The following is a 57,671-nucleotide window of genomic DNA, read 5'->3' on the forward strand; positions in this document are numbered from 1 at the left end:
CCTGGCCGGCGCCATCCGCTTTTCGCCGATGGCGCATCCCCTGTTCTTTTATTTGCGCAGAGTCATACTGGAGACATGATTTTGCCGCACAATAAGACCTCGCATGTTGCGCTGCAGCGGAATTATTTGACAATAATCCCGCCTGCGGCGGCGCAGCGGACAATACCAGCGCATAATCACATCAGAAACAGCCAGTTCATCCACTACGGAGCCGAGCACTTGAGCCGTCTTATGAAAAGTAACTACAGCAATACCGCGCAGCTGAAGGACTTGATGACCGTGCCTCCCATGACTGCCGCGCAACATGCGGAAGTGATGCGCAAACGGATCGCCCACCGCAGGATGGTTGAAGAAGCCAGGGATTTGAAGCAGGCCAGTGCCATGCAGTTCGAAAAACGCTAGTGGTGGATGCCTGAGCAAGGCTGCAGTGCGTCGCGCTTTGCGGCCGGCGATGCTCACCGTGCTTCAGCACGGTTGCGCTTCTGGGCCACAAGGGGGCGCCGAGCCCCGCTGCCGCCCGCTACGCTTTTGTCAGGCAGCGTGACGTGCGTCGTCCGCCACGTAGTTTTTCAGTCTGTCGCTGACTGGTCAGGGGCTTTCAGGCCGTTCCACCGTGGCGCCAGGCCGTGCTCGATGCCGAGCAGGTCGATGACGCGCGCCACCGTATGGTCGACCATTTGCGCAATGCTGTGCGGGTGGTGATAAAAGCTGGGCAATGGGGGGAAGATGATGCCGCCCATTTCCGTCACGGCCGTCATATTGCGCAGGTGCGCCAGGTTGAACGGCGTTTCGCGCACCATCAGGATCAGGCGCCGGCGCTCCTTGAGCACCACATCGGCGGCTCGCGTGATCAGATTATCCGACAAGCCATGGGCCACGGCCGCCAGGGTCTTCATCGAGCACGGTGCGATGACCATACCATCGGACTGGAACGAACCGCTGGCGATCGAGGCGCCGATGTCGCGCAGCTTGTGCACCACGTGCGCCTGCGCTTCGATGTCCTTGCGCCCCACGCCCGTTTCCTGGTGCAGGGTCAATACGGCCGCATCCGACAACACCAGGTGCGTCTCGACGCCGGGGATGGCGCCGAGCAATTGCAACAGCCGCAAGCCATACACGGCGCCCGTGGCGCCCGTGATGGCAATGACGATACGCCGCGGCCGCTGCTGCTGGCTATCAGGCATCGAGCAGGGACTTCAGTTCGCCCGATTCAAACATTTCATTCATGATATCGGAACCACCGATGAACTCGCCTTTGACATACAGCTGCGGAATGGTCGGCCAGTTCGAGTAATCCTTGATGCCCTGGCGTACTTCCGGGTCGTCCAGCACGTTGACGGTGGCGATGTTTTCCACGCCGCACGCTTTCAGGATCTGGATGGCGCGGCCGGAAAAGCCGCACTGCGGGAACTGGGCCGTGCCCTTCATGAACAGCACGACCGGCGTGTTCGTCACGGTTTCTTTGATCCAGGTTTGTACGTCGCTCATAGCTGCCTCTGATGGGTAAATAAATAGATGGCGTCATTTTATAAGAAAACGCCGCCACGGGTATGCGCTCAGGTCATAAATCGGGCAAGTCAGCCACGCTGATGCCTATACGGGCTTGCCCAGGCACGTCGATTGCGCCGCGCCCACGTATTTGCCCCAGGCAGCGACAGGCGCATAACCGTGTTTCGCATAAAACGCCACGGCGCGGGCATTGGCCACGCGGGTAGACAGGTGCAGCCGCGCATAGCCGTGCCGGCGCGCCTGCGCTTCCACATGGGCCAGCAGGGCCGCGCCCACGCCAGCGGCGCCCGGGCGCGCATACATGCGCTTGAGTTCGCCTATGGCGCTGTCTGGCTCGCCCAGCGGCCGCAGGGCGGCGCAGCCCAGCAATTCTCCGGTCGCATCGCGGGCCAGATAAAAGCCGCCGCGCGGCGTTGCCGCTTCGATATCGAACGAGGAACGGCCGCTGTCGCCATTGATGCGCAGCAATGCTGCCGATAATTCATCGAGCAGCAGCCGGGCATCCAGGCTGGCGGCATCCACCGCCAGGATGACAAGGTCATGCCCGGCGGCCATGGACTTAACCGCGCAGCTTGGCGAACGCGGCGGCCATGCTGCCGGCCGGCTCGGGTGCGTTGCGCGACTGCGACTGGTGCTGCGCCATGCTGCGGCGGTCGTTGCGGTCGCCACGCTGCTCGGGCTTGCTGCCGGCCTGCGGCGCGCTGTCCGTCAGGCGCATGGTCAGGGCGATGCGCTTGCGCTTTTCATCGACTTCCAGCACCTTCACGCGCACGACCTGGCCCGCCTTCACCACCGTGTGCGGGTCTTTCACGAAGGTGTTCGACAGGGCCGAGATGTGCACGAGGCCATCCTGGTGCACGCCGATGTCGACGAAGGCGCCAAAGGCGGCCACGTTGGTGACCACGCCCTCGAGGATCATGTCGGGACGCAGGTCGCGGATCTCTTCCACGCCTTCCTTGAAGGTGGCCGTCGTGAATTCCGGACGCGGGTCGCGGCCCGGCTTTTCCAGCTCTTTCAGGATATCGGAGATGGTCGGCACGCCGAAGGTGTCATCCGCGTATTTTGCCGGGCTCAAGGTTTTCAGCAGCGCCGTTTCGCCGATGACGGCCTTGATGTCCTTCTTGATGTCGGCCAGGATTTTTTCCACCAGCGGGTACGATTCCGGGTGGACGGCGGACGCGTCGAGCGGGTTTTCGCCGCCCATCACGCGCAGGAAGCCGGCCGCCTGCTCGTACGTCTTGTCGCCCAGGCGCGGCACGGCCTTCAAGGCCGCGCGCGAAGTGAACGCGCCCTTCATGTCGCGGTAGGTGACGATGCTTTGCGCCACGCTGGCCGACAGGCCGGAGACGCGCGCCAGCAGCGGCGCCGAGGCCGTATTCACGTCCACGCCCACGGCGTTTACGCAATCTTCCACCACGGCATCGAGCGAACGGGCCAGCTGGCTTTGACTCACGTCATGCTGGTATTGGCCGACGCCGATCGATTTCGGGTCGATCTTGACCAGCTCGGCCAGCGGGTCTTGCAGGCGGCGCGCGATCGACACGGCGCCGCGCAAGGACACATCCATGTCCGGCAATTCCTTCGAGGCGAATTCGGACGCCGAGTACACCGACGCGCCCGCTTCCGAGACGACGATCTTCGTCATCTTCGCTTCCGGGTGCTGCTTGATCAAGTCCTGCGCCAGCTTGTCCGTTTCGCGCGAGGCGGTACCGTTGCCGATGGAAATGAGCGATACATTGTGCTTGGCGGCCAGACGGCCCAGGGTGTGCAGCGAGCCATCCCAGTCGTTCTTCGGCTGGTGCGGGTAGATCACGGCCGTGTCGACGACCTTGCCGGTGGCGTCGACCACGGCCACCTTGACGCCCGTGCGCAGGCCAGGATCGAGGCCCATGGTGGCGCGCTGGCCGGCCGGCGCGGCCAGCAGCAGCGCTTTCAAATTGGTGGCAAAGACGTTGATGGCGTCCAGTTCCGAGCGTTCGCGCAGCGCGCCCATCAATTCCGTTTCCAGGTGCATGAAGCTTTTCACGCGCCAGGTCCAGCGCGCCGTGTCGGCCAGCCATTTGTCGGCCGGGCGTCCCAATTGCTTGATGCCGAAGCGGGCGGCGATGCGGCCTTCGCATGGATTATGCGGCGCATCCCATTTCGGTTTTTCCGCTTCCGTGTCCAGGCGCAGGGTGACGTCGAGGATGCCTTCGCGGCGGCCGCGCAGCAGCGCCAGCGCGCGGTGCGAAGGGACTGTGGCAATGGTTTCCGAGTAATCGAAGTAATCGGCGAATTTTTCGCCTTCGTCCTGCTTGCCTTCCACCACTTTCGATTCGACGATGCCATGTTCCTGCACGTATTCGCGCAAGGTTTGCAGCAGGGTCGCGTCTTCGGCGAAACGCTCCATCAGGATCTGGCGCGCGCCGTCGAGGGCCGCCTTGGTGTCGGCCACGCCGGGGTTGTTGCCGTCGGCACTAGTAAACGCATCGCGCAGGAACTTGCCCGCTTCCATTTCCGGCGTCAGTTCCGGATTGTCCAGCAAGCCGTCGGCCAGCGGCATCAGGCCCGCTTCGATGGCGATCTGCGCCTTCGTGCGGCGCTTCTGCTTGTACGGCAGGTACAAATCTTCCAGGCGCGTCTTGTCTTCCGCGTGCATGACGGCGTCGAGCAGCGCGGGCGTCATCTTGTTCTGTTCCGTGATCGAGGCGACGATGGCGGCGCGCCGCTCTTCCAGCTCGCGCAGGTAGCGCAAGCGCTCTTCGAGCAGGCGCAGCTGGATATCGTCGAGGCCGCCGGTCGCTTCCTTGCGGTAACGGGCGATGAAGGGCACGGTGGCGCCTTCGTCGAGCAGTTCGATGGCGGCGGCAACCTGCACCGGTTTGGCGGCAAGTTCAAGGGCAAGGCGTTGTTCGATAGTGGGCAGCATGGTTGTTTCCAGAGCGATCAAGCCTGGAATGATACGCAATCGGCGCGATTGCGCAATCTTGACAGCGCAAATGGACTGTGCGTTGACAACACGCCTAGCTCGGCGGCAGCAGCGGGCTGGCGGGCGCTGGCGCTGGCGGTCGCTGCGGCGTGACGGATTTGCCGAAGGCATTGCCCATGCGGTGCTCCAGCGCGGCGCGGTTGTACAGGCCCAGCTGGTTAGACGGCCGCTGCAGATTGCTTTCCGCCCCCGATAGCGTGGGCGGACGTTGCGACTTGGCACTGTGTGGTGGCAGCAATTTTTCGCTCAGGCAAGACATGGATTGTTCGCGCTTGCCGTTCACTTCCACCTCCACGCAGCCCTTCTCGGGCGCGGCCGCCTGCACGACGACGGTGTGCTCGTCCGCCTGCGCGGGCACGGTGGCGCAAGCCAGTAGTACGGTCAAGAACAGGCGTGCCATGCTGGCTCCCGGAACGGTGAATGGGCGATTAATGAACGATTCAATACGCCGCCAGCATAGCAAGTCCATGTGTCGCAACGATGACACAGGCCGCCATGCGGGCGTGCGCCATGTCATGCAGTTGTCATGTTGCGAAGCTACTATCTTGCCATTCTGCAGGCAACATTGCAGTTAAGACACTCCACAAGCAGGCTTTTCGTTGATGTTCCTGGAAAATGACACGCACCCACCGTCGCACCGCAACGGGCAATGCCCTGGCCCTGTCGGCCTGTTTGCTGATGACATTGATGACATTCGTGCGGCCAGCCGCCGGCGCTGACGGCAGCGACGCCGGCGCGCAGGCCAGCGTGCGCTTCGACTTGCCCGCGCAGCCACTGGACGCGGCCCTGGTGGCATTTGGCGAAATCACCGGCTATTCCGTGCTGGTCAGCAGCGACCTGGCGGCGGGGCGCATGGCGGCGCCCGTGCGCGGCGACTACACGCCGGCCGAAGCGCTGCAGCGCTTGCTGGTGGGCACGCAGCTGGGCGTGCGTTTCAGCGGCAGCAATGCGTTTACCTTGCTGGCGCTGCCCGCCGCAGCGCCGGCGGCGCCCCCATTGCCTGAGGCCGCCCCCGCCGGCCTGGCCCTGCAGGCGTATGCGGCCGTGCTGCAGCGCTCGCTCACGCGCGCCCTGTGCCGCTTGCATCCGGATGCCTTCGGCCGCTACCGCCTGGCCTTCCAGCTGTGGCTTGATGAGCGGGGCAAGGTGCGCGCCGTGCATGTGCTCGAAGCGAGCGGCGTGGCGCAGCGCGACCGCGCCGTGCTGCAGCGCCTGCGCAGCCTGCTGATGGATGGCGCGCCGCCGGCGAACCTGCCGCAGCCGCTGACGATATTGCTGACGCCGCGGCCCGATCCCGCTGCCGATTGCGCGCCGTATCTGTCGCTGGCCGGGGCGTCCTGAGCATGTCGGATTTGCTGAAAGCTACCTTGCGCAAGCTGTTCCTCGAGCGCTACGGCCAGTTTCGCCGCCACCTGCAGCGCCGCCTGGGCTCGGAAGACCTGGCCAATGACGCGCTGCACGAGACGTATTTGCGGGTGGAGCGGATGAACGCGCCCGAAGCGATCAGCTATCCATCCGCGTATCTGATGCGCATCGCCATCAACATTGCGGAAGATCAACGCCGCGACAACGCGCGCCTGCTCAGCCTGCCCGATATCGACGAGTTGTACGAGATGGCCGATGAGTTGGCCGACCCGGCCCGCACCTTCAGCGCGCGCGCCGAGCTCGAAGAACTGGAGCGGGCCCTGCAGGAATTGCCGAAACGCCGGCGCGCCATCGTCATCGCCGCCCGCGTCGACCAGTTGCCGCACCGCGACATCGCCGAGCGTTTCGGCATTTCCGCCCGCACGGTGGAGAAGGAATTGCGCGCCGGACTCGAACATTGCTGCGAGCGCATGGGACGCGATTTCATTCAACGCTTCGGTCCCGGCGCGGGAAAAACGTCTAAACATCATGATTGAACAAGCGGAAGACGACATGGGTGTCATCCAGAAGGAAGCGCAGGCTTGGGTGGTGCGTCTGGCATCGGGCCAGGTCAGCGAGCGCGACGCGCAAGTGTTTCGCCACTGGTGCGCGCGCAGCCGCGCGCATGCGACGGCGTTTGCCGAGGCGCGCGCCGTGTGGGGCGCCATGGCGCCGGCCGCGCGCGCCGTCAAGCGGGCGCAGCAGCCGGTGAATACGGCGCGGCGCGCCTGGCTCGGCGGCGCCGTGGCCGCCTCGCTGGGCGTGCTGGTGCTGCGCCCGCCCACAGACCTGTGGCCAGCCGTGGCGGGCCTGGGCGCCGATTACGCCACCGGCACGGGCGAGCAGCGCGCGCTGGCGCTGGACGGCGGCGTGCTGGTGCAAATGAATACGCAGACGCGCCTCGACGCGGCGCCCCTGCACGATGGGGCGGCGGCGCTGGTATTGCTGGCCGGCGAGGCCGAATTCCAGGCAGGTTCACGCGGCGCGGCGCGCGTGCGCGTGCAGGCCGGCGACGGCACGGTGTCGGCCGGCAGCGCGCGCTTCAATATCCGGCTGTTCGGCCAGGAAGTGTGCGTGACATGCCTGGCGGGCCGGCTGCGTGTGGTGCAGGGCGGTAACGACGCGGAACTGGCCGCCGGCGAGCAGTTGCGCTACCGGCCCGAGCATTTCGGCATCGCGCGCGCCGTGAATGGCGGCGACGTCAGCGCCTGGCGTCAGCGCCTGCTGGTGTTCAAACAAAGCACGCTGGCCGAGGTGGTGGCCGAAGTCAACCGCTACCGTCCCGGCAAGCTCATCTTGAACGGCGATGCGCTGGGCAAGACCCGCGTGCAAGCCAGTTTCTCGCTCGACCGCCTCGACGATGTGATCGCCCTGATCCAGGATGCGTATGGCGCGCGCGTGACGCGCTTGCCTGGCGGCATCGTGCTGTTTGGCTAGTGCCTGGCCGTGCTGGCGTCGTGTCAGGGCGGCGCGCCAAGGCACTGCGCCATTTATGACATTTTCATGACCTTTTGCAGTCCCGGACCTTGTCCCCTGTCAATGCTGCTGGAAGCCGCGAAACAGTGCCTGCCGCCCGCCCCCGTGCGTGCCGCGCGCCGACTCGCGATATCGGTCAGCAACGGAACATGAAAAGGGAATGTCGCCATGCAGCGAAGCAAGTCGGTCACGAAACACGCATCCTCCTCCGCCACGGCGGACCGCCAGAAGCAGCACCCGGTGCGATTGAAACCGCTGGCACTGGCGATCGCCATGCTGCTGCAGGCCGGCGGCGCGCAGGCGCAGCAGCCGTTCAGCGGCGCCTGGTTCGCCGGCAAGGGTGCGCAGCAGGGCGCGGCCACCGTCACGGGACGCTTGCCGAATAGCCAGCCGGCCGCCTTGCTGAACAATCCCCAGGCCCAGCAGCAGAAGGCGGAAGGCAAGCTGCAGCAATCGTTGAACAACCTCTTGCTGGCTGCGCGCGGCATCGCCGCCGAGCAGGCGGTGCAGGCCGCCGCGCGCCAGGCCGCGCTGGCGGCCGGCGGCGCACCGGACGGCCTGGTCAAGGGCGGCTTGCAGGTCGACAGCAACAGCCTGACGGCGGGCTGGCTCAATGCCCAGGCGCCCGTGCAGACCCAGGCCGACGGCAAGAGCGTCGTGAAGGTCGTGCAGACGGACGACAAGGCGATACTGAACTGGGAAAGCTTTAACGTCGGCAAGAACACCACCTTGCAATTCGAGCAGAAATCGAACTGGTCCGTATTGAACCGCGTCAATGATCCGCTGGCGCGCCCGAGCCAGATCCAGGGCCAGATCAAGGCCGACGGCACGGTGATGATCGTCAACCGCAATGGCATCGTGTTTACGGGCAGCAGCCAGGTCGATACGCGCAACCTGGCCGCCGCCGCCATGGGCATGAGCGACAGCCAGTTCAAGAGCGGCCTGTACGGCAAGGCGCAGGGCGCGGGCGCCGTGCCGACCTTCGCGAATGACCTGGTGCTGGGCCAGAATGCCTTTACGCATGGCAAGGCCGATGCCGATGTTGTCGTCGCCGCCGGCGCGCGCATCGACACGCGCAAGCCGCAAACGGTGACGGAAGGCGGCGGCTATGTGCTGCTGGCCGGGCGTGCCGTCGAGAATGCGGGCGCCATCACCACGCCGAATGGCCAGACGACCCTAGCGGCCGGCGACGCCATCGTCGTGCGCCAGGGCATGGGCACGGACAAGAACCAGTATTCGAGCACGCGCGGCAATGAAGTCGAGATGCTGCGCACGGCCGGCAGCAGCGCCGGCACCGTCGTCAACAACGGCGTGATCGAGTCGGCCAGCGGCGACATCACGCTGAGCGGCAATCGCGTGCGCCAGGATGGCGTATTGCTGTCGAGCACGAATGTCAACGGACGCGGCACCATCCACCTGGCGGCGGCGGGCGAGAACGCCGACGTCACCCTGGCGCGCGGCAGCGTCAGCGCCATCGTCATCGACGACAACGGCGCCACGGCGCTCGACGTGCAGCGCGATGCCCTGCTGAAAGATGCGGGCAAGAGCACGGAAGGCATCGCGGACCGGCGCGACCAGTCGCTGGTGCGCATCGCTTCGGCTGGCAACGTCGAGTTCGAAGGCGATTCGCTGACCCTGGCCACGGGCGGCCAGGTGCTGGTCGATGCGGCCCGCCGCAGCCATGTGGCGCGCGACGCCGCCATCGACGTTTCCGGCGCCGTCGGCGTGAAGGTCGCCATGAGCAGCAACAATGTGCTGATCAACGTGCAGGGCAACGAGCAGCGCGACGCGCCCGGCAGCCGCGACGCCAAGTACCTGAACAACAGCGATGTGTGGGTCGACCGCCGCGACCTGGTGCTGGTGCCGGCCGGCACCAACGGCTATGCCACGGACCGCTGGTACACGGCCGGCGGCTTGCTGGAAGTGAGCGGCTACCTCAATACGAGCGGCCACGGCATCGGCGAATGGGCGGCCCAGGGCGGCACCGTGGCCTTCGGCGGCGGCGAAGTCGTGACGCAGGCCGGTTCGCGCATCAATATCGCCGGCGGTTCGCTGGATGTGCAGACGGGCATGGTCAAGCAGACGTGGCTGAAGGGCGCCGATGGCGCGATGTACAAACTGAGCACTGCCCCCGGCGACAATCTGTACACGGGCTTGTATCGCGGCCATGAAAGCACGCATGCGCGCTGGGGCGCGAACACGACGGAAACCCATGCGAATGCCTTGATCGGCCCGCGCGAACGCTTGGAAAACGGCTATACGGTGGGCCGCGATGCGGGCCGTCTGATCGTTTCCACGGGCGCGGCCGTGCTGGAAGGCGATATCGACACGGCCGTGTTCCAGGGTGAGCGCCAGCAGCGCAAGCGCGATGAAGGCATGGATGGCTACCGGCAGGCGCAGACATCGGCGGCACGCGCCGGTCAATTGATCGTCGGCAAAATGACGCCCGTCTTCGATACGAAGACGGGCCAGTTGCGCGACAGCCCGCAAGCCGTGCTGGAAAAGGTCGAGATCGGCAAGGTGGCCGCCATCGCCGATGGCCAGCTGCTGGACGAGGCCTTGCCGGCCGCGCGCCGCGCCAGCCTGCAGCTCGACGCGGACTGGCTCAACGGGCTGGAACTGGGCGCGCTGACTATCCATGCCTACGACAAGCTCGACGTCAACGCCGACGTGCGCGTGGCCGATGGCGGCGACATCGCCCTGCACGCCACCGACGTGGCCATCAAGGCCAACGTCAGTGCGCGCAGCGGCAGCATCTCTGCCGGCAATATGGTGTCGCGCTACCTGGCCAACGCGGGCGCCGTGTGGATGGATGTGCCCGTGTCGCCGGACAGCCGCCCAGCGGGCCCGGCCGGCGTGCGCGTGGCGCCCGGCGTGCGCCTCGACGCGCGCGGCGTGTGGAGCAACCTGGAACTGGACCCGGCCGCCAGCAGCGGTTTGCCGTATGTGAATGGCGGCAAGGTCAGCCTGAAGAGCTCCGGCGGCATCGAACTCGCCGGTGGCAGCGTCATCGACGTTTCGTCCGGCGCCGCCCTGATGAGCAATGGCAGCCTGCAGGGCGGCCGTGGCGGCGACATCACCCTGGCCGTCGATTTGCCGCGCGAAAAAACGCCGACGGGCGCCTTACTCAAGCTCGATGGCGAGCTGCGCGGCCATGGCGTGAAGGGCGGCGGTCGCCTGGTGATCGACAGCGGCGTCGCCGTCAGCCTCGGCGGCAAGCTGTTCGACGGCGGCGACGTGCTGCAGGCGGGCGCCAGCGCCCCCGTCGGCCTGCGCCTCGTCGATGCATTCCCGATTGCCAAGGGCGAGAAGATCCCCTTCGATTTCGCGCTCAGCACCAGCCTCATCAAGCCGGGCCAGACCTTGAGCCAAGCCGTGACGGTGGACGTGTCGGCGCAGAAACCGCTGGTCCTGGGGGCCGCCATGGTGGTGCCGCAGGGCGCGCAGGTCGTTGTCAACGGCACGACGTATCTCGGCAGCGGCAGCATCGTTCCCGCCGGTAGCGTGTTGACGTCGATCAACGGCTTGAATGCCGGCTTCGTCGTCTCGGCGGTGGCCTTCCCGAACGGCTTGCCCATCCTGCCGATGACGACGCAGTATGCGGCCGGCAGCATCGCTGCCGAAGCGCTGGTCGCGCCGCGTGGCCAGCTGCTGCCGTCCGGTATCGCGCTGGGACGCGACGTTGCCGTCCAGCCCTTGCTGGCGCTCGATGCCAGCCTGTTCCAGAGCGGCTTTGCCGACTACGCCGTCACGGGCCGCGACGGCGTCGTGGTGGTGAAGGATGCGCATATCGACGTCACGATGCCCGTGCTGCGCTTCAATCCCGCCACCGGCCATACGGTGGCGGGCGGCACCGATCCGGGCGCCGCGCTGGAAGTGTGGACGCCGGAGCTGTACCAGGAAGATGCGCGCAAGGGCCGTTTGACGCAGCGTGCCGGCGCCGACCTGGCGCTGACGGCCGGCAGCCCGTACGTGAAGGGGAGCCTGGCGGTGCAGGAAGGCGCCGTCATCAAGGTCGATCCGGGCCGCCAGATCGGCCTGACGGGCAATGGCCAGGTCAGCATCGACGGCCGGCTCGACGCCTGGGGCGGCAAGATCGCCGTGCTGCCGGGGACGTTTGGCACGGGCAGCGATGCGGATGTGCCGAACGGCAAGGGACAAGCCACCTCGATCTGGATCGGCGAGCATGCCGTGCTCGACGTGGCCGGCCGCGCCACCGTCGCCACCGACATGCGCGGCGGCCGCTATGGCCGCGCCGACAAGGGCGGCAGCATCGAAATCGGCGCCCGCTACAAGGCCGACGCCGCCAGCGTCGACGCGGCCGACGCCTTTGTCGTCGTGCGTCCGGGCGCCCTGCTCGACGCCAGCGGCGCGGCCGCCACCCTCGACTTGCCGAACCAGGGCGCCGTCAACGTGGCCGGCAGCGGCGGTTTGATTTCGCTCAGTTCGTATAACGGCATCTTTGCCGACGGCACGTTGCGCGCGGCGGCCGGTGGCGCCGGCGCGGCCGGCGGCACCCTGGCGCTGGCGCTGGATGCGCCCAATTATGGCCAGGTGGACCGCCAGACGCTGCAAGGTGGCGCCGTCGACAATGTGGTGCGGGTGCCGCGCGAATTCGTGCTGGCCCAGGTACAGGGCGACAGCGCCTTGCCGGCCGACTTGCGCGCCGGCCAGCAGGACGAGGCCTTGCGTTACGGCAGTGCGCGCCTGGGAGCCGACCGCGTGCAGGCCGGCGGTTTCGACAACCTGGCGCTGCATGTCAACGGCATGCTCAGCATGGATGGCGACGTCAACCTGGCGCTGGGCCAGAGCCTGCGCCTGAGCGCCACGTCGCTGGGCCTGGCGCAGCAGCCGCAGCAGCCGGAGGCGGATGGCCAGGAGAAGCTGCACAGCCTTGCCAGCCAGGTGCACCTGGCGGCGCCGTATGTGCGGCTGGGAACGGCCACGCGCGCGCAAAAGGATAACTTCATCGTGCCCAATGCCGTCAAGGGGTCGAAAAACCTGGGCAAAGGGCGCGGCATGCTGGGCGTGCCGCTGGTGGCCGACGCTTCCCTGCTGCAGATCGACGCGGGCATGTTCGATCTCGTGGGCGAGGTCAACATGGGCACGCGCGGCGAGATCGTGCAGAGCAGCGGCAAGCCGCTGGCGGTCGAACGCGATGCCTTCGAACAGCTGACCCTCAACAGCCGTGGCGATATGCGCCTGTCGAACAACGCCGCCCTGTACCAGCCGGGCAATGCCACCCTGGCCGCGGCGCAAATCTACCCGGCCATGGGCGACAGCGGCATGGTCACCGTGGGCCAGAGCAGCCGCGTCGACGAATACGGCATCGTGCGCGTCACGCTCGATCCGCTGCGCACCCTGAATATCGAGCGCAGCGCCGGCAGCGCGACGCCGAATCAACCTTTTTCCGTCTTTGGCAGTCTGAGCCTGGTTGCGCCCACGATCAACCAGCGCGGCGTGCTGCGCGCACCGCTGGGGCAGATCAACTTGGGCGCCGAAGGCTATGAAGCCTATACGGGCCATGTCAACCTGCTGCCGGGCAGTATCACCTCCGTCAGTGCGAAAGGCTTGACCATGCCGTACGGCGGCACGCTCGATGGCCTCAGCTACCTGTATGACGGCAACGACGTCGTGTTCAAGGGCGTGGGCAACGGCCCCGAGATCGCCTTGACGGGCGCCGCCGTCGATGTGCAAGCCGGCGCCGTGCTCGACCTGTCGGGCGGCGGCACCTTGACGGGCGCGGCCTTCCTGGCAGGACGGGGCGGCTCCACCGATGCGCGCCTCAATCCGCTGGTGCAGATGAAGCCGAACGGCGGCTTCACCTTGCCCGGCCTGAGTACCAACCCCGTGTACGCCATCATTCCCGGCGTGCAGCCGGACGTGGCGCCGCTGATGGCCGAGCAGGGCGCGGGCAAGCCGGCCGTGGGACGCCAGATCACCATAGGCGCGGGCGTGCCCGGCCTGGCGGCCGGCACCTACACGCTGCTGCCATCGAATTTCGCCCTGCTGCCGGGCGCTTTCCGTGTGGAATTGAATGGCCTGGCCGGCGCCGTCGAGGCGGGCGGCACCGTGGCCATGCGCAACGGTTCGTATGCCACGGCGGCGCAGACGGGCATCGCCGGCACGGCCATCCGCGACGCCGTGCCGGGCCAGGTCATCCTGACGCCGGCCGACGTGCTGCGCAGCTATTCGCAATACAATGAAACGGGCTATGCCGCCTTTGCCATGGCGCAAGCCACGCGCGACGGCGTGCCGCGCGCCATGCTCGAACGCGACGCCAAGGCCGTGCGGCTGCAGCTGATCGCCCCGTCCCTGCACGGCGTCGAGGATAACCATACGCCATTGATGATGGATGGCAGCGCCCTGTACGCGCCGGCCGAGGGCGGCTTTGGCGGCTCCCTGCTGCTGGGGACGGGCGGCCATGCGTCGACCCGCTATCAAGTGCTGGCCGACGGCACGTCGGCGCTGGCCGACTTCGATGGCGTCTCCGTGCACGCTTCGCAGATCAACGCCTTTGGCGCCCAGCGCGTGGGCATCGGCGGCTTGCCGCGCGTGACTTACAGCGATTTCGCCACGGGCAGCAACCAGCGTGCGAATATCGCTGCCATCAACGAATCGGCGGGCGGCATCGTGCTGCGCGACGGCGCCGTGCTGAAGGCGGCCGAAGTGTTCCTGGTGACGACGAAAAAAAACGACGGCATCATCCTCGAGCAGGGTTCCGGCATCAATACGCTGGGCCGTGGCAAGGCGGCCTGGGACTCGCGCGACGGCTATGTCTACCAGCCGATGGGCAGCGTGCTGGCCGTCTCGAACGGCTGGCTGGACATGCTGCCGGCCGCGCGCGCGCCGTCCGAATCGTATGGCCCCGGCATCATCGACATCGGCGCCTGCGCCAAGGTCAATGGCGTTTGCGGCGGCAGCACCGCGCTGTATTCGGAAGGCACCATCGCCGCCGTGACGGAGCGCGCGTTTACCCTGCGCGACAACGTGCGCTACGGCACGCGCAACCTGGTGCTGGCGATGGGCTCGATCAATATCGGCAGCGAAGCCTCGCTGGCGGACGCCAGCGCCCGTGGCGCCCTGCCCGATGGCCTGGCGCTGAACCAGGGCGTGCTCGACCGCCTGCTGCGCGGCGATACCAGCACGGGCGCACCGGCACTGGAAAGCCTGGGCTTGACGGCGCGCAATTCCTTCAACTTCTATGACTCGACGCAGCTGTCGACCATCGATGCGGCCACGGGCAAGTCGTCGCTGTCGCGCCTGGTGCTCAATACGCCCGCCATCTACGGCTATGGCGGCGCGGATGCGCTGGCGCGCATCCACACGGACACCCTCGTGTGGCAGGGGGCGACGAATGCGCCCGGCGCCGTCGTCACGGCGGGCCCCGGCACGGGCAGCGGCCGCCTGCAGGTCGATGCCAAGCGCATCGAGTTCGGCTTCACGCCGGACAGCCGTCCCGACACCATCCATAACCTCGACCGTTTGATACTGGGCTTCGGCCAGGTGGCGCTGAACGCCAGCGAGCAGGTCACGGCGAACAACAAGGGCAGCCTGTCCGTCTACCAGTCGCAGGGCGCGTGGGACACAGCCATCAATGGCTACCGCTACAGCGGCGGCGACGTCGTGATCAACACGCCGCTGCTGACGGGCGCGGCCGGTTCCATCAACCGCATCACGGCGGGCGGCGACCTGAAGGTGAGCGCGCCGGCAGGCGCTGCCGCCGCCACGCCGACGAATGCGGCGCTGGCCGGCGCCCTGGGCGCCGAAGTGGCACTCAGCGGCAACAATGTCAGCGTGGATACGTCGGTGGTCTTGCCAAGCGGAAAATTGACGCTGTCGGCCGAGCGCGATGTGCTGCTGGGCGACAAGGCCAAGCTGGACCTGGCGGGTCGCAAGATCGATTTCTACGACACCAGCAAATACAGCTGGGGCGGCGACGTGATCCTCGACAGCCGCGCAGGCGACGTGCGCCAGGCGGCCGCCTCCGTGATCGACCTGTCGGCCGTGAACAACCGCGCCGGCAAGCTGAGCGTGATCGCCACGGGCGACGCGGCGGGCACGGCCGACTTGCGCGGCAGCTTGCTGGGCGGCGCCAGCGGCCGTTATGACGCGGGCGGCACCCTGGTGCCGTACGCGGCCGGCGGCGTGGAGATCCGCGCCCAGCGGATCGGCGACTTCGCCGGCCTGAACCAGCGCATGAACACGGGCAAGGTGTACGGCAGCCGCAGCTTCCAGCTCAAGCAGGGCGACCTGGTTATCGGCGACGAGGTCAAGGCGCGCGAAGTGAGCGTGTCCGTCGATGGCGGCGCGCTGACGGTGAACGGCCGCATCGACGCCAGCGGCGAACAGGTGGGCAGCATCCGCCTGGCCGGCCGCGACGGCGTCACCATCCAGTCCGGCGCCGTGCTCGACGCGCATGGCACGGTGCTGCGCACGGACAGCTACGGACAGGCGATCGAGGCGCCGAACCGCGCCGTGATCGAACTCGCGTCGGCTGGCGGACGCCTGACCCTGGAAGGCGGCGCGCGGTTCGACCTGCGCAGCGGCGAGGCAGCGCAAGGCGGCAACTACGGCAGCATCGACTTGAACGCGCGCCGCCTGGGCGGCGCCACGGGCGACGATATCGACATCGATGCGGCCGGCGCGCTGAACATCGCCGGTGCGCGCAACATCCACGTGAACGCCTTCTGGCAATACAAGGATGCACCGGCCGGCGCCGGCAAGGATGCGGACGGCCGCAACTACCAGAGCATCGACCAGGCTTACCTGGACGAGAAGCACGCGGACAGCCAGGATTTCATGCGACACGCGCTGGCGAACGGCAACTTGATGAACAGCAAGCTGCGCGGCTTGCGCGGCGACGCCAACGCCTTCCATTTGCGTCCCGGCGTCGAGATCGTCAGCGCCACGGCGGACGGCGACCTGCATATCGATGGCGACATCGACCTGTCCGGCCACCGCTACGACGGCGTCAATCCGCTGGCGCGCCTGAGCGGCGTGTACGGCTCGGGCGAAGCGGGCGCGCTGGTCGTGCGCGCCGGCGGCAAGCTCAGCGTCTTTGGCAGTATCACGGATGGCTTCGATACCCGCAGCTTGCCCGTCACGTCGGACGACCAGGGCTGGCAACTGGTGAAGGGCCGCCTGCCGTGGGGCGGCGATGTCGTCGTGCCGCAAGGGGGCCTGGTGACCCTGGCCGAGGACACGTATTTCAAATCGGGCACGAGCCTCAATTTCGCCGTGCCGATGAAGCCGATGCAGTTGCGCGGCGGCACCTTGCTGGCGGCGCGCGCCACCTTGACGGCGGAGTTGAACTTGCCGGCCGGTAGCGTGCTGGGCGGCGCTGTGCGCAACGTCGATGGCAGCGTGCTGTACGCGGCCGGCACGGTCTTGCAGAAGGCGCTGACCTTATCGAGCGGCATGCAGCTCGATCCCGGCCTGCGCCTGCCTGGCGCGGCCAAGGTGGCGGCCATGGTGTGGCCCGCGAATGTGGCCTTGCCCTTCCCGGAAGGCAAGCCGTGGGACCTGGGCGATGAATGGAATCCCGTCAACGGCGTGGTGCTGGCTTCCGCGCTGGCGCTGGACAAGGGCAGCGTGCTGCCCGCCGGCACCATGGTCAAGCTGCCTGACGACGCGGCCATGGTGGCGCTGCGCCCAGTGGGCGGCACCGGTGGCCAGGGCCGCAACCTGGCGCTGGCGCCCATGCTGGCCCAGGGTTCGCAAGCGTGGTCGCTGCGCCTGGTGGGTGGCGCCGATACGGCCGCGGCCGACACGCGCGCGCTGCGGCCGCATGCGAAGGACGCGCATCTGATGCTGGCCGATACGCATTACGGCATGGGGGAAAGGACGTCGATCAAGCCGGGCACGGGCTTGCCGGGCAAATATATCTACAGCGCAGAAGCCATCGAGATGGGATTTCCGGAAGGCGAGGTCAACGTCGATGACTGGGGTGGCGAGCAATTCATGCTGGAATACTACGCCAATCTGGTGGTCAAGATTGCCGACGGCACGCCACCCGAGACGGTGACCACCGTGGAGCCGGCGCGCCAGCCCCTGTTCAGCGTGCTGCGCACGGGCACGGGCGATCTCGACCTGCTGGCCGCCGGCGATTTCGACATGCGTTCGCTGTACGGCGTCTACACGGCGGGCACGCAGTCGGCCTCGCCGCTGGTCGATGGCAAGGATCTGTTCAACCTGCCGCGCGGCGTCAATGCCAAGGGCCAGTTGCTCGGCACCCTGGACAACAAGCTGACGCGCTTCGTCGATGGCGGCAGCGAGAGCCTGTACCGCGCCTGGTATCCGGAGCACGGCGGCAACCTGCTGCTGCGCGCCCAGGGCGACGTCAAGGGCGATACCGTGGGCACCGCCACGCAGCGCCGCGAGGACGCCATCGGCGTCCTGAGCCGGCAGCAGGATACCAGCGACATCGGCACCTGGCTGTGGCGCCAGGGCAGCGGCAGCACGGGCGCGGGCGTGCCGACGGCATGGTGGATCAACTTCGGCACCTATGTCGCGCGTCCCGACGGCAGCGAGCTGTATGCCGGCCAGCCGGCCGTGTCGGGCTTTACGGGCATCGGCACCCTGGGTGGCGGCAATGTCCTGCTGCAGGCGGGCGGCGATGCCGGCATGCTGACCTCGCGCGCGGATCCGGGCGGCGAGTACGAGCCGCGCAGCCAGGGCCTGAACGTGGCCGTGGGCAGCACGGGCAGGGTGACGCCGGACGGCAAGCTGCTGCTGACGGGCGGCGGCGACCTCGACATCCGCATCGGCGGCGGGCTCAACCCTGTTGCCGAGGTGCGCAGTTTCGACCGCAACAGCGATGCCTCGAATGCCGATACGCGCTTCGAGCGCCAGTATCCCACGCTCAACAGCACCTTCACGAACCTGCGCGGCGCGCTGCGCATGGAGGCGGGCGCCGTGGGCGGCGTCGAGCTGCGTTTCGACCGTGCCGATCCGAAGGAATCGCGGCCGTATGAAACCTATACGGCGGGCACGGCGATTGCCAGCGGCGGCCCGATCCTGGTGCCGGGCGACAGCGGCGTGCGCATCGATGCGCGCGGCGACCTGGTGCTGGGCGGCACGGCCGATGCGGGCCGCGTCAAGCAGCTGGGCAACGGTTCGCCGTTCAACTACCAGGGCGTCGAGCGCGCCGGCGAGGGCTGGAGCTGGTTCTCGCTGTGGACGCCGGCCACGGCCATCGACCTGTTCAGCGCCGGCGGCAACCTGACGCCGACGTCCGCCTGGATCAATACGCTGACGGGCAACAACCATGCGCCCTCGGACGGACGTTTCGTCATGCCGTCCGTGCTGCGCGCCGTGGCTGCCAGCGGCAGCTTGTACTACGGCAATGCCAGCCTGGGCAGGTTGGGCGAGGGCGGCAAGGTCGACATGCCGCAAAACGGCGTGATCCTGGCGCCGTCGCCGGTGGCGCCGCAATTCGTCAAGACGGGCACGGGCCAGCTGGAAATGCTGGCCGCCGATTCCATCCATGCGGCCGGCTATCCGATCACGCCATCGGGCGCCGACCCGCGCCTCTTGCCGAACCCGTTCAATCCGGGCTTCGTCGGGGCGCTGGACAAGGTCTGGTTCGGCCTGTTGCCCTTGCATAACGTCAGCACGAATGCGCTGGCGCCTTCGCCGTTGAAGTCGTTTGCCGGGAATGCCAATGGCGCCGGCGGCGATGCACAGACCTATCCGCTGTTCAGCATGACGGCACCGACGGTGTCGGACTATGTGCCCGTGGGCCAGCTGCCCGCGCATTTCTATGCCAACAGCGGCGACATCGTCGGCCTGCGCACGGGCGGCATCGTGTACCGGGCTACGCTGAAGGGAGAAGCGGGTCCGCTGGGTGTGTGGTACGAGGGCGGTGGCGCCGTGGCCGTGCGCGCCGGGCGCGACATCGTCAATTCGGGCACGCCGCTCGGCAGCGTCGAAGACGTGCCGGACGGCGCGGCCGGATGGACCAGCCAGGGCTTTGTCGGCCGGCCGGACTATCCGGACAAGCCGGTCGTCACCGGCAGCTCGTCGGCGCGCGGCAATCTGTTCGTGCACCGCCATGCCGATGACATCTCCGTCGTCAGCGCCGGGCGCGATATCCGCTACAGCACCTTCTATGTGGCGGGTCCCGGCCAGCTCAGCGTGAGCGCCGGGCGCGACCTGTACATGGCCGACAAGGCCGAATTGCGCAGCCTCGGTTCCATCGTCGGCACCGGTCCCGGCCAGCGCGGCAATGGCGCCGGCATCAGCGTGGCCGCCGGCGTGGGCCGCAATGGCCCCGACTATGCGGCCTTCGCGGCGCGTTACCTGGACCCGGCCAAGCTGGCCGACCCGGGCCGCCCGCTGGCCGACCAGGCCGGCAGCGCCGTGTACGTCTACGGCGGCAAGCTGACCCTGGCCGACTGGCTGCGCGGCCAGTTCGGCTATGGCGGCGACGAGGCGGGCGCTTCCGCCTTCCTCGGCACGAAACAGGCGGAACTGGAGAAGGCCGGCGCGCAAACGGGCGGCGTGCGGCGCGACCTGGCGCGCGAATACGCGCTGGTCAGCCAGCTGCACCTGGTGAACTGGCTGACGACGCGCTTTGGCGGCGACAGCGGCCTGGGCATCCGCTACGACCCGGCCACCGATGCGCGCAGCTTCTTTGCCGCCTTGCCGAAGGAACAGCAGCAGGTGTACCTGAGCAATGTCTACTTTGCCGAACTGAAGGCGGCCGGGCGCGAATACAACGATCCGGACGGCATGCGCCGCGGCAGCTACCTGCGCGGCCGCGAAGCCATCGCCACCCTGTTTCCCTCCCAGGACAAGGCGGGCAAGAAGATCGAGTACAAGGGCGACCTGACGATGTTCAGCAGCGCGCTGTATACGGTCAATGACTACGACGGCATTTATACCAAGCGGCCGGTCGCGGGCGTGCGCTACCTGAGTCCGCAGGAGTGGGCCGAGGCGGGGCGTCCGGTCGTCAACGTGCCGCACGTGATCGTCAACGATGCCGGCATCCACACGGATTTCGGCGGCGATATCGGCATCGCGGTGCCGGGCGGCCGCGCGCTGATCGGCGTCGATGGCGGCTATGCGCCGGGCGAAGGCTCGGGCGTGCTGACGCAGGGGGCGGGCGAGATCCAGATGTATGCGAGAGACAGCATCCTGCTGGGCCAGAGCCGCATCTTCACCACTTTCGGCGGCAACATCCTGGCCTGGTCGGCCACGGGCGACATCAATGCGGGCCGCGGCACCAAGTCCACCGTTGTCTACACGCCGCAGCGCCGTAACTACGACAGCATCGGCCTCGTCAGCCTGTCGCCGAGCACGCCAAGCACGGGTGCCGGCATCGCCACCCTGAACCCGATCCCGGAGGTGCCGCCCGGCGACATCGACCTGATCGCCCCGCTGGGCAGCATCGACGCGGGCGAGGCGGGCATCCGCGTCTCGGGCAACGTCAACCTGGCGGCCCTGCAGGTGGTGAATGCGGAAAACATCCAGGTGCAGGGCAAGTCCACGGGCATGCCGGTGATCGCTGCCGTGAACGTGGGCGCGCTCAGCAATGCCAGCGCGGCCGCCACGCAGGCCGTGGGCGCGGCGCAGGAGGTGCTGCAGCGCGAACGGGCCGCCACGCGCCAGGCGCTGCCGTCGCTGTTCACGGTGAAGGTGCTGGGCTTTGGCAACGAGCAGGCGGACGAGGGCGGTGCCGGCAAGCTGCAGGGCGGCGAACCGCAGGCATCCGCCTACCAGCCGGCCGGCGTGGTGCAGGTGCTGGGCGCGGGTCCGCTGACGCCGCCGCAGCTGCAGGCGCTGACGCCAAACGAGCGGCGCGGCCTGCAGCCGTGAGTTTTATGAACATTTGATGACATTTGACAGTCGCCGCGCGCGGCGGCTGTCTAGGCATCAGTAGATCAGTATCGGCAGCAAGGAAAACCGCCGGCCCAGCGCCGCAACACAGGGCAACCGTTTGATTTTAAGGTGAATGGAAGATGCGTGAAATGAAAAAGAAGGGCAGGCCCGCGGCGCCCGCGACCGCCTTGACGATGCTGTGCCTGGCCATGCTGGCGTTGCCCGGCCTGGCGCGCGCGCAGGAAGCCGTGGCCGCCGCGCCGGAACGCCAGGTGACGATCGAGGAATACCTGGTGCGCGGCAATACCGTGCTCGACGCCCGTGCCATCGAAGAGGCCGTGACGCCGTTCCTGGGGCCGGGCCGCACCCTGAAGGACGTGGAAGGGGCGCGCGACGCCCTCGTGGCGGCGTATCAGGCGCGCGGCTACCAGTCCGTCTACGTGGACTTGCCGGAACAGCAGGTGGAGCAGGGCATCGTGGTGCTGCAGGTGAGCGAAACGAAAGTGGGCCGCCTGCGCGTGGTGGGCGCGCAATACAACTCGCCGCTCGACGTGCGCCAGCAGGTGCCGGCCCTGACGGAAGGCACGGTGCCCGACTTTACCCAGGCGCAGGTGGAACTGACGGCCCTGAACCGCGGGCCCAAGCGCCAGGTGATGCCGCTGGTGCGCCAGGGCACGTTGCCCGGCACCATGGACGTGGACTTGAAGGTCGACGACAGCAGCCCGTGGCGCGCCAGCGTCGGCCTGAACAACGATTACAGCGCCGATACGAAGAAGTTGCGCACCAGCATGTCGGTCGGCCACGACAACCTGTGGCAGCTCGGACACAGCGCCACCATCAGCTTTTTCGGCACGCCGGGCGACCTGAACCAGACCAAGGTGTGGTCCGCCTCGTACGTGGCGCCCATCGGCACGCAGGGCTGGAGCGTGGAAGCGACCGGCTACCAGTCGAACAGCAACGTGGCCAGCACCGGCGGCACCAGCGTGCTGGGCAAGGGGCATGCGCTGGGCATGAAAGTCAACTACACGGTGCCCAACAGCGGCATCTGGTGGCACAGCTTTTCCGCCGGCATCGACTTCAAGGATAACCAGGAAGCGCTGAAACTGAATGGCACCGGCTCGAGCATTCCATTGAAATACGTGCCGCTCAGCGTGGCCTACAACGGTTTTGCGCAGACGGACACGGCGACGTACGGCCTGGGCCTGTCGCTGGTGGCCGGCACGCGCGCCTCGTTCGGCTACGGCAGCGACAGCGCCGCCTACGATAACAAGCGCTACAAGGCCTCGCCCAGCTTCCTCGTGCTGAAGGGCGATGCCAACGCCACCGTCACCCTGGGCAGCGGCGCGCAGCTGCACGGACGCATGTCGGGCCAGCTGGCCGACGCGGCGCTCGTGTCGGGCGAGCAGATGGCCGCCGGCGGCGCCAATTCCGTGCGCGGCTATCTGTCGGCCGAAGCGACGGGCGACTACGGCGTCTCGGGCACCGTCGAATGGCGCACGCCGCAGCTGACGTATTTCAGCCGCCTGGAAAACTGGCGCCTCTTTGCCTTTGCCGATGGCGCGCGCCTGCGCCTGCGCGACCCGATGATCGAGCAGAAAGACCTGTTCGGCCTGGCTTCCGTGGGCGTGGGCAGCAGTTTCCAGTTCCTGCGCTACCTGAATGGCCGCATCGATTTCGCCTATCCGCTGCGCGATGGCCCGCGCACGCACAAACATGTGCGGCGCATCAACTTCAACCTGTCGGCCAGTTATTGACGGTCCGGCGCACCCGTACCGCACTTTTCTAGACTTTTCTTCGGAGAATCACTGTCATGCAACGTTTTCGACGTCTGTTATTCCTGCTCACGATCCTGGGCACGCTCGCTCCCGGCCTGGCGCATGCCTGGTGGCAACCTGACTGGGCTTACCGCAAACCCGTCACCATCGATGCCGGTCCCAAGGCGGGTGCCGTGGGCGGCGATCCTGGCCGTATCCCGGTGCTGCTGCGCTTGCATTCGGGAAATTTCAACTTCGAGGGCGTCAGCGACAGCGGCGCCGACCTGCGTTTCGTGGCCGGCGACGATAAAACCGTGCTGAACCACCAGATCGAGCAATTCAACCCGCTGCTGGGCATCGCCCTGATCTGGGTCGACGTGCCGGCCCTGACGGCAGGCACGCCGCAGCAGCTGTGGATGTACTACGGCAATCCGAAGGCGCCCGCCTCCGGCAATGGCCAGCGCACCTTCGATCCCGACTACAGCCTGGTGTACCACTTCGCCGAACCGGGCGTGCCTTCGCGCGACAGCACCGCCTACGGCAACCATGCCCAGACGGCCGTGCCGGCGCTGGACGGTTCCGTCATCGGCACGGGCGCCCGCCTGGGCACCACGCCGCTGATGCTGCCTGCTTCGCCATCGCTGGCGCTGGCCGCCGGCGCAGCGTTCACCTTTTCCGCCTGGGTACGTCCCGACAACCTGGGCCCGCAGCAAGTGCTGTATGCGCGCCGCGACGGCGCCAATGAATTGCTGATCGGCGTGGACCAGGGCGTGCCTTTCGTGCAGGTGAATGGCCAGCGCAGCAAGCCTGGCCAGCCCATCCAGGCGGGGCAATGGTCGCACCTGGCCGTCAAGGCGGAGAAGAACAACGTGGCCCTGTATGTGGGCGGCCGTCCGGCCGTCTCGCTGGCCACGGCCCTGCCGGCGTTCGGCACGGCCGCTTCGGTGGGCGCCGATGCGCCGCCGGTCGCTTCCGGCGCAGCCACCCTGGGCAACTTCACGGGCGCCATCGACGAGCTGCGCCTGTCGCGCACGGCCCGTGCCGATGCGCTGCTGCTGGCCGACGCCGTCTCGCAAGGTTCGGAATCGCGCCTGGCCGTGTTTGGCGCCGATGAACAGCAGGCAGGCAAGAGCCATTTCGGCTTCATCATCGCCGCCATGCCGCTCGACGCGTGGATCGTCGTTGGCGTGCTGGGCCTGATGATGGTCTTGTCGTGGATCATCATGATCGGCAAGGGCCGCAGCTATGGCGCCATCTCGCGCGCCAATGCGCAATTCATGCAGTCGTTCCACGAAGCGGCCGGCGCGCCGCTCGACCACCTGGCGCGCAATGGCAAGCTGGGCGCTTCCGTGAAGGCCGATTCCTCGCTGTGGCGCCTGTACGACGTGGCCATCGACGAGATGCGCCGCCGCCATGACCGTGGCTACGACTTGAACGCCGTCTCGAACGCCACCATCGGCGCCATCCGCGCCGCCATGGATGGCGTGATGGTGCGCGAAAGCGAGCGCATGTCCAAGCGCATGATCTGGCTTTCCACCACCATCGAAGGCGCGCCCTACGTGGGCCTGTTCGGTACCGTGATCGGCATCATGCTGGTGTTCGTCGTGGCCGCCATGGCCGGCGCCGTGGACATCAACTCGGTGGCGCCAGGCATGGCCGCTGCGCTGCTGTGTACGGCTGCCGGCCTGGGCGTGGCGATTCCCGCCCTGTTCGGCTACAACTGGCTGTCCTCGCGTTCGGACGCCATCGTTGCCGACATGGCCGTCTTCGTCGACGAATTCGCCACGCGCCTGGCGGAAGAGCAGGGCGACGGACGCCAGATGCGTCCCGTGCTGCAACAGGCGTGAGGGGCGCATAACCATGGCCACCTCCGCCAAGTTTACCCCCCGCAAGCGTAGCGGCGGCATCAACATCACGCCCTTCGTCGACGTGCTGCTGGTGGTGCTGGTGATCTTCATTTTGACCAGCAACGCCAGCATTCCCGGCATCAAGGTCGACCTGCCCAAGGCCAGTTCGGCCATGGCGCTGGAAAAACCGAAGACCAAGGCCATCACCATCGACAACGCGGGCCAGGTCTTCCTCGACGCCTATCCCGTCACCCTGCCCGAGCTGGAAGAGCGCCTGCGCACGGAAAAGGCGCTCACGCCCGATTTTCCCGTGATCGTGCGCGGCGATGCGGCCGTGCAATACGCGAAAGTGGTCGAAGTGCTCGACCTGCTGCGCCGCATCGACCTGAACCAGGTGGGCCTGGTGACCGGCAAGCCGGCATGAGGAGCGCAAGGTGAAGCGTGACGACATGACGAAGATGGCGGCCTCGGAACCGTCGGGCGCGGTGCTGTGGTGGCGCCGCTGGGGCGGCGTGGCCGGCGCCGCGCTGCTGGCCGGCGCGCTGGCCGCGCTGGTCTGGTATCTGCTGTCCGACACGGCGGCCACCAAGCGCGAAGTGGCGGCCACGCCGATGCTGATGCTGCCGCCGCCCCCGCCGCCGCCGCCGGAACCGGAAAAGCTGCCGGAGCCGACGCCCGACAAGGTCGTGCCGGAAGTGTCGGAACCGGAACCGACGCCGGCCGACAAGCCCATGGACGACGCGCCGGAAAGCCCGTCGCCGGAGAAGGGCGATCCCGTCACCATCGACGGCGCGGCGCAGGCCGGCAGCGATGCCTTCGGCATCCAGGCCGGGCGTGGCGGCGGCATGACGGGCGGCGGCGGTGGCGGCGGCCTCGGCGCGGGCTCGTACGGCCGCTACGTGGCCAATGCGCTGCAGATGGCCTTCGCCCGCGATCCGCGCACGCGCCAGCTGGCGTTTGCCGACATCCGCGTCGACCTGTGGCTCGATACGGAAGGCAGGACGACGAAGGTGCTGCTGGTGCAGGGCACGGGCAATGCGCAGACGGATGAACTGGTGCTGGCCATGGTGCGCGATTTTCGCGCCGATGAGCGGCCGCCGGCGTCGCTGCGGTTCCCGGCCCGCGTTTCCATCAAAGGCCGCCGGCCGTGAACACCCGGCCAAACCTGCTGCGCGTTGTGATTTGCGGCCTGCGATGCTCGCTGCGCATGCGCACAGCTGCGCTTCTCAGCCACAACTCACTGCCGCTCGCGACGGTTTTGTCAGGCGTTTTTTACGACATTCATTTTAATTTTTACCGAAAGAAGCGATGAATTCCTTATTTTCTTCCCCACAGCGCATGCGCCGCCTGCCGCTGGCGCTGGCCGCCTTCGCCCTGAGCGTGGCGGCCAGCGCGGTGCAAGCGCAAGCGCCGGCCGACAGCACCATGGTCAAGTTGATCCGTGGCCTGATCCAGAGCGGCGCCCTGAACAAGGACGCGGGCGAAGCGCTGCTGGCGCAGGCGCAGAGCGAGGCGCTGGCTGCCGCGCAAGCCCGTCCGGCCGCGGCGCCGGCAGCCCTGGCGCAAGTGCAGCCGGGCGACGTGCGCGTGCCGTACATTTCGCAAACCGTGCGCGAGCAGATCCGCGACGAGATCAAGGGACAAGTACTGGCCGAGGCGAAGGCGGGCGGCTGGGCCGCGCCGAACGAAACGCCGGCATGGACCAAGCGCATCCGCATGGAAGGCGATGTGCGCGCGCGCTACGAGTCGCGCTATTACGACATGGCCAACAGCAATATCGAGATCGACTGGCGCTCGCTCAACGGCGGCAGCGGCTACGACGTCAATTCGAATACCAACCTGGCCCTGCCCTCGCTGCTGAACACGCGCCAGGACCGCAAGAACCTGCTGCGCGCGCGCGCCCGCCTGGGCATCCTGGCCGATATTTCCGAGAGCACGCAAGCGGGCATCCGCCTGGCCAGCGGCAACGACGACAGCCCGGTATCGACCACGCAAACCCTCGGCGGCGGCCTGGGCAAGAAAAATATCTGGCTCGACCAGGCCTGGCTGTCGTACCAGCCCGCGTCCTGGCTGACCCTGACGGCGGGCCGCTTCGACAACCCGTTCGTGTCGGGCGACGAGCTGTTTTCCAGCGAACTCAATTTCGACGGCATCGCCGCCAAGGTGCAGCAACCGGTGGGCGCGGCCAAGGACGTCACCGTCTTCGGCACGCTAGGCCTGATCCCGCTCGAATATTCGTCCGACAATGCGCCGAGCCGCAGCCAGGCCAAGATGGCCAGCGAGAACAAGTGGCTGCTGGGCGCGCAGGTGGGCGCCTCGTGGAAGATCAATAGCGACCATCAGTTGCGCGGCGCGCTGGCCTACTACAACTTCCGCAACATCAGCGGCGAGTATTCGCAGCCGTGCGCGCTGTACGCGGGCGCCGATGGCTGCAGCACGGACTGGTCGCGTCCGTCGAGCATGCAAAAGGGCAACAGCTTGATGTTGCTGCGCAATATCGCGCTGAACCCGCTCGATCCGGCCAATACGCCGCAGCCGCAATTCGTCGGCCTGGCGTCGAAGTTCCGTCTGGCCAACCTGAATGCGCGCTGGGATAGCAAGGTCGCCGGTGGCAAGGACTTGCGCATCGAAGGCGATTATGTGCGCAACATGGCCTATGACAAGAATGCAATGTGGGCGCGCGCCAAGGGCGGCATCATGAACAACTTCGGCGGCACGGGCGGCGTTTCGCAAGCCGATTTCAGGAGCGGCGGCAACGCCTACATGCTGCAAGCCACCCTGGGCAAGGCCAGCCCCGCGGCGCGCGGCGACTGGAACGTCCTGCTGGGCTACAAGCGCATCGAACCGGACGCCTTGCCGGACGCCTACAACGATTCCACCTTCCACCTGGGCGGCACGAATGCGCGCGGCTACTACCTGGGTGGCGCGTATGCGCTCGACAAGAATACGTGGCTGAACGGCCGCTGGACGTCGAGCCGCGAAGTGTTCGGCTCGGCACTGTCGATCGACACCCTGCAAATCGAATTGAATGCGCGTTTTTAAGGAGTAATGATGTTGATATCCAACACAACGCGTGTCTCCGCGCTGTTGCTCGCCGTGCTGGCCGGCGGCGCGGCCCAGGCGCAGGGCCAGAAGGGGCAAAGCATGGAAGAGCGCCTGCGGGCCGAGTTGCGCAATGTCACGGCGCAGCTGCAGCAGACGCGGGGCGAACTGGAATTGCTGAAAGCCAAGGGTGCCCCTGCCGCCCAAGCCGCGCCGGTGGCCGTTCCCGCCAGCGATGGCGTGAAAAAGGAATTGGCGCGCAGCCAGGCGCTGCTGGCGCAGGAGCGCGCGCAGCGGGAAAAGCTGCTCGCCGAGCAGCAGCGTGGCGCGGCTGCCACGCAAGAGGCGGCCGACAACCTGGCGCAGTTGCGCCAGGCCAGCGAACAGCTGGCCGCCACCGGCAAGCAGATTGAAGCGGAACGCCTGCGTCTCGACGGCGAAGTGGCGGCGCAGCGCGGCGTGCTGGCGCGCTGCGAAAGCAAGAATGCCCAGCTGTACGCCACCGGGCAGGAAATCCTGCGCGCATACGAAGGGCTCGACGTGCTGGGCGTGATGGCGGCGCGCCAGCCGTTTGCCGCGCAAAGCAGGGTCAAGCTGGAGCAAATCGCCCAGCAATATGGCGACCAGCTGTATCAGGGCCGCTTTGATGCGCGTCAAACTGAAACGCCGGCCGCCCCCGCGCCTGCCCCCCAATAACTTTATTTTTTGAAATGAATGGAATGACGATGGAACACACGAATAGCAACTTGCTGACCACCCTGAACGCCGAGCAGATGGCCGACGCCATCAAGGCGGCCGGCTGCGCCGTCACCAGCATCGAGCACGATGGCGTCGTGCGCCTGCACAGCGCCAGCCACGGCATCGGTTTCCAGGTGCTGTGGGGCAATGAAGCCTCGCCCGGCCAGTACGCCGACCTGACCCTGAGCTGCCCGCTGCGCGTGCAGGGCGGCGACTTGCCTGCCGGCTTGCTGGCCGAATGGCATCGCAGCAAGCGTTTTGCGCGCGTGGCCCAGCATGGCGATTTTGTCGTGCTGGAAATGGATGTGCTGGTTGCCGGCGGCGTCAGCGCAACGCACCTGAATATCAATCTGCAATTGTGGACGCAGATGATGGGCCAGTTTTTCTTGTTTTTACGCAACTTTACGCCAGCCGACGCGTCGGTAGCGGCGCCAGCGGCGGCGCCTGCCGTGGTGGAAGAGGAAACAGTGCCGGCCTGATAAAACCTGCACAGGCGCCAAAAATGGCCGCTGGCGGGCCATTTTTGCCGCTGGCGGGGTCCGAGTGTCGCATTAAATACTTATTTTTTAAGCATCGCGCATTAAAACTGCTCAAAGAGCGTGTGTGAATCAAGCCAGCAACGCCTGTATGGCGGATAATATCGCCTGTTGCCGATTTGGATACGACCTTTACACTCTAATGCGCCCCATGGATTTTACCCGCGACGAAACCAGTGAAACCCCAGTTGCCCCGGCAAGTAGCCCGGGAGCGCCTTTGCCGTATGCCGTCGCCACCTGGCTGCAGCGGGTGGAGGCAGCCGCCCATCCGAAGGCCGTGCTGAGCATTGCCGAACCCGACCCCAAACTCAACCAGCATCGCCTGATCTACGTGCTGGCGCCCACCAGCGGCGGCCGCCACGTGGCCCTGTGCCTGTACAAGGCGCGCCTGCGGCCGAACGGCGACGTGGCGGCAGCCTCGCCCATCAGCGAAATCTTTTCGCTGCTGTCGGCGCCGCCGAGCTTTCTGACGCCGGCCGATGAAGACCTCGTGCGCTTCTTCGTGGCCATGCGCAGCGGCCAGAATTCGCAGACGGGCAGCGCCACGGAGCCGAAGGGCAAGGTGGGCGCGGCCCTGCTGGGCATGCTGGCCGAGCAGGACAAGCTGCTGTGGGCCAATTCCTGGGCCGACGTGGGCAATGGTCTCGTGTATCCATTGCAGGAGGGACCCGTGCGTCCGGCCCGGCTGTTCTGGCGCGACGAGGGCAAGACCATGCGCCTGGGCTGGCAAGTCGATCCGCCCGAAGGCGCGAAACACCATGGCGCCGACCAGATCGACTACATGCTGCCCACCGATCCGCCGTGGTACATCGACAACCTGTCGTGCGGCGTGCTGGAACTGAACCAGGGCGGCTCCGACATTTCCCTGGCCGACTTGCAGGCGCTGGTGGCGCAGGCGCCGCCGCTGAACGCGAACGACAAGGTGCGCGTGTCGCAACTGCTGCTGGCGCAGGGCTTGCAGCACCTGATGCCGCTGCCGCAGCCCTTGCCGCAGCGCTTGCGCAAGGATGTGCCGGCGCAGCCGGTCTTGCTGCTCGACAGCGCCATGCTGGCCGATGGCAGCGTGCAGCGCTGGCACGACTTCGCCGTGCTGTCCTACGATTACGATGGCGAGCGCGTCTCGTTCGACCCTTCGCAGCGCGTGGTGCGCCAGGTGGGCGAGGTGACGGAAATTATCCAGAGAAATACGGACGACGAGGCGCGCGCGCTGGCCACCCTGGCCGAGCTGCAATTCAAGAAGCCCGGTGCCGCCCCCTTGAGCGGCTTGAAGGGCGCCCTGCTGCTGCCTTCCCAGGCGGAATGGCTGCGCTTTGCCGAGTCCGGTATCGACGCCTTGCTGGAGCAGGGCTGGATCGTGGAAAAGACGGCCAAGTACCGCTATGACGTGAGCGAAGTGGACGACTGGTATGCGGAAATCGACGACCAGGACCCGGATAGTGGCAACGCCTGGTTCGAGCTGGAACTGGGCATCGTCGTCAATCACGAGCGCGTGCCGCTGCTGCCCGTGCTGGTGCAGCTGATCCGCAACGCGCCCAACGATTTCAATCCGAAAGTCATCGAGGCGCATGCCGAGGATGACCAGATGCTGGCGACCTTGCCCGATGGCACGCGCGTGGCCCTGCCATGGGGCAGGGTGCGCCCCATCCTCAACACCCTGGGCGAGCTGTATTTCAACGACAAGATCAAGCGTGCCGTGCGCATGTCGACCCTGGATGCGGCGCGCCTGGAAGAGCTGGCGCGCGGGCTGGAATTGCGCTGGACGGGTGGCGAGCAATTGCGCGCCATGGGCCGCAAGCTGAGCCAGTTCGGTTCCGTGCAGAAGGTGGCCGCGCCGGCCGGCTTGCAAGCGACCCTGCGCGATTACCAGGCCGACGGCCTGGCGTGGATGCAATTCCTGCGCGACCATGACCTGGCGGGCATCCTGGCCGATGACATGGGCCTGGGCAAGACCGTGCAGACCCTGGCGCATATCCTGGTGGAAAAGGAGGCGGGCCGTTTGACGCATCCGGCCCTCGTCATCGCACCGACGAGTTTGATGGGCAACTGGCAGGACGAGGCGGCCAAATTCGCGCCCAGCCTGAAGGTGTTGCTGCTGCAGGGCAAGGACCGCGCGCAGCAGTTCGACCAGATCGGCCAATGCGACCTGGTGCTGACCACCTACGCCTTGCTGCCGCGCGACGAGGAAACCTTGCGCGAGCATGATTTCCACCTGGTCATCCTCGACGAATCGCACTACATCAAGAATACGCGCAGCAAGGCGGCGCAAAGCGCGGGCCTGCTGCGCGCGCGCCACCGTTTGTGCCTGTCCGGCACGCCGCTGGAAAACCATCTGGGCGAGCTGTGGTCGCAATTCCATTTCCTGCTGCCGGGCTTGCTGGGCGACGAAAAGACCTTCAACACCCAGTTCCGCCACCCGATCGAGCGCCAGGACGACCCGCTGCGGCGCATGCTGCTGAACCGCCGCATCAAGCCCTTCCTGCTGCGCCGCACGAAAGACAATGTGGCCAAGGAACTGCCGCCGAAGACGGAAATGGTGCGCAAGGTGGAATTGACGGGGCCACAGCGCGACCTGTATGAAACCGTGCGTCTTGCGATGGATCAAAAAGTACGCGAAGAAATCGACAAGAAGGGCGTGGCGCGCAGCCAGATCGTCATCCTCGAAGCGCTGCTGAAATTGCGCCAGGTCTGTTGCGACCCGCGCCTGGTGAAATCCTTGCCGGCGAAGAAGCAGTCGGCCGGCTCGGCCAAGCTGCTCGACCTGATGCAGATGGTGGAAGACTTGCTCGACGAAGGGCGCAAGATCCTCGTCTTCTCGCAATTTACCAGCATGCTGGAATTGATCGAGGAAGAACTGGAATCGCGCGACATTCCCTACGCCTTGCTGACGGGCGAAACCAAGGACCGCGGCGCGCAAGTGGCGGCCTTCCAGCAGGGCGCCGTGCCGATCTTCCTGATCAGCCTGAAGGCGGGCGGCGTGGGCCTGAACCTGACGGCGGCCGACACGGTCATCCACTACGATCCGTGGTGGAATCCGGCGGCGGAAAACCAGGCCACGGACCGCGCCTGGCGCATCGGCCAGGACAAGCCCGTGTTTGTCTACAAGCTGATCGCCAAGGGCACGCTGGAAGAAAAAATCCAGCTGCTGCAGCAAAAGAAATCGGAGCTGGCGCAATCGATCCTGGCCGAAGGCGAAGCGCAGAAGATGGCCCTCACGCAGGAAGACTTGCAGCAGATTTTTGCCCCGCTGGAAGATTAAAGGGGCGGCTGCTTCCCTGCTGGCTCTATACTGGGCGATTATTTCTTGCCAGGTATAAAGCATGCTGCCCTTCCTGCCTTTCCTTGTATTGCTGCTGGCCGGCGTCATCCTGATGGCGCTGCGTTTCATCCAGTTGCGCCGCGCCCTGCTGCGCGCACGCGCGGGGGAAGCGACGTTCCGCCTGCTGGCCGAACACGGCCGCGATGCGGCCTTCCTGCTCGACGCCACGACCCTGGAATTACTCTACATCAGCCCCACCGCGCAGCGCCTGAGCGGTTACGACTTGCCTGCCCTGCAAAGCCACGCGGCGCGCCTGGCGGCGGACGTGCCGGCCCGTTTGCAGCGCTGGCGCGACGGCGACGCCAGCCGCGCGACCTTGCTGCGCGAAGTGGAACTGCCGCACGCGGACGGCCATCCGCTGGCGCTGGAAATCCATTCCACCATCGTGCCGGCCGCCGCCGGCCGCGGCGTGAGCGTGGTGGGCAGCGTGCGCGACGTGAGTGCAGCGCAGGCGCAGGCAGCAGAGCGCGAAAAGGAACACAAGCGTTTCGCCTCGATGCTGTCGCATGAATTCCGCACGCCGCTGGCCACCATCGACGGCGCCGTCCAGCGCCTCGTGTCCACTTCGACGGACGCCGACGAGGCCACGCGCAAGCGCTATGTGAAGATTCAAACGGCCGTCGACCGCTTGTTGGCCATGATCGACGACTATCTGTCGCCCGAACGCATGGCGGCCATCGGCCGCGAGCGGGCCGCGGCCGGCATCGCGCCGCTGGCCCTGCTGCAGCAGGCGGCCGCCGGCGTGCCCGCCAGCCATACGGTGCAGCTGCAACTGGACGAGGACTTGCCGGCCACATTGCGCTGCGACGTGCCCGGCATGGCCCTGTGCCTGAAGATCCTGCTGGAAAACGCCGTCAAGTTCAGTCCGCCTGGCAGCGCCATCACCCTGGCGGGCAGGCGGGCGCCCGAAGGTGGCGTGGAACTGTGCGTGCGCGATGCGGGACCGGGCTTGCCCGAGGCGGAACTGGCGCATCTTTTTGATAAAGGTTTCCGCGGCATCCATGCCGCCGGCCACCCGGGCGCGGGCCTGGGCCTGTACATGGCGCGCGCCGTGGTGGAAGTGCATGGCGGGACTTTGCACGGGCATAATCTGCCCGCAGGCGGCGCGGTTTTCCGGATTTGGCTGCCCGTTCCTGTCCAGACAAGGAAAAGCCTTGCTTCCGCTGAAGGCAACCGTGATAATTCCTTGACGTAAACCTATTCGTCCGTCCATCATGGTGCAGAAGTGAATGGCATGGTTTGCCCACGGTTTGCTTACTAACAAAGAATGGCGTAGCAATGACGAAAATACTGATCGTCGAAGACAATCTGGACTACGCCGAAGACATGGCGGAATTCCTCGTTGAGCTCGAACACGAAGTCCATATCACCAGCTCGGCTGGCGGCATGTGGACGGCGTTGAGCCATGGAAATGTCGGCGTGGTGGTGCTGGATCTGGGCTTGCCCGATGAAGACGGCTTCAATGTCATCCCCCGCATGCGCCAGCTGTATCCGCAAATCGGCGTGCTGGTGCTGACGGGCCGCGTCGCCTTCGACAGCCGCATCCTGGGCCTGCGCCTGGGCGCCGACCATTACCTGACCAAGCCGATCAAGTTCCCCGAACTGGCCGCGCACATCGAGGCGCTCGACCGCCGCGTCGGTCCGCAAGATCCGCTGCCCGAGCCGGGCAAGTGGACCTTGAAAGTAAGCGCTCGCCAACTTGAACTGATGGGTTCGGTTATCGCCCTGACGGAAAAAGAATTCAACTTCCTGCACCTGCTCACCATCAACACGCGACCCGTGCCGCGCGATGTCATCGTGGCCGGCATGGGCGGCGAAGATCCCGATGCGGGCCGCCGTGTCGACATGCTCGTGTATCGCCTGCGCAAGAAAGCCAAGACGGGCCTGGGCCAGGACTTGCCGCTGCGCAGCGCTTACGGCGAAGGCTACAGCCTGTCGGCCAGCTTTAACCTGTCCTGATGCATTGCCTGCGGCCGGCCGCAAGCGGCTGGCATCATAAAAGGGACAGAGTCAATCGTTTTTTCCATGCCTGAAATAAAATAGGGTCAGAGTCGCGTCCGACGACTGGAAGTGTGTAAAATCAAGGCCTTAGCCTTTCTTTTACGACTTTGCCATGGCCCGATTGCCCCGCCTTATCATTCCCGCACTGCCCCATTACATCATTCAGCGCGGCAGCAACCGCCAGCCCGTGTTCCAGGATGCGGCCGACTACGCGCAGTTCCTGTCCTGGCTGAAAACGGGCGCGAAAATGTTCAAGGTAGCCATCCACGCCTATGTTTTGTTGCCTGATCAACTACATTTGCTGGCCACGCCCGGCGATGCCACGGGCCTGGGGCAGCTGATGCAGTGGTTGGGGCGCTATTACGTGCCGTATTTCAACCAGAAATACGGCCGCGAAGGGGGCTTGTGGCAGGGACGCTACAAAACTGCCGTCATTGATCCCGACAATTTCCTCCTGACTTGCTGCCGTTACCTGGAATGCGTGCCCGTGCAGACGGGGCTGGCGGGGCAGGCCCTCGAGTACGCCTGGTCCAGCCATGCCCACCATGCGGGCGTGCGTCCCGATCCCGTCATCACCGATCACGCGCTGTATTGGGCACTGGGCAACACGCCGTTCGACCGCGAGGCGGCCTACCTGCGCCTGTTCGAGCAGGGACTGGGCGGCAGCCAGGTCAAGGTGGTGGAGCAGGCCGTGCTGAAGGGCTGGCCGCTGGGCAGCGACGCCTTCAAGCAGGCGCTGGAGCTGAAAATGAAGCGCCAGGTGCTGCCCGCCAAGCGGGGCCGCCCGCGCAAAGTCGCGGCTGAGCCGGACGTCAACTGACACGCATTCGCATTTCACTCAAAAAATGAGGGCTTCCTGATGTTTTATTGAGATTCGATTGACTATGTCCCTATTAAATTTTATGGGCGACGGAAACGAATTTAATTCGACTCCGACCCTAATTTTTCTGGTTGAGTTTTTTGTTGCGTTGCACTACTCTAGTTTTTCGATATCCATACGCAGCGGAGAAGCCCATGAAAGCGCAAGGCCTGTACGACCCAGCCAATGAACACGATGCCTGCGGCGTCGGTTTCGTCGCCCACATCAAGGGCAACAAGACCCATTCGATCGTCGAACAGGGCTTGCTGATACTGAAAAACCTCGATCACCGGGGCGCCGTGGGCGCCGATGCGCTGATGGGCGATGGCGCCGGCATCCTGATCCAGATTCCCGACCAGTACTACCGCGAAGAGATGGCCAAGCAGGGCGTGGAATTGCCGCCGCCTGGCGAATACGGCGTGGGCATGGTCTTCCTGCCGAAGGAACACGCGTCGCGCATCGCTTGCGAACAGGAAATCGAACGCGCCGTGCGCATCGAAGGCCAGGTCGTGCTGGGCTGGCGCAACGTGCCCATCGATACCGACATGCCGATGTCGCCCACCGTGCGCGCCAAGGAACCGGTGATCCGCCAGATCTTCATCGGCCGCGGCCCGGACATCATGGTCACCGATGCGCTCGAGCGCAAACTGTATGTGATCCGCAAATCCTCGGGCCACGCCATCCAGGCCTTGAAGCTGCTGCACGGCAAGGAATTCTTCGTGCCGTCGATGTCGGCGCGCACGATTGTGTACAAAGGCCTGCTGCTGGCCGACCAGGTGGGCGTGTACTACAAGGACTTGCAGGATGCGCGCTGCATCTCGGCCCTGGCCCTGGTGCACCAGCGTTTCTCGACGAATACCTTCCCCGAATGGCCGCTGGCCCACCCGTATCGCCTGATCGCGCACAATGGCGAGATCAACACGGTGAAAGGCAACTTCAACTGGATGCGCGCGCGCGAAGGCGTGATGAAGTCGGCCGTGCTGGGCGACGATTTGCAGAAACTCTTCCCGCTGATTTATGAAGGCCAGTCCGACACGGCGTGCTTCGACAATGCGCTGGAGCTGCTGTTGATGGCCGGCTATCCGATCGCGCAGGCGATGATGATGATGATTCCGGAAGCGTGGGAAAACCACACGACGATGGACGACAACCGCCGCGCCTTCTATGAATACCACGCGGCCATGATGGAACCGTGGGACGGCCCGGCCGCCATGGCGTTTACGGATGGCCGCCACATCGGCGGCACGCTGGACCGCAATGGCTTGCGTCCGGCCCGCTACATCGTCACCGACGACGACCTGGTGGTGATGGCGTCGGAATCGGGCGTGCTGCCGATTCCTGAATCGAAGATCATCCAGAAATGGCGCTTGCAGCCTGGCAAGATGTTCCTGATCGACCTGGAAGCGGGCCGCATCATCGACGACCAGGAATTGAAGAACACCTACGCCAACGCCAAGCCCTACAAGGCGTGGATCAACTCGGTGCGCATCAAGCTCGACGAGATCAAGATGGCCGAAGGCCAAGTCAAGCACGACCGCGCCCAGGGCGAAAAAGTCCAGCCATCGCTGCTGGACCGCCAGCAGGCGTTCGGCTACACGCAGGAAGACTTGAAATTCCTCATGGCGCCGATGGCGCTGGCCGGCGAAGAGGCGACGGGCTCGATGGGCAATGACTCGCCGCTGGCCGTCATGTCGAACAAACTCAAGCCGCTGTATAACTACTTCAAGCAGCTGTTCGCGCAAGTGACGAACCCGCCGATCGACCCGATCCGCGAAGCAATGGTGATGTCGCTGGTGTCCTTCATCGGCCCGAAACCGAATCTGTTAGATACGAATAACGTCAATCCGCCGATGCGCCTGGAAGTGGCGCAGCCCGTGCTGGGCTTTGACGACATGGCGCGTTTGCGCAACATCAGCGCCCACACGGGCGGCAAGTTCAAGTCGTACGAGCTCGACATCTGCTACCCGCTGGCCTGGGGCAAGGAAGGCGTGGAAGCGTGCCTGGCCTCGCTGTGCGCGGAAGCCGTCGACGCCGTCAAGTCGGGCCACAACATCCTGATCGTCTCGGACCGCGCCATTAGCGCCGACCAGGTGGCGATCCCCGCGCTGCTGGCCACCTCGACCGTGCACCAGCACCTGGTGAGCAAGGGCTTGCGCGCTTCCACCGGCCTCGTCGTGGAAACGGGCTCGGCCCGCGAAACCCACCACTTTGCCCTGCTGGCAGGCTATGGCGCGGAAGCCGTCCACCCGTATCTGGCGATGGAAACCCTGGTCGAACTGGCGCACGGCTTGCCGGGCGACCTGTCGGGCGACAAGGCCATCTACAACTACACCAAGGCAGTGGGCAAAGGCTTGATGAAAGTCATGTCGAAGATGGGCATTTCCACGTATATGTCGTATTGCGGCGCGCAGATTTTCGAAGCCATCGGCCTGAACAAGTCGCTGGTCGACAAGTATTTCAAGGGCACGGCCTCGAACGTGGAAGGCATCGGCGTGTTTGAAGTGGCGGAAGAAGCGCTGCGCCTGCATGCGCTGGCCTTCGGCAACGATCCCGTGCTGTTTGACAAGCTCGACGCGGGCGGCGAATACGCGTTCCGCGTGCGCGGCGAAGACCATATGTGGACGCCGGACGCGATTGCGAAGCTGCAGCATTCCACGCGCAGCAACAATTTCTCCAGCTACAAGGAGTACGCGCAAATCATCAACGACCAGAGCCGTCGCCACCTGACCCTGCGCGGCCTGTTCGAATTCAAGCTCGACCCGACCAAGGCCATCCCGCTCGACGAAGTGGAACCGGCCAAGGAAATCGTCAAGCGCTTCGCCACGGGCGCCATGTCGCTGGGCTCCATCAGCACGGAAGCGCACGCGACCCTGGCCGTCGCCATGAACCGCATCGGCGGCAAGTCGAACACGGGCGAGGGCGGCGAAGATCCGAACCGCTACACGCAGGAATTGAAGGGCATCCCGATCCGCCAGGGCGACACCATGGCGTCCGTCGTCGGCGCCGAGCAGATCGTCGTCGATATTCCGCTGCAGGAAGGCGATTCCATGCGTTCGCGCATCAAGCAGGTGGCGTCGGGGCGTTTCGGCGTCACGGCCGCCTACCTGAATTCGGCCGACCAGATCCAGATCAAGATGGCGCAGGGCGCGAAGCCGGGCGAAGGCGGTCAATTGCCTGGCCATAAGGTGTCGGAATACATCGCCAGCCTGCGCTTTTCCGTGCCGGGCGTGGGCTTGATTTCGCCGCCGCCGCACCACGACATCTATTCCATCGAAGACCTGGCGCAGCTGATCCATGACTTGAAGAATGCCAACCCGCGCGCCTCGATCTCCGTGAAACTGGTGTCGGAAGTGGGCATCGGCACGGTGGCCGCCGGCGTCACCAAGGCCAAGGCCGACCACGTGGTCGTCGCCGGCCACGACGGCGGCACGGGCGCTTCGCCTCTGTCGTCCGTGAAACACGCGGGCACGCCGTGGGAACTGGGTCTCGCAGAGACCCAGCAAACATTGGTCTTGAACGGTTTGCGCAGCCGTATCCGCGTGCAGGCCGACGGCCAGATGAAGACGGGCCGCGACGTGGTCATCGCCGCCCTGCTGGGCGCCGACGAGATCGGTTTCGCCACGGCGCCGCTGGTGGTGGAAGGCTGCATCATGATGCGCAAATGCCATCTGAATACCTGCCCCGTGGGCGTGGCCACGCAAGATCCCGTGCTGCGCGCCAAGTTCTCGGGCAAGCCCGAGTATGTCGTCAATTACTTCTTCTTCGTTGCCGAGGAAGCCCGCCAGCTGATGGCGCAGCTGGGCATCCGCACCTATGACGAACTGATCGGCCGCGTCGACCTGCTGGACAAGTCGAAGGCGATTTCGCACTGGAAGGCGCAGGGCCTGGATTTCTCGGCCATCTTCTACAAGCCGGAAACCCCGGATGGCCAGGCCTGTCGCCACGTGGAATTCCAGGACCATGCGCTGGAAAAGGCGCTGGACCACAAGCTGATCGCACAGGCGCGCGCGGCGCTGGAAAAGGGCGAGCGCGTCTCCTTCATCTCGCCCGTGCGCAACCTGAACCGCACGGTGGGCACCATGCTGTCCGGCGAAGTGGCGAAGAAATACGGCCACGCCGGCTTGCCGGACGACACCATCCACATCCAGCTGCAAGGCACGGCGGGCCAGTCGGCCTGCGCCTTCCTGGCGCACGGCATCACGATCGACCTGGTGGGCGAGGGCAACGATTACGTGGGCAAGGGCTTGTCCGGCGGACGCATCATCGTGCGGCCGAATACGGAATTCCGTGGCTGGGCCGTGGACAACATCATCATCGGCAACACGGTGCTGTACGGCGCCATCGCCGGCGAAGCCTTCTTCAACGGCGTGGCCGGCGAACGCTTTGCCGTGCGCAACTCGGGCGCCACCACGGTGGTCGAGGGCCTGGGCGACCATGGCTGCGAATACATGACGGGCGGCACGGTGGTGGTCCTGGGCAACACGGGACGCAACTTCGCGGCCGGCATGTCAGGCGGCATCGCCTATGTGTATGACCCGGCCGGCGACTTTGCCAGCAAGTGCAACACGGCCATGGTCAGCCTGGACAAGGTCGTCTCCGCGGCGGAGCAGCATGTCGACCGCGACGCCTGGCACACGCAGCACCGCGACGGTGTGCCGGAAGCCGATGAAGTGATCCTCAAGCGCCTGATCGAGCGTCACTTCAAGCACACGGGCAGCACCCGCGCCCGCGTCCTGCTCGACGACTGGGCCAGCGCGCGTGGCAAGTTTGTGAAGGTCTTCCCGAACGAATACAAGCGCGCGCTGATTGAAATGGCCGCCGATGCCGCCATGGAAGTGGAAGCCGTCGCCGCCTGAGCCAGCCAACTCATCGCTGAGATTAATGACCAGGGAGCGGCCCGGCCGCTCCCCGCCAGCCAAATACAAAGGAAACATCGTGGGTAAAATTACCGGCTTCATGGAATTCAAGCGCCAGGACGAGCACTATCTGGAGCCTGCCGCGCGTCTGAAGAACTACAAGGAATTCGTCTTGCACCTGTCGGACGCGCAGGCGACCGTGCAGGGCGCGCGCTGCATGGATTGCGGCATTCCCTTCTGCACCACGGGTTGCCCCGTGAATAACATCATTCCTGACTGGAATGACCTGGTGTACCGCGGCGCCTACCGCGAAGCGCTCGACATCCTGCATTCGACGAATAACTTCCCGGAATTTACGGGCCGCATCTGCCCGGCGCCGTGCGAATCGGCCTGCACCCTGGGCATCCATGAAGATCCGGTCGGCATCAAGTCCATCGAGCACAAGATCATCGACATGGGCTGGGAGCACGGCTGGGTCACGCCGCAACCGGCAGGGTTTAGTACCGGCAAGAAAGTGGCCATCGTCGGTTCCGGCCCCGCCGGCCTGGCGGCGGCGCAGCAGCTGGCGCGCGCCGGCCACGCCGTCACCGTATTTGAAAAGAGCGACCGGGTCGGTGGTTTGTTGCGTTACGGCATCCCCGACTTCAAGATGGAAAAGTCGCACATCGACCTGCGCGTGAAACAGATGGAAGCCGAAGGCGTCGTGTTCCGCACCAGCGTGCTCGTCGGCAAGGATTTCCCTGCCCACGTGAACAACTGGGCCAAGGAAACCATTTTCCCGGAAGACCTGGAAAAAGAATTCGACGCCGTCATCATGGCCGGCGGCGCCGAGCAGCCGCGCGACTTGCCCGTGCCGGGCCGCGAATTGAAAGGTGTGCATTTCGCCATGGATTTCCTGCCGCTGCAAAACAAGGTCAACGCGGGCGACAAGCTCAAGGACCAGATCAAGGCCACGGGCAAGCACGTGGTGGTGATCGGCGGCGGCGACACGGGTTCCGACTGCGTCGGCACCTCGAACCGCCATGGCGCCGCCTCGGTGGCCCAGTTCGAACTGATGCCGCAGCCGCCGGAACAGGAAAACAAGCCGCTCGTCTGGCCCTACTGGCCGACCAAGCTGCGCACCTCGTCCTCGCACGAGGAAGGCTGCGAGCGCGACTGGGCCGTGGCCACCAAGCGTTTCGAAGGCAAGGGCGGCAAGGTGGAAAAGCTGATCGCCTGCCGCGTGGAATGGAAAGACGGCAAGATGAGCGAAGTGCCGAACTCGGAATTCGAGATGAAGGCCGACCTGGTCTTCCTGGCCATGGGCTTTGTTTCGCCAGTGCAACAAGTGCTGGAAGCGTTCGGCGTCGACACGGATGCGCGCGGCAATGTGAAAGCGAGCACGGAAGGCGACGGCAGTTACCAGACGTCGGTGCCGAAGGTGTTCGCGGCCGGCGACATGCGCCGCGGCCAGTCGCTGGTGGTGTGGGCCATCCGCGAAGGACGCCAGTGCGCGCGCGCCGTCGACCAGTTCCTCATGGGGGCTTCCCTGCTGCCACGCTGACGATTTGAGCTGGATCAAGCCAGGGGCCACGGCGCGCGATGCGTCGTGGCCCTTGTTATTTTAGCCATGGCGCCGGACGGGGAAGACGCAGGCGTGCAGGCGCGCGTTTTTTACAATAAAATATCTGACTTTCGATTCATTAGTGTTGTATTCTCCCCCTCTGCAGGGCAGCACAAGGGGGTGTCTCAGCAGAGATTGGCGTTTCTGCACTACAATACGCCATTAAAATAGTGAGCTTCGTCGTGCCAAATCTTGTTGAAATCCGTGATTTACACTTTGCCTATGGAGAACGTTCGATTTTATCGGGCCTTCAAATGGATTTCCCACGTGGAAAAGTTGTGGCCGTCATGGGTGGCTCCGGCAGTGGCAAGACGACCGTACTGCGCCTGATCGGCGGCCAGCTGCGCCCCAGTTCCGGCTCTGTCAATGTCGATGGCCAGATCGTGCATACGCTGGCGACCGACCAGTTATACCAGCTGCGCCGCAAGATGGGCATGCTGTTCCAGCACGGCGCCCTGTTTACAGACCTGACGGCGTTCGAGAACGTGGCCTTCCCGCTGCGCGAGCATACGGACTTGAATGAAGAGCTGATCCGCACCCTGGTGCTGATGAAGCTGCACGCCGTCGGCTTGCGCAATGCGGCGCAATTGAAGCCGGCCGAGATTTCGGGCGGCATGGGCCGCCGCGTCGCCCTGGCGCGCGCCATCGCGCTCGACCCTGAATTGATCATGTATGACGAGCCGTTCGCCGGCCTGGACCCGATTTCCATGGGCGTCACGGCCAATTTGATCCGCAATCTGAACGATGCGCTGGGCTCCACGTCTATCCTGGTATCGCACGATGTGAAGGAGTGTTTCGCCATCGCTGATTATGTCTATTTTCTGTCATCGGGCAAGATTGTGGCGCACGGCACGCCGGCTGAAATGGCCGTGTCGACGCATCCGTACGTGAAGCAGTTCGTCAATGCCGAGGCCGATGGCCCCGTACCGTTCCACTATCCGGGCAAGTCGCTGGCCGACGACCTGGGTCTGCAGGCGGGGGGCGGCCGATGATCGCGCGTTTCCTGGCGGCGATCGGAGCCTGGTTGCGTCGTTCGGTACAAGACCTCGGCTTTGCCGTGCGGTCGTTTTTCATCATCATCGCCTCGTCGGGCGGCCTGTGGCGCCGTCCGCGTCTGGTGATTGAGCAACTGTTTTTTATCGGTAACCGCTCGCTGGTGATTACCGCCGTTTCCGGCCTGTTTGTCGGCATGGTGCTGGGCTTGCAAGGGTATTACACCTTGACCACCTACGGCGCCGAGCAGTCGCTGGGCTTGCTGGTGGCGCTGTCGCTGACGCGCGAACTGGGTCCGGTCGTCACGGCGCTGCTGTTCGCGGGCCGCGCCGGCACCTCGCTGACGGCGGAAATCGGCCTGATGAAGGCGGGCGAGCAGCTGTCGGCCATGGAAATGATGGCCGTGAACCCGATCCAGCGCGTGCTGGCCCCCCGTTTCTGGGCCGGCGTGATCGCCATGCCGATCCTGGGCGCCATCTTCACGGCCGTCGGCATCATCGGCAGCTACCTGGTCGGCGTGGTGCTGATCGGCGTCGATGAAGGCTCGTTCTGGTCGCAGATGCAGGGCGGCGTGGATGTCTGGAAAGAAGTGGGGAATGGCACCATCAAGAGCCTGGTCTTCGGCATCGCGGTGACGTTCATCGCCCTGTTCCAGGGTTACCAGGCGCAGCCGACGCCGGAAGACGTGTCCGGCGCCACCACGCGCACGGTGGTGATTTCGTCGCTGATGGTGTGGTGGCTCGATTTCATGATGACGGCGTTGATGTTTAGCAAATAATTGCGCATCAGCGGCAAATAGCGGCCTGGGTGGTATTCCGCACAGGTGGCGGCAAGTAAAAATTATTTAGGATTGTTTATGCAACGTAAATCTTTGGATGTCTGGGTCGGCTTGTTCGTCTTGCTGGGTGTGGCGGCATTGATGTTTTTGGCCCTCAAGGCTGGCAATATGAGCTCGCTGTCCTTCAGCAAGACGTATACCATTAACGCCAAGTTCGACAATATTGGCGGTCTCAAGCCGCAAGCGCCCGTCAAGGGCGCCGGCGTGGTGGTGGGGCGCGTGTCGGCCATCACGTTTGACGACAAGACGTACCAGGCGCTGGTGAAACTCGACATCGAAGATGGTTACAAATTTCCGAAAGATAGCTCGGCCAAGATTCTGACGGCCGGTTTGCTGGGTGAGCAATATATCGGCCTGGAAGCAGGCGGCGATCTGGCTAACCTGGCAGAGGGCGACAAGATCGCCCGTACTCAATCGGCCACAGTGCTGGAAGACCTGATCAATCAGTTCATCTACAGCAAGGCAGCGGAAGGAAAGGACAGCAAATGAGCGAGTCGACCATGAAATCCCAAGGCAGCCTGGCGCGTATCGGCCTGGCCCTGGCCATCGCCGCCAGCGTGAGCGCCTGCGCCACCGGCACCAACCCGCGCGACCCGCTCGAGGGTTACAACCGCGCCATGTTCAAGTTCAACGACACCGTCGACCGGGTGGCCCTGAAACCGGTCGCCACGGCTTACAAGACCGTCACGCCATCGTTCGTGCAAACCGGTGTCGGCAACTTCTTCGGCAACTTGTCCGATGTGTGGAGCGCCGTGAACAACTTGCTGCAAGGCAAGGGTGAAGCGGGCTTGCAGGACGTCGTGCGCGTCAGCATGAACTCGACCTTCGGCATCTTCGGCCTGATCGACATCGCTTCGCAGGCCGGCATTCCGAAGCACAATGAAGACTTTGGCCAGACCCTGGGCTGGTATGGCGTCCAGCCTGGTCCGTACGTGATGTTGCCGCTGCTGGGCCCATCGACCGTGCGCGACACGGTGGCCCTGCCGCTCGATATCACGGGCGACCCGTGGCGCTACAAGGATCCTGTCTCGGTGCGCAATATCGGCACGGTGACGCGCGTGGTCGACAAGCGCGCCGCGCTGCTCGACGCGACCAACCTGATGGAAGCGGCCGCGCTGGACCGTTATGAATTCATCCGCGACGGCTTCCTGCAGGCGCGCGAAAGCAAGGTTTTCGATGGCGATACGGATCGCCGCGACCGCAAAGTGCCAAAAAACGACACCAGCGATTACGAGCCGGAGTACGATGCGAAACCGCCGCCGGCCCCAGTGGAAGCGGCGCCTGCCACGGCTGCCGCCGACGCCGTGCCTGTCGAACTCGTAACATCTGGTAGCAATACCGTTGCTGCCGAGGCCAAGCCTCAGGAGTAAACTCGGGACAAGAACACCACGGCTGCGATCAGCGCCAGCCGGTGCACAGCAACACCATGAAAGGTAGAACCATGAAATTGATGAAACAATTGCTCGCGATGGCGACCATCGCCTTTGCCACCGCCGCCCAGGCCGCGCCTGCCGTGGAAGCGCCCGATGTGTTGGTAAAACGCATCAGCCAGGACGTGATCGACACGGCCAAGGCCGACAAGGGCATCCAGGCTGGCGACATCAAGCGCGTCACCGAATTGGTGGAAAGCAAGATCTTGCCGTACGTGGATTTCCAGCGCATGACGGCCCTGGCCGCCGGCCGCTACTGGCGCGACGCCACGCCGGACCAGCAAAAGCAGCTGGCTGCGGAATTCCGCACGTTGCTGATCTACACGTATTCGGGTGCCCTGTCGCAGATCAAGAACGAAACCGTCGAATTCAAGCCGCTGCGCGCCGATCCGGCCGATACGGACGTGGAAGTGCGCTCGCAGGTGAACATGGCGCGCGGCGAACCCGTGCCCCTGAACTACCGCGTGGCGAAAACCCCGGCCGGCTGGAAGATCTATGACATCAACGTGCTCGGTGCGTGGCTGGTGGAAACCTACAAAAGCAGCTTTGCCAGCGAAATCAGCAAGGGCGGCATCGATGGCCTGATCAAGACCCTGGCCGCGAAAAACAAGGCCCTGGCCAGCCGTCCCGCTGCCAAAGCCAAATAATCGGCTATCATATAGCTCCAGACCCAGCTCCAGACCAGCGCAGCCCTACGCCATGCCAGACTCTCTCGACACCTTGCAGTCCCTGACTTCCCTGACCGTGCACAATGCCACTTCGGCATTGGAGCAGGGTCTGGACGCCATCCGCTCGGGTCAGACGAAGTTTGACCTGCGTAACGTCAAGGCCGTCGATTCGGCGGCCGTCTCCGTGATGCTGACGTGGCAGCGCGCGGCGCAGGATGCCGGCGGCGTGCTGGAGCTGAAAAACCTGCCGAACAACCTGAAAAACCTCACCAAGCTGTATGGCGTCTGCTCGCTCGTTTCGAGCACGTTGACGGCCGAGGACTGCGGCAGCGCCGGCGGCCACGCCGAACGCAGCCCGTCCGACCTGCATCATCATTGATCCTGTCCCACTCCCCGCATCAGCAGTAGCTTTCAAGCCGGCAGGCCAGCAGCGCCGCCGGATTGAACTCCAAGTGTTCCACGAATTTTCCAACTATAATTGACTGTTGCGCCGTCCTCGCCTGAAGGTGGCGCCCTGCACTGGCCTGCCGGCCTGGATTTCCCCGGCAACTGGCGCATCACACCAGACGCATTACACTTGAAACAAGCACATGACCGCAATTCAAATAACGAATGTAGAAAAGAGCTATAAATCGCTCAAGGCGCTGGGCGGCGTGTCGCTGGCGATCGAGGAGGGCGAGTTCTTCGGCCTGCTCGGTCCCAACGGCGCCGGCAAGACCACCCTCATTTCCATCATCGCCGGCCTGATACGGCCCGATGCGGGCACCGTCAAGATCCACGGCCACGACGTGGTCAAGGACTTCCGCAACGCGCGCCGCAACCTGGGCGTGGTGCCGCAGGAACTCGTGTTCGATCCGTTTTTCACCGTGCGCGAGACGCTGCGCCTGCAGTCCGGCTATTTCGGCCTGCCGAACAACGACAAGTGGATCGATGAGGTCATGGAAAACCTCGACCTGACCGGCAAGGCCGACACCAACATGCGCGCGCTGTCGGGCGGCATGAAGCGCCGCGTGCTCGTCGCTCAGGCGCTGGTGCACAAGCCGCCCGTCATCGTGCTCGATGAGCCGACGGCCGGCGTCGACGTGGAATTGCGCCAGACCCTGTGGAAGTTCATTTCGCGCCTGAACCGCGAAGGCGGCCACACCGTCGTGCTGACCACCCACTACCTGGAAGAAGCGCAGGCCATGTGCCAGCGCGTGGCCATGCTCAAGACGGGCAAGGTGGTGGCGCTCGACACCATGTCGGCGCTGATCCGCCGCATCGCCGGCTCGCAGCTGCAGGTGCACCTGAAGCAAGGCGCCCTGCCGGCCGACCTGCAGCACCTGGTGCTGCACCCGGAAGAGCAGCAGGCGCCGAACAAGTTCAGCCTGCGCGTCAACGAATACAGCGAAGTCGAGAAGATCCTCGCCCGCCTGCGCGAAGCGGGCGCCGACATCGACGAAATGCAATTGCAACAAGCCGACCTGGAAGATATCTTCTTGCAGATCATGGATAAAGGTACCGTATGATTTCGACAGGATTTCGCACCCTCGTCTACAAAGAGACGCTGCGCTTCTGGAAAGTGGCGACGCAAACCGTGGCCGCGCCCGTGCTCACGTCGATGCTGTACCTGCTGGTGTTCGGCCATGTGCTCGACGGCCGCGTGGAGCCGAGCCCCGGCGTCAGCTACACGGCCTTCCTGATTCCCGGCCTGGTGATGATGAGCGTGCTGCAAAACGCCTTCGCCAATTCCTCGTCCTCGCTGATCCAGTCCAAGATCACGGGCAACCTGGTGTTCGTGCTGCTGACGCCCCTGTCGCACTGGGAAATCTTCTCGGCGTATGTACTCGCTTCCGTCGCGCGCGGCCTGGCCGTGGGCTTTGGCGTTTTCGCCATCACCTGCTGGTTCGCCGACCTGTCGTTTGTCGCGCCGCTGTGGATCGTCGTCTTCGCCTTCCTGGGCGCCGCCATGCTGGGCACCATGGGCTTGATCGCCGGCATCTGGGCCGAGAAATTCGACCAGCTGGCCGCCTTCCAGAACTTCCTGATCATGCCGGCCACCTTCCTGTCGGGCGTGTTCTATTCGATCCACTCGCTGCCGCCGTTCTGGCAGACGGTGTCGCACCTGAACCCCTTCTTCTACATGATCGACGGCTTCCGCTACGGCTTCTTCGGCACCTCCGACGTCAGCCCGTGGCTCAGTCTTTCCATCGTCGCCGGCTTCCTCGTGATCCTGGCGCTGGCGTCGATCCGCCTGCTGAAAAGCGGTTACAGATTACGCCACTAATTGCGGCACATCACACACTACATTATTCAATATCAAGGACTTATCGTGACCACCACTCCAGAACTGATCCACGGCTACCTGTCGGCCGGCCTCGAATGCACGCACCTCGAAGTGGAGGGCGATGGCCAGCACTTCCAGGCCGTGATCGTCTCGCCCGCATTTGCCGGCAAGCGCCTGATCCAGCGCCATCAGATCGTCTACGCGGCGCTGGGCGACCGCATGCGCGAGGAAATCCACGCGCTGTCGATGAAAACCCTGACACCTGAAGAATTCCAAGGATAAGCACATGGACAAGCTCCTGATCAACGGCGGCAACCGCCTGAACGGCGACATCGCCATCTCCGGCGCGAAAAACGCCGCCCTGCCCATCCTGTGCGCCGGCCTGCTGACCGCGGGCGACCTGGACCTGACGAACGTGCCGCACCTGCACGACGTCGCCACCATGCTCAAACTGCTGGGCCAGACGGGCTTGAAGATACGGCAGGACGGCGACCGCGTGGTTCTCAACGGCGGCGCCATCGACACCCTCGAAGCGCCGTACGAACTGGTGAAGACCATGCGCGCCTCGATCCTCGTGCTCGGTCCCATGCTGGCGCGCTTCGGCGAAGCCAAGGTCTCGCTGCCGGGCGGCTGCGCCATCGGTTCGCGTCCTGTCGACCAGCACATCAAGGGCCTCGAGGCGCTGGGCGCCGAGATCCGCATCGAAGCCGGCTACATCTACGCCAAGTGCGCCAAGCTGAAAGGCGCGCGCATCGTCACCGACATGATCACCGTCACCGGCACCGAGAACCTGCTGATGGCCGCGACCCTGGCCGAAGGCGAGACCATCCTGGAAAACGCCGCCTGCGAGCCGGAAGTGACCGACCTGGCCCACCTGCTGGTGGCCATGGGCGCGAAGATCGACGGCATCGGCACCAGCCGCCTGGTGATCCAGGGCGTGGACGCCTTGCACGGCGCCTCGCACGCGGTCATCGCCGACCGCATCGAAACGGGTACCTTCCTGTGCGCCGTGGCGGCCACCGGCGGCGACATCACCCTGCGCAACGTGCGCACCGATATCCTCGACGCGGCGCTCGACAAGCTGCGCGCCATGGGCCTGACGATGACCTTCGGCGCCGACTGGATCCGCGCCGAGATGTCGGCCCGCCCGAACCCGGTCAGCTTCCGCACCACCGAATACCCGGGCTTCCCGACCGACATGCAGGCGCAGTTCATGGCCGTCAACACGATCGCCAATGGCGCCAGCCGCGTCACCGAGACGATTTTCGAGAACCGCTTCATGCACGTGCAGGAAATGAACCGCCTGGGCGCCGACATCACCATCGAGGGCAACACGGCCATCATCGCCGGCGTCAAGCAGCTGCGCGGCGCGCCCGTGATGGCTACCGACCTGCGCGCCTCGGCGTCGCTGGTGATCGCGGCCCTGGCCGCCGATGGCGAAACGCTGATCGACCGCATCTACCACCTCGACCGTGGCTACGACCGCATGGAAGTCAAATTGTCGGCCGTGGGCGCGAACATCGTGCGCATCAAGTAAAAACAAAAAAGGAACGAGCATGAACGGATCGAACAGCGGTGACAATTCCCAGCTGATACTGGCGCTCTCGAAAGGCCGCATTTTCGAGGACACCATGCCGCTGCTGGAAGCGGCAGGCATCAAGGTGCTGGAAAACCCGGAAACGTCGCGCAAGCTGATTTTGGCCACCAACGATCCGAACGTGCGCGTCATCATCGTGCGCGCCAGCGACGTGCCGACCTACGTGCAGTACGGCGCGGCCGATTTCGGCGTGGCGGGCAAGGATGTGCTGCTCGAACATGGCGGCGAAGGCCTGTACCAGCCGATCGACCTGAATATCGCCTCCTGCCGCATGTCGGTGGCGGTGCAGGCCGGCTTCGACTATGAAAAGGCCGTGCACCAGGGCGCGCGCCTGCGCGTGGCCACCAAGTTCGTGCACACGGCGCGCGAGCATTTCGCCGCCAAGGGCGTGCACGTCGATCTGATCAAGCTGTATGGCTCGATGGAGCTGGCGCCGCTGGTGGGCCTGTCCGACGCCATCGTCGACCTGGTCAGCACGGGCAGCACTTTGCGCGCGAACAACCTCGTCGAGGTTGAACACATCATGGAAATTTCGTCGCGCCTGGTGGTCAACCAGGCCGCCTTAAAGCTCAAGCGCGAGCGCTTGCAGCCGATTATCGAGGCCTTCGAACGCGCCTCGCAAACTGCTTCGCAAGCCTAGACATTCAGTAGCAGAAAGCCGATTATGCCGATACAGATACGCAAGCTCGATTCAAGCCAGGAAGGTTTCCAACAATCGCTCGATACGCTGCTGGCGTTCGAGGCGGGTACCGATGCAGCGATTGAAACGTCGGTCGCGAAAATCCTGGCCGATGTGAAAACGCGCGGCGACGCCGCGGTACTGGAATACACCAACCGTTTCGACCGCATCCCGCATGGCGGCGCGGCAGAAATGGCGGCGTTTGATATTTCGCAAGCCGAATTGCAGGCGGCCCTGAACGGCTTGCCGTCGGCCCAGCGCGAGGCGCTGCAGATCGCCGCCCAGCGCATCCGCGCCTTCCACGAACGCCAGCGCGAGGAACTGCGCGGCTTTACCTACACCGAACCCGATGGCACGGTGCTGGGGCAGAAGATCACGCCGCTCGACCGGGTCGGCATCTACGTCCCGGGCGGCAAGGCCGCCTATCCTTCGTCGGTGCTGATGAACGCCATTCCCGCGCATGTGGCGGGGGTGGGCGAGATCATCATGGTGGTGCCGACGCCGGATGGCGTGAAGAACCAGATGGTGCTGGCCGCCGCCGCGATTGCCGGCGTGACGCGCGTGATCACCATCGGCGGCGCGCAGGCCGTCGGCGCGCTGGCCTACGGTACGCAGACGATTGCCGCCGTGGACAAGATCGTCGGCCCCGGCAACGCCTATGTGGCCGCCGCCAAGCGCCGCGTGTTCGGCATCGTCGGCATCGACATGATCGCCGGACCATCCGAAATCCTCGTGCTGTGCGATGGCACGACGGACCCCGACTGGGTCGCGATGGACCTGTTTTCGCAGGCCGAGCACGACGAGCTGGCGCAGGCCATCCTGCTGTGCCCCTACGCGGACTATATCGCCAGAGTCGAGGAGAGCATCGCCAAGCTGCTGCCGACGATGCCGCGCCAGGCCACCATCAGCACCTCGCTGCAGGACAGGGGCGCGCTGATCAAGGTGCGCAGCATGGAAGAAGCGTGCGAGATCGCCAACTCCATCGCCGCCGAGCACCTGGAAATCTCGGCGGAGCATCCGCAGCAGTGGGCTGAGCAGATCCGCCACGCGGGCGCCATGTTCCTGGGCCGTTTCTCGTCCGAATCGCTGGGCGACTATTGCTGCGGTCCCAATCACGTGCTGCCGACGTCGCGCACGGCGCGTTTCTCGTCGCCGCTGGGCGTGTACGACTTCCAGAAGCGCTCGTCCATCATTTACGTCAGCGAAGCGGGCGCGCAAACCCTGGGGCGTGTCGCCGCCACCCTGGCGTACGGCGAAGGCTTGCAAGCCCACGCGCGCAGCGCCGAACTGCGTCTGAAGCCGCAGCCATGACGAATATGGCGGAGCGGCCGGACTGGGCCAACCGGGTCTATTGCGAGGACGCGCTGGCGGGGCTGGCGCGCATTCCCGATGGCTCGGTGGACCTGATCCTGACGGATCCGCCTTACAATCTGGGCAAGGATTACGGCAATGCCTCGGACCAGCAGTCGGTAGCCGACTACCTGCGCTGGACGGAGCAATGGATCGATGCGGCGCTGCCCAAGCTGAAAGCCAACGGCAGCCTGTATATCTTCCTCACCTGGCGCTATTCGCCGGAGATCTTCGTCATGCTCAAGCAGCGCATGGCGATGATGAATGAAATCATCTGGGACCGCCGCGTGCCGTCCATGGGCGGCAGCGTGCGCAGCTTTTCATCGGTGCACGACACCATCGGCTTCTTCGTCAAGCGCAAGGATTACTACTTCGACCTTGACGCGGTGCGCATCGCCTACGACGCGGCCACCAAGAAAGCCCGTTCGCGCTCGATCTTCATCGGCGCCAAATGGCTGGAAGTCGGTTACAACCCGAAAGACTTGTGGAGCGTGTCGCGCCTGCACAAGGAACACCCGGAACGGGCCGACCACCCGACGCAAAAGCCGCTGGAAATCATCGAACGCATGGTCAAGGCATCGTGCCCGCCTGGCGGCGTGGTGCTCGACCTGTTCATGGGCAGCGGCACCACGGCGCTGGCGGCAAAGCGCTGCGGGCGCGATTTCGTCGGCTTCGAACTCAATCCCGACTACTGCGCCATCATCGAACAGCGATTGGCGGCGCTGGCACAGGAGCTGGCCGAACCGGCTGCGCCTAAGCCTGAGAAAAAGGCGCCGGCCAAGCGCCGCGCCGCCGCCGCCGTGCCCAAGGCCGCCAAGGCTGCCGCTAAAAAGCCGGCTGCTACGAAACAGCCGGCTGCCGTGAAAAAACCGCCCGCCGTGAAAAAAGCCCCGGCCCGCAAGGCGCGCAGCGCCGGCGTACCGGAAGACGTGGCCCTCTAGCATCCATTTACATCAGGAGTATTTGCAGCATGTCTTTCCTCGATCAGTTAATCAGCAATACCGTGCGGCCTGATGTGCGGGCCATTGGCGGCTACCATGTGGCCGACGCCAGCGGTTACATCAAACTCGATGCGATGGAAAATCCGTATCCGCTGCCGCAGCACTTGCGCGATGCGCTGGGCGCGCGCCTGGCCAATGTGGTGCTGAACCGCTATCCGCCGTCGTACGCCAGCCTGCAGGCGGCCATCTGCGCCAAGCTGGGCGTGCCATCTGGCTATGACGTCATGCTGGGCAACGGCTCCGACGAACTGATTTCGATCCTGGCCATGGCCTGCGCCCGCCAGGAGCCGGGCAAGCGCGCCGTGCTGCTGGCGCCCGTGCCGGCCTTCGTCATGTATGCGCGCTCGGCGCAGTTTGCCGGCATGGATTTCGTTGGCGTGCCCCTGAACGCCGACTTCAGCCTGGACATGGACGCCATGCTGGCGGCGATCGAGCAGCACCGCCCGGCGCTGGTGTTCCTCGCCTACCCGAACAACCCGACCGGCAACCTGTTTGCCAGCGCCGACATCGAACGCATCCTCGCCGCGCTGGGCGACACGGGCATCGCCGTCGTCGACGAAGCGTATGAACCGTTCGCGCAGCAAAGCTTCATGGGCCGCCTGCCCGAATTCGCGAACCTGGTGGTGATGCGCACCGTGTCGAAACTGGGCCTGGCCGGCATCCGCCTCGGCTACATGTCGGCCGCGCCGGCCCTGCTGGCGCAATTCGAGAAAGTGCGCCCGCCGTACAACGTGAATGTGCTGACGCAGGCGGCGGCCGAATTCGCGCTCGAGCATCTCGACGTGCTCAATGCGCAGGCGGCCCTGCTCAACAGCGCGCGCGACGACCTGGCGCTGCGCCTGGCGGAACTGCCCGGCGTGACGGTATTTCCGTCGAAGGCAAATTTTCTTCTGATTCGTGTGGCTGATTCCGACGATGTTTGCGCAAAACTGCTTGCCCGCAGGGTTTTAATTAAAAATATGAGTAAAATGCATGCTGCGCTGGTCAATTGCCTGCGCATCAGCGTCAGCACCCCGGAAGAGAATTCCCTTTTTTTCGATGCCTTCAAGGCATCCCTCGTTTAGCCTATCGCCAGAGCCTCCCATGAACCGCACCGCAGAAATCACGCGCAACACCAATGAGACGCAAGTTCGCGTCGCCCTCAATCTGGACGGCACCGGCCAGCAAAAGCTGAACACGGGCGTGCCCTTCCTCGACCATATGCTGGACCAGATCGCCCGCCACGGCTTGATCGACCTCGATATCGAAGCGACGGGCGACGTGCATATCGACAACCACCATACGGTGGAAGACGTGGGCATCACCCTGGGCATGGCCGTGGCCAAGGCCATCGGCGACAAGAAGGGCATCCGCCGCTACGGCCACGCGTATGTGCCGCTGGACGAGGCGCTGTCGCGCGTGGTGCTCGATTTCTCGGGCCGCCCCGGCATCGAATACCACATCCCGTTTACGCGCGCCATGATCGCCGGCTTCGACGTCGACCTGACGCTGGAATTCTTCCGCGGCTTCGTCAACCATGCGGGCGTGACATTGCATATCGACAACTTGCGCGGCACGAATGCCCACCACCAGTGCGAAACCGTGTTCAAGGCCTTTGGCCGCGCGCTGCGCATGGCGGCCGAGCTCGATGAGCGCGCGGCCGGCATCATTCCGTCGACCAAGGGCAGCCTGTAAGCGCCACCCTCGATACCCTGTAGATTCCGAGATTAAACATGAATAAAATTGTGGTGGTGGATTACGGCATGGGCAACCTGCGCTCGGTGGCGCAAGCGCTGCGCGCCGTGGCGCCGGAAGCCGATGTGCGCATTTCCGGATTGGCGCAAGACATCGACAGCGCCGACCGCATCGTCTTGCCGGGCCAGGGCGCCATGCCCGACTGCATGCGCAGCCTGCGCGAATCGGGCGTGCTCGAAGCGCTGCTGCGCGCCGCCGACAGCAAGCCCGTGCTGGGCGTGTGCATCGGCGAGCAAATGCTGTTCGACGCCAGCGAAGAGGGCGATGCGGCGGGCCTGGGCTTGCTGCCAGGCAAAGTCGTGCGCTTCCAGCTCGATGGCCAGGTGCAGGAAGACGGTTCGCGCTTCAAGGTGCCGCAAATGGGCTGGAACCAAGTCCGGCAAACGGCATCCCATGCCATGTGGGAGGGCATTGCCGACCAGGCGTATTTTTACTTTGTGCACAGCTATTTTGCTCAACCTCAAGAGGCCGCGCACACGGTGGGCCAGACTATCTATGGTGCGCCGTTTGCGTGCGCGGTCGCGCGTGATAATATTTTCGCGACACAGTTTCACCCTGAAAAAAGCGCTGCCGCTGGCTTGCAGCTGTACAAGAACTTCGTTCACTGGCAACCTTGACGTACCTTCGTGGCCTTTCCGGCTTCGCTCCTCACTCACTCTGACACCACACTGACCATGCTGCTCATTCCCGCCATCGACCTGAAAGACGGTCACTGCGTACGCCTGAAACAAGGCGATATGGAACTTGCCACCGTATTTTCCGAAGACCCGGCCGAGATGGCCCGCCATTGGCTGATGCAAGGCGCGCGCCGGCTGCACCTGGTCGACCTGAACGGCGCATTTGCCGGCAAGCCGAAAAACGAAGGCGCCGTGAAATCCATCCTGAAGGCCGTGCAAGATTTCGCCGTGGAAAACGACATCGAGGAAATCCCCGTGCAGCTGGGCGGCGGCATCCGCGACCTCGACACCATCGAGCGCTACCTGGACGCCGGCATCAGCTACATCATCATCGGCACGGCGGCCGTGAAGAGCCCCGGCTTCCTGCACGACGCCTGCAGCGCCTTCCCGGGCCACATCATCGTCGGCCTCGACGCCAAGGATGGCAAGGTGGCAACGGATGGCTGGAGCAAGATGTCGGGCCATGAAGTGATCGACCTGGCCAAGAAATTCGAGGCGTATGGCGTCGAATCGATCATTTACACGGACATCGGCCGCGACGGCATGATGGGCGGCATCAATATCGAAGCCACCGTCAAGCTGGCGCAAGCCGTCAAGATCCCCGTCATCGCCTCGGGCGGCCTGCACAATATCGGCGACGTGGAAGCGCTGTGCGCGGTCCAGGCCGAAGGCATCGAAGGCGTGATCTGCGGCCGCTCCATCTATGAAGGCACGATCGACCTGGCGCAGGCGCAAGAGCGCGCCGACGAGCTGACCGACGCCGCCGTTTAAGCCAGCCCGGCCGGGGCGTGCCTGCGCATGCCCGGGCCTGGCGACAATCTGGATATCATCATGCTTGCAAAACGTATCATCCCCTGCCTCGACGTGACCAATGGCCGCGTCGTCAAAGGCGTCAATTTCACGGAATTGCGCGACGCCGGCGACCCGGTGGAAATCGCCCGCCGCTACGACGAGCAGGGCGCCGATGAAATCACCTTCCTCGACATTACCGCCTCGAGCGACAACCGCGGCCTGATCTTCGACATCATCGAAGCGGTGGCCTCGCAAGTGTTCATCCCGCTGACGGTGGGCGGCGGCGTGCGCGTGGTGGAAGACGTGCGCCGGTTGCTCAACGCGGGCGCCGACAAGGTCAGCATCAACACCTCGGCCGTGACGAATCCGCAGCTGGTGTTTGAGGCATCGCAAAAGCATGGCTCGCAATGCATCGTCGTGGCCATCGACGCCAAGCAGGTGTCACCGGGCAAGTGGGAAGTGTTTACCCACGGCGGACGCACCGCCACGGGCCTGGACGCGTTCGAGTGGGCGCGTAAAATGGAAAGCCTGGGCGCCGGTGAAATCTTGCTGACCAGCATGGACCGCGACGGCACCAAGGTGGGGTTTGATTTGGGCTTGACGCGCGGCGTGTCCGACGCCGTCAGCATTCCCGTCATCGCCTCGGGCGGCGTGGGCGGCTTGCAGGACCTGGTCGACGGCATCAAGGTGGGTCGCGCGGACGCCGTGCTGGCCGCCAGCATCTTCCACTATGGCCAGCACACGGTGCAGGAAGCCAAGCGCTTCATGGCGCAGCAGGGCATTCCCATGCGCCTGGCATAATCAGCGTCCAACCCGGGATAGAACCATATGCAAAACGCAACGATCGTATCGAGCAATGCCAAGTGGCTGAAAAAGGTCAAATGGGACGAGCATGGGCTGGTGCCCGTGATCGCGCAGGAGGCGGGCAGCAATGACGTGCTGATGTTTGCCTGGATGAACCGCGACGCCCTGGCGCGCACGGTGGAACTGGGTGAAGCCGTATACTGGAGCCGTTCGCGCAAGAAACTGTGGCACAAGGGCGAAGAGTCGGGCCACACGCAAAAGGTGCTGGAAATCCGCCTCGATTGCGACGAAGACGTGGTCTTGCTGAAAATCGAGCAGGCCGGCGGCATCGCCTGCCATACGGGCCGCCACTCGTGCTTCTTCCAGAAGTTCGAAGGCGACGAGAAAACGGGCGAATGGCAAGTCACCGACCCGGTGCTGAAAGACCCCGAAACGATATACGCGGAAACCAAGAACAAATGAGTGAAACTTTAAAGCGCCTGGCCGCCGTGATCGAATCGCGCAAGCCGGCCAATGGCGGCGACCCCGCCACCTCCTATGTGGCGCGCCTGTTTGCCAAGGGCGACGATGCCATCTTGAAAAAAATCGGCGAAGAGGCGACGGAAACCGTGATGGCCGCCAAGGATGCGCGGCGCGACAACGACCCGTCCAAGGTTCTGTACGAGTGCGCCGACCTGTGGTTTCACAGCCTGGTGATGCTGGCGCAGTTCGACCTGACGCCGCAGCAGGTGCTTGACGAGCTGGCGCGCCGCGAAGGCCTGTCCGGTCTCGAAGAGAAGGCGGCGCGCAAGGATGAGCTGCGCGATGCCGGCGAAACGGATAAACACTGATTGATGGGAGCGCGCGTGGATAACTGTATTTTTTGCAAGATTGCTGCAAAACAAATTCCTTCGAGCATAGTCTATGAAGACGAGGACTTGCTGGCCTTCAAGGACATCAACCCGGCCGCCCCCGTGCACCTGCTGTTGATACCGAAGCAGCACGTGGCCAGCCTGTCCGACTGCGACGACAGCCATACGGCAGTGCTGGGCAAGCTGCTGCGCCTGGCGCCGAAGCTCGCTGCCGAATTCGGTTGTGCCGTCAGCTATGACGCCGATGGCGTGCCGTCC

General features: G+C 65.0%; 44 protein-coding genes (1 of these 44 only partly in view). 39 read left to right on the plus strand and 5 right to left on the minus strand.

Going from position 1 to position 57,671, the window contains the following annotated elements; translation table 11 throughout:
- The first annotated feature begins 75 nt into the window (after window positions 1-75).
- On the plus strand, window positions 76-402 hold the full coding sequence (locus YQ44_RS27235; RefSeq protein WP_071326036.1) for a hypothetical protein: 327 nt from the start codon (window positions 76-78) through the stop codon (window positions 400-402).
- A 167-nt stretch (window positions 403-569) separates the two neighbouring features.
- Here the strand turns inward: YQ44_RS27235 and YQ44_RS27240 are convergent, their stop codons facing one another.
- The 5 genes from YQ44_RS27240 to YQ44_RS27260 all read right to left on the minus strand — a co-directional run bounded on the left by YQ44_RS27240 (window position 570) and on the right by YQ44_RS27260 (window position 4,877).
- Window positions 570-1,184: a UbiX family flavin prenyltransferase gene (locus YQ44_RS27240; RefSeq protein ID WP_071326037.1), complete on the minus strand. Its 615-nt coding sequence runs from the start codon at window positions 1,182-1,184 to the stop codon at window positions 570-572.
- Window positions 1,177-1,488 (minus strand): Grx4 family monothiol glutaredoxin, encoded by a 312-nt coding sequence (grxD, locus tag YQ44_RS27245; protein ID WP_034753766.1) that lies wholly within the window; start codon window positions 1,486-1,488, stop codon window positions 1,177-1,179. The genes YQ44_RS27240 and grxD overlap by 8 nt, the downstream gene beginning before the upstream one ends.
- Window positions 1,489-1,593: 105 nt before the next feature.
- Window positions 1,594-2,064 carry a GNAT family N-acetyltransferase gene (locus tag YQ44_RS27250; protein WP_071326038.1) on the minus strand — a complete coding sequence of 157 codons (471 nt, stop codon included), beginning with the start codon at window positions 2,062-2,064 and terminating at the stop codon, window positions 1,594-1,596.
- A 4-nt stretch (window positions 2,065-2,068) separates the two neighbouring features.
- Entirely contained in the window at window positions 2,069-4,417 is a 2,349-nt protein-coding gene (locus YQ44_RS27255; protein WP_071326039.1) for a Tex family protein, read from the minus strand.
- A gap of 94 nt (window positions 4,418-4,511) precedes the next feature.
- Window positions 4,512-4,877 carry a hypothetical protein gene (locus YQ44_RS27260; protein WP_071326040.1) on the minus strand — a complete coding sequence of 122 codons (366 nt, stop codon included), beginning with the start codon at window positions 4,875-4,877 and terminating at the stop codon, window positions 4,512-4,514.
- 215 nt (window positions 4,878-5,092) lie between these two features.
- Here YQ44_RS27260 and YQ44_RS27265 point away from each other — a divergent pair, with 215 nt between their 5' ends.
- The 38 genes from YQ44_RS27265 to YQ44_RS27450 form a co-directional block, all read left to right on the plus strand.
- On the plus strand, window positions 5,093-5,818 hold the full coding sequence (locus YQ44_RS27265; protein WP_083412065.1) for a secretin and TonB N-terminal domain-containing protein: 726 nt from the start codon (window positions 5,093-5,095) through the stop codon (window positions 5,816-5,818).
- 2 nt (window positions 5,819-5,820) lie between these two features.
- Window positions 5,821-6,378, plus strand: a complete 558-nt coding sequence (locus YQ44_RS27270; protein ID WP_071326041.1) for an RNA polymerase sigma factor — start codon at window positions 5,821-5,823, stop codon at window positions 6,376-6,378.
- Complete coding sequence (locus tag YQ44_RS27275; protein WP_071326042.1) at window positions 6,371-7,318, plus strand: FecR family protein; 948 nt, start codon at window positions 6,371-6,373, stop codon at window positions 7,316-7,318. The genes YQ44_RS27270 and YQ44_RS27275 overlap by 8 nt, the downstream gene beginning before the upstream one ends.
- Before the next feature lie 207 nt (window positions 7,319-7,525).
- Window positions 7,526-21,178 carry a filamentous haemagglutinin family protein gene (locus YQ44_RS27280; protein WP_071326043.1) on the plus strand — a complete coding sequence of 4,551 codons (13,653 nt, stop codon included), beginning with the start codon at window positions 7,526-7,528 and terminating at the stop codon, window positions 21,176-21,178.
- Between the two features lie 143 nt (window positions 21,179-21,321).
- The gene (locus tag YQ44_RS27285; RefSeq protein WP_083412066.1) at window positions 21,322-22,935 is read left to right on the plus strand and encodes a ShlB/FhaC/HecB family hemolysin secretion/activation protein; all 1,614 of its coding nucleotides are present in this window, start codon (window positions 21,322-21,324) and stop codon (window positions 22,933-22,935) included.
- Between the two features lie 56 nt (window positions 22,936-22,991).
- Window positions 22,992-24,782 carry a DUF2341 domain-containing protein gene (locus tag YQ44_RS27290; protein ID WP_071326044.1) on the plus strand — a complete coding sequence of 597 codons (1,791 nt, stop codon included), beginning with the start codon at window positions 22,992-22,994 and terminating at the stop codon, window positions 24,780-24,782.
- A gap of 13 nt (window positions 24,783-24,795) precedes the next feature.
- Window positions 24,796-25,206, plus strand: a complete 411-nt coding sequence (locus YQ44_RS27295; RefSeq protein ID WP_034753784.1) for an ExbD/TolR family protein — start codon at window positions 24,796-24,798, stop codon at window positions 25,204-25,206.
- A 10-nt stretch (window positions 25,207-25,216) separates the two neighbouring features.
- On the plus strand, window positions 25,217-25,933 hold the full coding sequence (locus YQ44_RS27300) for a hypothetical protein (protein WP_232251005.1): 717 nt from the start codon (window positions 25,217-25,219) through the stop codon (window positions 25,931-25,933).
- A 157-nt stretch (window positions 25,934-26,090) separates the two neighbouring features.
- Window positions 26,091-27,824, plus strand: coding sequence for a putative porin (locus tag YQ44_RS27305; RefSeq protein WP_083412067.1), 1,734 nt, complete (start codon window positions 26,091-26,093; stop codon window positions 27,822-27,824).
- Between the two features lie 6 nt (window positions 27,825-27,830).
- A complete protein-coding gene (locus YQ44_RS27310; protein ID WP_071326046.1) occupies window positions 27,831-28,520 on the plus strand; it encodes a hypothetical protein in 690 nt (229 codons plus the stop codon).
- Window positions 28,521-28,549: 29 nt separating this feature from the next.
- A complete protein-coding gene (locus YQ44_RS27315) occupies window positions 28,550-29,041 on the plus strand; it encodes a YbjN domain-containing protein (RefSeq protein WP_232251006.1) in 492 nt (163 codons plus the stop codon).
- Between the two features lie 208 nt (window positions 29,042-29,249).
- Window positions 29,250-32,354, plus strand: coding sequence for a DEAD/DEAH box helicase (locus YQ44_RS27320; protein WP_071326048.1), 3,105 nt, complete (start codon window positions 29,250-29,252; stop codon window positions 32,352-32,354).
- Between the two features lie 61 nt (window positions 32,355-32,415).
- Window positions 32,416-33,609 (plus strand): PAS domain-containing sensor histidine kinase, encoded by a 1,194-nt coding sequence (locus YQ44_RS27325; RefSeq protein WP_083412069.1) that lies wholly within the window; start codon window positions 32,416-32,418, stop codon window positions 33,607-33,609.
- 83 nt (window positions 33,610-33,692) lie between these two features.
- Window positions 33,693-34,373: a response regulator transcription factor gene (locus YQ44_RS27330; protein ID WP_071326049.1), complete on the plus strand. Its 681-nt coding sequence runs from the start codon at window positions 33,693-33,695 to the stop codon at window positions 34,371-34,373.
- A gap of 154 nt (window positions 34,374-34,527) precedes the next feature.
- On the plus strand, window positions 34,528-35,235 hold the full coding sequence (locus YQ44_RS27335; protein WP_071326050.1) for a transposase: 708 nt from the start codon (window positions 34,528-34,530) through the stop codon (window positions 35,233-35,235).
- A 194-nt stretch (window positions 35,236-35,429) separates the two neighbouring features.
- Complete coding sequence (locus tag YQ44_RS27340) at window positions 35,430-40,130, plus strand: glutamate synthase-related protein (protein ID WP_071326051.1); 4,701 nt, start codon at window positions 35,430-35,432, stop codon at window positions 40,128-40,130.
- A 79-nt stretch (window positions 40,131-40,209) separates the two neighbouring features.
- Window positions 40,210-41,673, plus strand: a complete 1,464-nt coding sequence (locus YQ44_RS27345; RefSeq protein ID WP_071326052.1) for a glutamate synthase subunit beta — start codon at window positions 40,210-40,212, stop codon at window positions 41,671-41,673.
- Window positions 41,674-41,915: 242 nt separating this feature from the next.
- Entirely contained in the window at window positions 41,916-42,725 is an 810-nt protein-coding gene (locus tag YQ44_RS27350; protein WP_083412199.1) for an ABC transporter ATP-binding protein, read from the plus strand.
- The gene (gene mlaE, locus YQ44_RS27355; RefSeq protein ID WP_034753807.1) at window positions 42,722-43,504 is read left to right on the plus strand and encodes a lipid asymmetry maintenance ABC transporter permease subunit MlaE; all 783 of its coding nucleotides are present in this window, start codon (window positions 42,722-42,724) and stop codon (window positions 43,502-43,504) included. The genes YQ44_RS27350 and mlaE overlap by 4 nt, the downstream gene beginning before the upstream one ends.
- A 78-nt stretch (window positions 43,505-43,582) precedes the next feature.
- The gene (gene mlaD, locus YQ44_RS27360; RefSeq protein ID WP_071326054.1) at window positions 43,583-44,053 is read left to right on the plus strand and encodes an outer membrane lipid asymmetry maintenance protein MlaD; all 471 of its coding nucleotides are present in this window, start codon (window positions 43,583-43,585) and stop codon (window positions 44,051-44,053) included.
- Window positions 44,050-44,934 carry an MlaA family lipoprotein gene (locus YQ44_RS27365; protein WP_071326055.1) on the plus strand — a complete coding sequence of 295 codons (885 nt, stop codon included), beginning with the start codon at window positions 44,050-44,052 and terminating at the stop codon, window positions 44,932-44,934. The genes mlaD and YQ44_RS27365 overlap by 4 nt, the downstream gene beginning before the upstream one ends.
- Window positions 44,935-45,005: 71 nt before the next feature.
- Window positions 45,006-45,641, plus strand: a complete 636-nt coding sequence (locus YQ44_RS27370; protein WP_071326056.1) for an MlaC/ttg2D family ABC transporter substrate-binding protein — start codon at window positions 45,006-45,008, stop codon at window positions 45,639-45,641.
- Window positions 45,642-45,693: 52 nt separating this feature from the next.
- Window positions 45,694-46,041 carry an STAS domain-containing protein gene (locus YQ44_RS27375; protein WP_071326057.1) on the plus strand — a complete coding sequence of 116 codons (348 nt, stop codon included), beginning with the start codon at window positions 45,694-45,696 and terminating at the stop codon, window positions 46,039-46,041.
- A gap of 211 nt (window positions 46,042-46,252) precedes the next feature.
- Window positions 46,253-47,170: an ABC transporter ATP-binding protein gene (locus tag YQ44_RS27380; protein WP_071326058.1), complete on the plus strand. Its 918-nt coding sequence runs from the start codon at window positions 46,253-46,255 to the stop codon at window positions 47,168-47,170.
- Entirely contained in the window at window positions 47,167-47,928 is a 762-nt protein-coding gene (locus YQ44_RS27385) for an ABC transporter permease (RefSeq protein WP_071326059.1), read from the plus strand. The genes YQ44_RS27380 and YQ44_RS27385 overlap by 4 nt, the downstream gene beginning before the upstream one ends.
- Window positions 47,929-47,973: 45 nt before the next feature.
- Entirely contained in the window at window positions 47,974-48,210 is a 237-nt protein-coding gene (locus YQ44_RS27390; RefSeq protein WP_034753824.1) for a BolA family protein, read from the plus strand.
- A gap of 4 nt (window positions 48,211-48,214) precedes the next feature.
- Window positions 48,215-49,465 (plus strand): UDP-N-acetylglucosamine 1-carboxyvinyltransferase, encoded by a 1,251-nt coding sequence (gene murA, locus YQ44_RS27395; protein ID WP_071326060.1) that lies wholly within the window; start codon window positions 48,215-48,217, stop codon window positions 49,463-49,465.
- A gap of 19 nt (window positions 49,466-49,484) precedes the next feature.
- Window positions 49,485-50,165 (plus strand): ATP phosphoribosyltransferase, encoded by a 681-nt coding sequence (gene hisG / locus YQ44_RS27400; RefSeq protein WP_071326061.1) that lies wholly within the window; start codon window positions 49,485-49,487, stop codon window positions 50,163-50,165.
- 24 nt (window positions 50,166-50,189) lie between these two features.
- Entirely contained in the window at window positions 50,190-51,515 is a 1,326-nt protein-coding gene (gene hisD, locus YQ44_RS27405; protein ID WP_071326062.1) for a histidinol dehydrogenase, read from the plus strand.
- Entirely contained in the window at window positions 51,512-52,495 is a 984-nt protein-coding gene (locus tag YQ44_RS27410; RefSeq protein WP_442905880.1) for a DNA-methyltransferase, read from the plus strand. The genes hisD and YQ44_RS27410 overlap by 4 nt, the downstream gene beginning before the upstream one ends.
- Window positions 52,496-52,524: 29 nt before the next feature.
- A complete protein-coding gene (gene hisC / locus YQ44_RS27415; protein WP_071326063.1) occupies window positions 52,525-53,619 on the plus strand; it encodes a histidinol-phosphate transaminase in 1,095 nt (364 codons plus the stop codon).
- Between the two features lie 19 nt (window positions 53,620-53,638).
- Window positions 53,639-54,229, plus strand: coding sequence for an imidazoleglycerol-phosphate dehydratase HisB (gene hisB / locus YQ44_RS27420; protein ID WP_010402123.1), 591 nt, complete (start codon window positions 53,639-53,641; stop codon window positions 54,227-54,229).
- A gap of 38 nt (window positions 54,230-54,267) precedes the next feature.
- Window positions 54,268-54,906 (plus strand): imidazole glycerol phosphate synthase subunit HisH, encoded by a 639-nt coding sequence (gene hisH, locus YQ44_RS27425; RefSeq protein WP_083412070.1) that lies wholly within the window; start codon window positions 54,268-54,270, stop codon window positions 54,904-54,906.
- A 57-nt stretch (window positions 54,907-54,963) separates the two neighbouring features.
- Window positions 54,964-55,737, plus strand: a complete 774-nt coding sequence (hisA, locus tag YQ44_RS27430) for a 1-(5-phosphoribosyl)-5-[(5-phosphoribosylamino)methylideneamino]imidazole-4-carboxamide isomerase (protein WP_071326064.1) — start codon at window positions 54,964-54,966, stop codon at window positions 55,735-55,737.
- A gap of 60 nt (window positions 55,738-55,797) precedes the next feature.
- Window positions 55,798-56,559, plus strand: a complete 762-nt coding sequence (gene hisF, locus YQ44_RS27435; RefSeq protein WP_070219637.1) for an imidazole glycerol phosphate synthase subunit HisF — start codon at window positions 55,798-55,800, stop codon at window positions 56,557-56,559.
- A 27-nt stretch (window positions 56,560-56,586) separates the two neighbouring features.
- Window positions 56,587-57,024: a phosphoribosyl-AMP cyclohydrolase gene (gene hisI, locus YQ44_RS27440; protein WP_071326065.1), complete on the plus strand. Its 438-nt coding sequence runs from the start codon at window positions 56,587-56,589 to the stop codon at window positions 57,022-57,024.
- The gene (locus tag YQ44_RS27445; RefSeq protein WP_071326066.1) at window positions 57,021-57,392 is read left to right on the plus strand and encodes a phosphoribosyl-ATP diphosphatase; all 372 of its coding nucleotides are present in this window, start codon (window positions 57,021-57,023) and stop codon (window positions 57,390-57,392) included. The genes hisI and YQ44_RS27445 overlap by 4 nt, the downstream gene beginning before the upstream one ends.
- A gap of 15 nt (window positions 57,393-57,407) precedes the next feature.
- Window positions 57,408-57,671, plus strand: the 5' portion of a protein-coding gene (locus YQ44_RS27450) for a histidine triad nucleotide-binding protein (RefSeq protein WP_071326791.1). Its footprint extends 108 nt past the window's final position; the window shows 264 of its 372 coding nt (coding positions 1-264); its start codon is at window positions 57,408-57,410; its stop codon lies beyond the right edge, outside the window.

This window comes from Janthinobacterium sp. 1_2014MBL_MicDiv (assembly GCF_001865675.1).
GTDB lineage: Bacteria > Pseudomonadota > Gammaproteobacteria > Burkholderiales > Burkholderiaceae_D > Janthinobacterium.

Coding starts and splice junctions, on each gene's coding strand:
- YQ44_RS27250 (WP_071326038.1), bottom strand. CDS start 2,064: ATGGCCGCCGGGCATGACCTTGTCATCCTGGCGGTGGATGCCGCCAGC.
- hisC (WP_071326063.1), top strand. CDS start 52,525: ATGTCTTTCCTCGATCAGTTAATCAGCAATACCGTGCGGCCTGATGTG.
- YQ44_RS27290 (WP_071326044.1), top strand. CDS start 22,992: ATGCAACGTTTTCGACGTCTGTTATTCCTGCTCACGATCCTGGGCACG.
- YQ44_RS27260 (WP_071326040.1), bottom strand. CDS start 4,877: ATGGCACGCCTGTTCTTGACCGTACTACTGGCTTGCGCCACCGTGCCC.
- YQ44_RS27310 (WP_071326046.1), top strand. CDS start 27,831: ATGATGTTGATATCCAACACAACGCGTGTCTCCGCGCTGTTGCTCGCC.
- mlaE (WP_034753807.1), top strand. CDS start 42,722: ATGATCGCGCGTTTCCTGGCGGCGATCGGAGCCTGGTTGCGTCGTTCG.
- YQ44_RS27285 (WP_083412066.1), top strand. CDS start 21,322: ATGCGTGAAATGAAAAAGAAGGGCAGGCCCGCGGCGCCCGCGACCGCC.
- YQ44_RS27265 (WP_083412065.1), top strand. CDS start 5,093: ATGACACGCACCCACCGTCGCACCGCAACGGGCAATGCCCTGGCCCTG.
- murA (WP_071326060.1), top strand. CDS start 48,215: ATGGACAAGCTCCTGATCAACGGCGGCAACCGCCTGAACGGCGACATC.
- YQ44_RS27325 (WP_083412069.1), top strand. CDS start 32,416: ATGCTGCCCTTCCTGCCTTTCCTTGTATTGCTGCTGGCCGGCGTCATC.
- YQ44_RS27275 (WP_071326042.1), top strand. CDS start 6,371: ATGATTGAACAAGCGGAAGACGACATGGGTGTCATCCAGAAGGAAGCG.
- YQ44_RS27315 (WP_232251006.1), top strand. CDS start 28,550: ATGGAACACACGAATAGCAACTTGCTGACCACCCTGAACGCCGAGCAG.
- hisF (WP_070219637.1), top strand. CDS start 55,798: ATGCTTGCAAAACGTATCATCCCCTGCCTCGACGTGACCAATGGCCGC.
- YQ44_RS27335 (WP_071326050.1), top strand. CDS start 34,528: ATGGCCCGATTGCCCCGCCTTATCATTCCCGCACTGCCCCATTACATC.
- YQ44_RS27410 (WP_442905880.1), top strand. CDS start 51,512: ATGACGAATATGGCGGAGCGGCCGGACTGGGCCAACCGGGTCTATTGC.
- YQ44_RS27255 (WP_071326039.1), bottom strand. CDS start 4,417: ATGCTGCCCACTATCGAACAACGCCTTGCCCTTGAACTTGCCGCCAAA.
- hisI (WP_071326065.1), top strand. CDS start 56,587: ATGCAAAACGCAACGATCGTATCGAGCAATGCCAAGTGGCTGAAAAAG.
- hisB (WP_010402123.1), top strand. CDS start 53,639: ATGAACCGCACCGCAGAAATCACGCGCAACACCAATGAGACGCAAGTT.
- YQ44_RS27295 (WP_034753784.1), top strand. CDS start 24,796: ATGGCCACCTCCGCCAAGTTTACCCCCCGCAAGCGTAGCGGCGGCATC.
- YQ44_RS27235 (WP_071326036.1), top strand. CDS start 76: ATGATTTTGCCGCACAATAAGACCTCGCATGTTGCGCTGCAGCGGAAT.
- hisA (WP_071326064.1), top strand. CDS start 54,964: ATGCTGCTCATTCCCGCCATCGACCTGAAAGACGGTCACTGCGTACGC.
- mlaD (WP_071326054.1), top strand. CDS start 43,583: ATGCAACGTAAATCTTTGGATGTCTGGGTCGGCTTGTTCGTCTTGCTG.
- YQ44_RS27385 (WP_071326059.1), top strand. CDS start 47,167: ATGATTTCGACAGGATTTCGCACCCTCGTCTACAAAGAGACGCTGCGC.
- YQ44_RS27240 (WP_071326037.1), bottom strand. CDS start 1,184: ATGCCTGATAGCCAGCAGCAGCGGCCGCGGCGTATCGTCATTGCCATC.
- grxD (WP_034753766.1), bottom strand. CDS start 1,488: ATGAGCGACGTACAAACCTGGATCAAAGAAACCGTGACGAACACGCCG.
- hisD (WP_071326062.1), top strand. CDS start 50,190: ATGCCGATACAGATACGCAAGCTCGATTCAAGCCAGGAAGGTTTCCAA.
- YQ44_RS27270 (WP_071326041.1), top strand. CDS start 5,821: ATGTCGGATTTGCTGAAAGCTACCTTGCGCAAGCTGTTCCTCGAGCGC.
- YQ44_RS27375 (WP_071326057.1), top strand. CDS start 45,694: ATGCCAGACTCTCTCGACACCTTGCAGTCCCTGACTTCCCTGACCGTG.
- YQ44_RS27305 (WP_083412067.1), top strand. CDS start 26,091: ATGAATTCCTTATTTTCTTCCCCACAGCGCATGCGCCGCCTGCCGCTG.
- YQ44_RS27365 (WP_071326055.1), top strand. CDS start 44,050: ATGAGCGAGTCGACCATGAAATCCCAAGGCAGCCTGGCGCGTATCGGC.
- YQ44_RS27445 (WP_071326066.1), top strand. CDS start 57,021: ATGAGTGAAACTTTAAAGCGCCTGGCCGCCGTGATCGAATCGCGCAAG.
- YQ44_RS27330 (WP_071326049.1), top strand. CDS start 33,693: ATGACGAAAATACTGATCGTCGAAGACAATCTGGACTACGCCGAAGAC.
- YQ44_RS27340 (WP_071326051.1), top strand. CDS start 35,430: ATGAAAGCGCAAGGCCTGTACGACCCAGCCAATGAACACGATGCCTGC.
- hisG (WP_071326061.1), top strand. CDS start 49,485: ATGAACGGATCGAACAGCGGTGACAATTCCCAGCTGATACTGGCGCTC.
- YQ44_RS27380 (WP_071326058.1), top strand. CDS start 46,253: ATGACCGCAATTCAAATAACGAATGTAGAAAAGAGCTATAAATCGCTC.
- YQ44_RS27320 (WP_071326048.1), top strand. CDS start 29,250: ATGGATTTTACCCGCGACGAAACCAGTGAAACCCCAGTTGCCCCGGCA.
- YQ44_RS27280 (WP_071326043.1), top strand. CDS start 7,526: ATGCAGCGAAGCAAGTCGGTCACGAAACACGCATCCTCCTCCGCCACG.
- hisH (WP_083412070.1), top strand. CDS start 54,268: ATGAATAAAATTGTGGTGGTGGATTACGGCATGGGCAACCTGCGCTCG.
- YQ44_RS27370 (WP_071326056.1), top strand. CDS start 45,006: ATGAAATTGATGAAACAATTGCTCGCGATGGCGACCATCGCCTTTGCC.